Source organism: Pseudomonas sp. Irchel 3A18 (assembly GCF_900187465.1).
Taxonomy (GTDB): domain Bacteria; phylum Pseudomonadota; class Gammaproteobacteria; order Pseudomonadales; family Pseudomonadaceae; genus Aquipseudomonas; species Aquipseudomonas cichorii.
In genome coordinates this window covers 1-57,671 of the sequence record NZ_FYDI01000022.1, presented here as the reverse complement: position 1 = coordinate 57,671, position 57,671 = coordinate 1, and the positions used below count along the sequence as shown (strand labels likewise).

The 57,671-nt window shown below is 58.1% G+C and carries 50 protein-coding genes, 1 tRNA gene, 1 pseudogene and 1 riboswitch (1 of these 53 running past the window's edge); of the genes and pseudogenes, 29 read left to right on the top strand and 23 right to left on the bottom strand.

The annotated features are described in order from the left end of the window. On the top strand, positions 1 to 2,313 hold the 3' portion of the coding sequence (gene lon, locus CKW23_RS25100; RefSeq protein ID WP_025261559.1) for an endopeptidase La. The gene continues 105 nt to the left of window position 1, outside the view; the window shows 2,313 of its 2,418 coding nt (coding positions 106-2,418); its start codon lies off the left edge, out of view; the stop codon is at positions 2,311 to 2,313. Positions 2,314 to 2,362: 49 nt separating this feature from the next. Here lon and CKW23_RS25095 read toward each other — a convergent pair whose 3' ends face one another. The 6 genes from CKW23_RS25095 to CKW23_RS25070 form a co-directional block, all read right to left on the bottom strand. Then, a complete protein-coding gene (locus CKW23_RS25095; protein ID WP_025261560.1) occupies positions 2,363 to 4,357 on the bottom strand; it encodes a nucleoside-diphosphate sugar epimerase/dehydratase in 1,995 nt (664 codons plus the stop codon). Positions 4,358 to 4,512: 155 nt separating this feature from the next. Beyond that, the gene (locus CKW23_RS25090; RefSeq protein WP_095068620.1) at positions 4,513 to 5,481 is read right to left on the bottom strand and encodes an SDR family oxidoreductase; all 969 of its coding nucleotides are present in this window, start codon (positions 5,479 to 5,481) and stop codon (positions 4,513 to 4,515) included. After that, positions 5,478 to 6,734 (bottom strand): glycosyltransferase family 4 protein, encoded by a 1,257-nt coding sequence (locus tag CKW23_RS25085; protein ID WP_095068618.1) that lies wholly within the window; start codon positions 6,732 to 6,734, stop codon positions 5,478 to 5,480. Before CKW23_RS25085 ends, CKW23_RS25090 begins: the two co-directional genes overlap by 4 nt. A gap of 14 nt (positions 6,735 to 6,748) precedes the next feature. Then, the gene (gene wecB / locus CKW23_RS25080; protein WP_025261563.1) at positions 6,749 to 7,879 is read right to left on the bottom strand and encodes a non-hydrolyzing UDP-N-acetylglucosamine 2-epimerase; all 1,131 of its coding nucleotides are present in this window, start codon (positions 7,877 to 7,879) and stop codon (positions 6,749 to 6,751) included. 23 nt (positions 7,880 to 7,902) lie between these two features. Further along, a complete protein-coding gene (locus CKW23_RS25075) occupies positions 7,903 to 9,021 on the bottom strand; it encodes an NAD-dependent epimerase/dehydratase family protein (RefSeq protein ID WP_095068616.1) in 1,119 nt (372 codons plus the stop codon). Positions 9,022 to 9,023: 2 nt separating this feature from the next. Next, a complete protein-coding gene (locus CKW23_RS25070) occupies positions 9,024 to 10,058 on the bottom strand; it encodes a polysaccharide biosynthesis protein (protein ID WP_025261565.1) in 1,035 nt (344 codons plus the stop codon). A 746-nt stretch (positions 10,059 to 10,804) separates the two neighbouring features. Here CKW23_RS25070 and CKW23_RS25065 point away from each other — a divergent pair. From CKW23_RS25065 to cmoB, 3 genes are all read left to right on the top strand, one after another. After that, a complete protein-coding gene (locus tag CKW23_RS25065; protein WP_095068631.1) occupies positions 10,805 to 11,197 on the top strand; it encodes a protease inhibitor I42 family protein in 393 nt (130 codons plus the stop codon). A gap of 100 nt (positions 11,198 to 11,297) precedes the next feature. Further along, on the top strand, positions 11,298 to 12,041 hold the full coding sequence (cmoA, locus tag CKW23_RS25060; protein ID WP_095068614.1) for a carboxy-S-adenosyl-L-methionine synthase CmoA: 744 nt from the start codon (positions 11,298 to 11,300) through the stop codon (positions 12,039 to 12,041). Continuing rightward, positions 12,038 to 12,997, top strand: a complete 960-nt coding sequence (cmoB, locus tag CKW23_RS25055) for a tRNA 5-methoxyuridine(34)/uridine 5-oxyacetic acid(34) synthase CmoB (RefSeq protein WP_095068612.1) — start codon at positions 12,038 to 12,040, stop codon at positions 12,995 to 12,997. Before cmoA ends, cmoB begins: the two co-directional genes overlap by 4 nt. 52 nt (positions 12,998 to 13,049) lie before the next feature. On the opposite strand, the gene pdxJ is transcribed toward cmoB, so the two are convergent. The 11 genes from pdxJ to rpoE all read right to left on the bottom strand — a co-directional run bounded on the left by pdxJ (position 13,050) and on the right by rpoE (position 23,402). Beyond that, positions 13,050 to 13,790: a pyridoxine 5'-phosphate synthase gene (gene pdxJ / locus CKW23_RS25050; RefSeq protein ID WP_095068610.1), complete on the bottom strand. Its 741-nt coding sequence runs from the start codon at positions 13,788 to 13,790 to the stop codon at positions 13,050 to 13,052. A gap of 50 nt (positions 13,791 to 13,840) precedes the next feature. After that, positions 13,841 to 14,524: a DNA repair protein RecO gene (gene recO, locus CKW23_RS25045; RefSeq protein ID WP_095068608.1), complete on the bottom strand. Its 684-nt coding sequence runs from the start codon at positions 14,522 to 14,524 to the stop codon at positions 13,841 to 13,843. 65 nt (positions 14,525 to 14,589) lie between these two features. Further along, positions 14,590 to 15,492, bottom strand: a complete 903-nt coding sequence (gene era / locus CKW23_RS25040) for a GTPase Era (RefSeq protein ID WP_095068607.1) — start codon at positions 15,490 to 15,492, stop codon at positions 14,590 to 14,592. Then, positions 15,485 to 16,174 (bottom strand): ribonuclease III, encoded by a 690-nt coding sequence (rnc, locus tag CKW23_RS25035; RefSeq protein WP_025261572.1) that lies wholly within the window; start codon positions 16,172 to 16,174, stop codon positions 15,485 to 15,487. The genes era and rnc overlap by 8 nt, the downstream gene beginning before the upstream one ends. Beyond that, positions 16,171 to 16,548, bottom strand: a complete 378-nt coding sequence (locus CKW23_RS25030; protein ID WP_095068605.1) for a DUF4845 domain-containing protein — start codon at positions 16,546 to 16,548, stop codon at positions 16,171 to 16,173. The genes rnc and CKW23_RS25030 overlap by 4 nt, the downstream gene beginning before the upstream one ends. A 116-nt stretch (positions 16,549 to 16,664) precedes the next feature. Next, positions 16,665 to 17,519 (bottom strand): signal peptidase I, encoded by an 855-nt coding sequence (gene lepB, locus CKW23_RS25025; RefSeq protein WP_095068603.1) that lies wholly within the window; start codon positions 17,517 to 17,519, stop codon positions 16,665 to 16,667. A 9-nt stretch (positions 17,520 to 17,528) separates the two neighbouring features. Next, positions 17,529 to 19,325, bottom strand: a complete 1,797-nt coding sequence (gene lepA, locus CKW23_RS25020) for a translation elongation factor 4 (RefSeq protein WP_025261575.1) — start codon at positions 19,323 to 19,325, stop codon at positions 17,529 to 17,531. 171 nt (positions 19,326 to 19,496) lie between these two features. Continuing rightward, positions 19,497 to 20,876 (bottom strand): DegQ family serine endoprotease, encoded by a 1,380-nt coding sequence (locus tag CKW23_RS25015; RefSeq protein ID WP_232924487.1) that lies wholly within the window; start codon positions 20,874 to 20,876, stop codon positions 19,497 to 19,499. Between the two features lie 356 nt (positions 20,877 to 21,232). Further along, positions 21,233 to 22,189 (bottom strand): MucB/RseB C-terminal domain-containing protein, encoded by a 957-nt coding sequence (locus CKW23_RS25010; protein WP_095068600.1) that lies wholly within the window; start codon positions 22,187 to 22,189, stop codon positions 21,233 to 21,235. An 8-nt stretch (positions 22,190 to 22,197) separates the two neighbouring features. Continuing rightward, the gene (locus tag CKW23_RS25005) at positions 22,198 to 22,788 is read right to left on the bottom strand and encodes an RseA family anti-sigma factor (RefSeq protein WP_025261578.1); all 591 of its coding nucleotides are present in this window, start codon (positions 22,786 to 22,788) and stop codon (positions 22,198 to 22,200) included. A 32-nt stretch (positions 22,789 to 22,820) separates the two neighbouring features. Continuing rightward, the gene (gene rpoE, locus CKW23_RS25000) at positions 22,821 to 23,402 is read right to left on the bottom strand and encodes an RNA polymerase sigma factor RpoE (protein WP_002554912.1); all 582 of its coding nucleotides are present in this window, start codon (positions 23,400 to 23,402) and stop codon (positions 22,821 to 22,823) included. Between the two features lie 588 nt (positions 23,403 to 23,990). Here rpoE and nadB point away from each other — a divergent pair. Then, positions 23,991 to 25,607 (top strand): L-aspartate oxidase, encoded by a 1,617-nt coding sequence (nadB, locus tag CKW23_RS24995; RefSeq protein WP_095068598.1) that lies wholly within the window; start codon positions 23,991 to 23,993, stop codon positions 25,605 to 25,607. Here nadB and CKW23_RS24990 read toward each other — a convergent pair. Further along, positions 25,576 to 26,040, bottom strand: a complete 465-nt coding sequence (locus tag CKW23_RS24990; RefSeq protein ID WP_025261580.1) for a protein YgfX — start codon at positions 26,038 to 26,040, stop codon at positions 25,576 to 25,578. The genes nadB and CKW23_RS24990 overlap by 32 nt on opposite strands. Next, positions 26,024 to 26,278 (bottom strand): succinate dehydrogenase assembly factor 2, encoded by a 255-nt coding sequence (locus CKW23_RS24985; protein ID WP_025261581.1) that lies wholly within the window; start codon positions 26,276 to 26,278, stop codon positions 26,024 to 26,026. The genes CKW23_RS24990 and CKW23_RS24985 overlap by 17 nt, the downstream gene beginning before the upstream one ends. Positions 26,279 to 26,420: 142 nt before the next feature. Here CKW23_RS24985 and CKW23_RS24980 point away from each other — a divergent pair, with 142 nt between their 5' ends. Together CKW23_RS24980 and CKW23_RS24975 are read left to right on the top strand one after the other, a co-directional pair. Further along, complete coding sequence (locus CKW23_RS24980) at positions 26,421 to 27,362, top strand: folate-binding protein YgfZ (protein WP_038400011.1); 942 nt, start codon at positions 26,421 to 26,423, stop codon at positions 27,360 to 27,362. Positions 27,363 to 27,472: 110 nt separating this feature from the next. Beyond that, positions 27,473 to 28,294, top strand: coding sequence for an HDOD domain-containing protein (locus CKW23_RS24975; RefSeq protein WP_025261583.1), 822 nt, complete (start codon positions 27,473 to 27,475; stop codon positions 28,292 to 28,294). On the opposite strand, the gene CKW23_RS24970 is transcribed toward CKW23_RS24975, so the two are convergent. Beyond that, a complete protein-coding gene (locus tag CKW23_RS24970; protein ID WP_025261584.1) occupies positions 28,288 to 29,673 on the bottom strand; it encodes a sensor histidine kinase in 1,386 nt (461 codons plus the stop codon). The genes CKW23_RS24975 and CKW23_RS24970 overlap by 7 nt on opposite strands. Next, on the bottom strand, positions 29,666 to 30,337 hold the full coding sequence (locus tag CKW23_RS24965) for a response regulator (protein ID WP_025261585.1): 672 nt from the start codon (positions 30,335 to 30,337) through the stop codon (positions 29,666 to 29,668). The genes CKW23_RS24970 and CKW23_RS24965 overlap by 8 nt, the downstream gene beginning before the upstream one ends. 434 nt (positions 30,338 to 30,771) lie before the next feature. Here CKW23_RS24965 and CKW23_RS24960 point away from each other — a divergent pair, with 434 nt between their 5' ends. From CKW23_RS24960 to CKW23_RS24945, 4 genes are all read left to right on the top strand, one after another. Further along, entirely contained in the window at positions 30,772 to 31,758 is a 987-nt protein-coding gene (locus tag CKW23_RS24960; RefSeq protein ID WP_162883702.1) for a tripartite tricarboxylate transporter substrate binding protein, read from the top strand. Positions 31,759 to 31,823: 65 nt separating this feature from the next. Continuing rightward, entirely contained in the window at positions 31,824 to 32,282 is a 459-nt protein-coding gene (locus tag CKW23_RS24955) for a tripartite tricarboxylate transporter TctB family protein (RefSeq protein WP_025261587.1), read from the top strand. 1 nt (position 32,283) lies between these two features. Further along, positions 32,284 to 33,798: a tripartite tricarboxylate transporter permease gene (locus tag CKW23_RS24950; RefSeq protein ID WP_025261588.1), complete on the top strand. Its 1,515-nt coding sequence runs from the start codon at positions 32,284 to 32,286 to the stop codon at positions 33,796 to 33,798. Next, complete coding sequence (locus tag CKW23_RS24945) at positions 33,791 to 34,816, top strand: AbrB family transcriptional regulator (RefSeq protein WP_038400013.1); 1,026 nt, start codon at positions 33,791 to 33,793, stop codon at positions 34,814 to 34,816. The genes CKW23_RS24950 and CKW23_RS24945 overlap by 8 nt, the downstream gene beginning before the upstream one ends. A gap of 41 nt (positions 34,817 to 34,857) precedes the next feature. Here the strand turns inward: CKW23_RS24945 and ung are convergent, their stop codons facing one another. Continuing rightward, positions 34,858 to 35,550 (bottom strand): uracil-DNA glycosylase, encoded by a 693-nt coding sequence (gene ung, locus CKW23_RS24940; RefSeq protein WP_025261589.1) that lies wholly within the window; start codon positions 35,548 to 35,550, stop codon positions 34,858 to 34,860. Positions 35,551 to 35,682: 132 nt separating this feature from the next. On the opposite strand from ung, the gene CKW23_RS24935 reads away from it, so the two are divergent. Continuing rightward, on the top strand, positions 35,683 to 36,789 hold the full coding sequence (locus CKW23_RS24935; protein WP_025261590.1) for an enoyl-CoA hydratase/isomerase family protein: 1,107 nt from the start codon (positions 35,683 to 35,685) through the stop codon (positions 36,787 to 36,789). 67 nt (positions 36,790 to 36,856) lie between these two features. On the opposite strand, the gene CKW23_RS24930 is transcribed toward CKW23_RS24935, so the two are convergent. Continuing rightward, a complete protein-coding gene (locus CKW23_RS24930; protein ID WP_025261591.1) occupies positions 36,857 to 37,198 on the bottom strand; it encodes a hypothetical protein in 342 nt (113 codons plus the stop codon). Between the two features lie 481 nt (positions 37,199 to 37,679). Further along, a riboswitch (guanidine-I (ykkC/yxkD leader) is annotated at positions 37,680 to 37,782 on the top strand. A gap of 62 nt (positions 37,783 to 37,844) precedes the next feature. Here CKW23_RS24930 and CKW23_RS24920 point away from each other — a divergent pair. From CKW23_RS24920 to CKW23_RS24835, 17 genes and pseudogenes are all read left to right on the top strand, one after another. Then, positions 37,845 to 38,918, top strand: a complete 1,074-nt coding sequence (locus CKW23_RS24920) for a putative urea ABC transporter substrate-binding protein (RefSeq protein ID WP_025261592.1) — start codon at positions 37,845 to 37,847, stop codon at positions 38,916 to 38,918. Between the two features lie 27 nt (positions 38,919 to 38,945). Then, positions 38,946 to 39,761 (top strand): ABC transporter permease, encoded by an 816-nt coding sequence (locus tag CKW23_RS24915; RefSeq protein WP_095068596.1) that lies wholly within the window; start codon positions 38,946 to 38,948, stop codon positions 39,759 to 39,761. Next, positions 39,758 to 40,522 carry an ABC transporter ATP-binding protein gene (locus tag CKW23_RS24910; protein ID WP_095068595.1) on the top strand — a complete coding sequence of 255 codons (765 nt, stop codon included), beginning with the start codon at positions 39,758 to 39,760 and terminating at the stop codon, positions 40,520 to 40,522. The genes CKW23_RS24915 and CKW23_RS24910 overlap by 4 nt, the downstream gene beginning before the upstream one ends. Positions 40,523 to 40,536: 14 nt before the next feature. After that, a complete protein-coding gene (locus CKW23_RS24905; RefSeq protein ID WP_025261595.1) occupies positions 40,537 to 41,262 on the top strand; it encodes an urea amidolyase associated protein UAAP1 in 726 nt (241 codons plus the stop codon). Positions 41,263 to 41,274: 12 nt separating this feature from the next. Then, positions 41,275 to 41,889 carry an urea amidolyase associated protein UAAP2 gene (locus CKW23_RS24900; protein WP_095068593.1) on the top strand — a complete coding sequence of 205 codons (615 nt, stop codon included), beginning with the start codon at positions 41,275 to 41,277 and terminating at the stop codon, positions 41,887 to 41,889. A 114-nt stretch (positions 41,890 to 42,003) separates the two neighbouring features. Further along, positions 42,004 to 45,606 (top strand): urea carboxylase, encoded by a 3,603-nt coding sequence (gene uca, locus CKW23_RS24895; RefSeq protein WP_095068591.1) that lies wholly within the window; start codon positions 42,004 to 42,006, stop codon positions 45,604 to 45,606. 36 nt (positions 45,607 to 45,642) lie between these two features. Beyond that, positions 45,643 to 47,457 (top strand): allophanate hydrolase, encoded by a 1,815-nt coding sequence (gene atzF, locus CKW23_RS24890; RefSeq protein WP_025261598.1) that lies wholly within the window; start codon positions 45,643 to 45,645, stop codon positions 47,455 to 47,457. 77 nt (positions 47,458 to 47,534) lie between these two features. Further along, the gene (locus CKW23_RS24885) at positions 47,535 to 50,861 is read left to right on the top strand and encodes a dermonecrotic toxin domain-containing protein (RefSeq protein ID WP_095068590.1); all 3,327 of its coding nucleotides are present in this window, start codon (positions 47,535 to 47,537) and stop codon (positions 50,859 to 50,861) included. Between the two features lie 102 nt (positions 50,862 to 50,963). Next, positions 50,964 to 52,445, top strand: coding sequence for a diguanylate cyclase domain-containing protein (locus CKW23_RS24880; RefSeq protein WP_095068588.1), 1,482 nt, complete (start codon positions 50,964 to 50,966; stop codon positions 52,443 to 52,445). Continuing rightward, positions 52,442 to 52,672: a cysteine-rich CWC family protein gene (locus CKW23_RS24875; protein ID WP_095068586.1), complete on the top strand. Its 231-nt coding sequence runs from the start codon at positions 52,442 to 52,444 to the stop codon at positions 52,670 to 52,672. Before CKW23_RS24880 ends, CKW23_RS24875 begins: the two co-directional genes overlap by 4 nt. Before the next feature lie 41 nt (positions 52,673 to 52,713). Further along, complete coding sequence (locus tag CKW23_RS24870) at positions 52,714 to 53,406, top strand: pseudouridine synthase (RefSeq protein WP_095068584.1); 693 nt, start codon at positions 52,714 to 52,716, stop codon at positions 53,404 to 53,406. Between the two features lie 307 nt (positions 53,407 to 53,713). Continuing rightward, positions 53,714 to 54,595, top strand: coding sequence for an alpha/beta fold hydrolase (locus CKW23_RS24865; protein ID WP_025261602.1), 882 nt, complete (start codon positions 53,714 to 53,716; stop codon positions 54,593 to 54,595). Positions 54,596 to 54,753: 158 nt separating this feature from the next. Further along, positions 54,754 to 54,827, top strand: a tRNA-Gly gene (locus CKW23_RS24860). 541 nt (positions 54,828 to 55,368) lie between these two features. Further along, on the top strand, positions 55,369 to 56,388 hold the full coding sequence (locus tag CKW23_RS24855; RefSeq protein WP_095068629.1) for a colicin E3/pyocin S6 family cytotoxin: 1,020 nt from the start codon (positions 55,369 to 55,371) through the stop codon (positions 56,386 to 56,388). Beyond that, entirely contained in the window at positions 56,385 to 56,618 is a 234-nt protein-coding gene (locus CKW23_RS24850) for a hypothetical protein (RefSeq protein WP_095068582.1), read from the top strand. Before CKW23_RS24855 ends, CKW23_RS24850 begins: the two co-directional genes overlap by 4 nt. 304 nt (positions 56,619 to 56,922) lie before the next feature. Continuing rightward, a pseudogene (locus CKW23_RS24845) lies at positions 56,923 to 57,448 on the top strand (Fic family protein); the annotation flags it as partial. Positions 57,449 to 57,509: 61 nt separating this feature from the next. Continuing rightward, positions 57,510 to 57,671, top strand: a 162-nt coding sequence (locus CKW23_RS24835) for a transposase (RefSeq protein WP_143498983.1), incomplete at its 3' end; no start/stop codon positions are given.

Below are 57,671 nucleotides of genomic sequence, written 5' to 3'. Positions count from 1 at the left end.
CTGCCGGACAAGGTCTACATCATTCCGATCCACAACCGTCCCTTCTTTCCGGCACAGGTTCTGCCTGTGATCGTCAATGAAGAGCCGTGGGCCGAAACCCTGGAGCTGGTCAGCAAGTCCGAACATCACTCGCTTGCGCTGTTTTTCATGGACACTCCCCAGGAGGATCCTCGCCACTTCAATACCAAGGCGCTTCCCGAGTATGGCACTTTGGTCAAGGTTCACCATGCCAGCCGCGAAAATGGTCGATTACAGTTCGTGGCCCAGGGTTTGAGCCGCGTTCGTATCCGTACCTGGCTCAAGCACCATCGCCCGCCTTATCTGGTAGAAATCGAATATCCGCAGCAGCCCAACGAGCCCACCGACGAGGTCAAGGCCTACGGCATGGCCCTGATCAACGCGATCAAGGAACTGCTGCCCCTCAACCCGCTTTACAGCGAAGAGCTGAAGAATTACCTCAACCGTTTCAGCCCCAACGATCCCTCGCCCCTCACTGACTTCGCCGCCGCCCTGACATCAGCCACCGGCGTCGAACTGCAGGAAGTACTCGATTGCGTCCCCATGCTCAAGCGCATGGAGAAAGTCCTGCCGATGCTGCGCAAGGAAGTCGAAGTCGCGCGCCTGCAAAAAGAGATCTCCGCCGAGGTCAATCGCAAGATCGGCGAACATCAGCGCCAGTTCTTCCTGAAAGAACAACTCAAGGTCATCCAGCAGGAACTGGGGCTGAGCAAGGACGATCGCAGCGCCGATATCGAACAGTTCGAGCAGCGCCTGGAAGGCAAGACCCTGCCGCCCCAGGCCCGCAAGAAAATCGACGAGGAAATCGGCAAGCTCAAGGTCCTGGAAACCGGCTCCCCCGAATACGCCGTGACCCGCAACTATCTGGACTGGGCCAGCTCTTTGCCCTGGGGCGTCTACGGCGAAGACAAACTGGACCTCAAGCACGCCCGCAAGGTGCTCGACCAGCACCATGCCGGGCTCGACGACATCAAGGCACGTATTCTCGAATTTCTCGCCGTGGGAGCCTATAAAGGCGAAATCAGCGGCTCGATTGTCCTCCTGGTCGGCCCGCCGGGCGTGGGCAAGACCAGCGTCGGACGTTCGATTGCCGAATCCCTTGGCCGTCCTTTCTATCGCCTGAGCGTAGGCGGCATGCGCGACGAGGCCGAAATCAAGGGCCACCGCCGTACCTACATCGGCGCCCAACCGGGCAAGCTGGTGCAGGCACTCAAGGATGTGGAAGTGATGAACCCGGTCATCATGCTCGATGAAATCGACAAGATGGGCCAGAGCTACCAGGGCGACCCGGCTTCCGCGCTGCTGGAAACCCTGGATCCGGAACAGAACGTCGAATTCCTCGACCACTACCTGGACCTGCGCCTGGACCTGTCCAAGGTGCTGTTCGTCTGCACCGCCAACACACTGGACTCGATTCCAGGCCCCCTGCTGGACCGGATGGAAGTGATCCGCCTGTCCGGCTATATCACCGAAGAAAAACTCGCCATTGCCAAACGCCACCTGTGGCCCAAGCAACTGGACAAGGCCGGTGTCACCAAGAACAAACTGTCGATCAGCGACAGCGCCCTGCGCGCAGTCATCGAAGGCTACGCCCGCGAAGCCGGTGTGAGGCAACTGGAGAAGCAACTGGGCAAGCTGGTGCGCAAGGCGGTGGTCAAGCTGCTGGACGAACCCGACTCAGTCATCAAGATCGGCAACAAGGATCTGGAGGCTTCACTGGGCATGCCGGTGTTCCGCAGCGAACAGGTCTTGTCCGGCACCGGCGTCATTACAGGCCTGGCCTGGACCAGCATGGGCGGCGCCACTCTGCCTATCGAAGCGACACGCATCCACACCCTGAACCGCGGCTTCAAGCTGACCGGGCAACTGGGTGATGTGATGAAAGAGTCTGCAGAAATAGCCTACAGCTACGTCAGTTCCAACCTGAAAAGCTTCGGCGGCGATGCGAAGTTCTTCGACGAGGCCTTTGTCCATCTCCACGTTCCGGAAGGCGCAACGCCCAAGGACGGCCCGAGTGCCGGCGTGACCATGGCCAGTGCCCTGCTGTCTCTGGCACGCAATCAGCCACCTAAGAAAGGCGTGGCCATGACCGGCGAGCTGACACTGACAGGGCATGTCCTGCCGATTGGTGGCGTGCGTGAGAAGGTCATTGCGGCACGGCGCCAGAAGATCAACGAACTGATCCTGCCGGAACCCAATCGCGGAAACTTCGAGGAGCTACCCGATTACCTGAAGGAAGGACTGACCGTTCACTTCGCCAAGCGCTTTGCGGATGTGGCGAAAGTGTTGTTCTGAAGGTTTGCCTTCGTGAAGGGTTTGCCCCCTTCACGAAGTTCAACCCGCGCTATTGATTGGCGCGTTGTTCAATATGCTTCCAGTCGACAATCTCGCCCTCTGGGGTATAACCGGCGACCAGTTCGCCGAGCATTTGCCTGACGCGGGGATAGTCGTCCGAGGACACCGCATCCAGAAGCAACGCCAGCTTGTCCTTGAGAACCTCCCACGGCAGGAAGTCTTCGTCAGCGCTCATGATCATGGGGTGACGGGTTGGCACCACGTTATCGCCGATCAACAGCTCCTCATAGAGTTTTTCCCCAGGACGCAGGCCTGTGAACTCGATGGCGATATCGCCATGGGGATTGCGTTCGGAACGCATGCTCAGACCCGACAGATTGATCATGCGCTCTGCCAGTTCGACGATCTTGACCGGTGCGCCCATATCGAGCACGAAGACATCGCCGCCCTGCCCCATGGAACCCGCCTGAATCACCAGTTGAGCCGCCTCGGGGATAGTCATGAAGTAACGGGTGATATTCGGGTGTGTCACCGTCAGCGGGCCACCGCTCTTGATCTGCTTGTGGAACAGCGGAATCACCGAGCCGGAAGACCCCAGCACATTGCCGAAGCGCACCATCGTAAAGCGTGTCTTGTTGACGTGAGCAACCTTGTTGCTGCCACTGAACAGGACCGGTGCAACCTCGCGACTGAGCGCCTGCAGGATCATTTCCGCAAGTCGCTTGGTACTGCCCATGACGTTGGTGGGACGAACCGCCTTGTCAGTGGAGATCAATACGAAATTGGCCACGCCAACCTGAACCGCAGCCTGAGCGGTGTGCAAGGTTCCCATGACATTGTTCAGCACACCTTCGGCACTGTTGTGTTCGACGATCGGCACATGCTTGTAGGCGGCAGCGTGATAGACCGTCTCGACCTTCCAGGTCCGCATCAGATCGACCATCTTCTCGAAGTAGCGCACTGACCCGAGAATGGGCAGGACTTCAACCTCCAGTGCCTCTTGCTGAACCTGCTTTTCCAACTCGCCGAAAATGCTGTAGAGGTTGAACTCGCTGTGCTCGACCAGCAGCAGCCGGGAGGGCTTGAGCATCAGGATCTGACGGCACAGCTCGGAGCCGATCGAACCGCCTGCGCCGGTGACCATCACGACCTTGCCGGTAATGCAGTGCTCCAACAGGTCATCCTGAGCCGATACCGAATCGCGACCCAGCAAGTCGGCGATGCCCACTTCCTGGATGTCATCGACCTTGACCCTGCCGCTGGCCAGATCCATGAAGCCGGGAACGCTGCGCACATGCAGCGGATAGCCTTCCAGGTACTCGAGGATCTCGCGACGACGCGCACGGGTCGCTGACGGAATAGCCAGCAGAATCTCCTGGGCACCGGTGGCATCGATCATTTGCTGAATATGCCGGGGTTTGTAAACCACCAGCCCGGCGATGGTGCGCTTGGTCACGCTGCTGTCATCATCGATGAAAGCCACCGGACGCATCATGCGCCCCAGACGCAAGGCTGCGACCAGTTGATTGCCCGCTGCGCCAGCACCGTAGATGGCGACTTTGGGCAATCCGTTGTCTCGTGACGTAAAGGGTACATGCTGGGAAGCCATGAACCAGTCACCCAGAAAGTACTGGCGCATGATCAGGCGCAAGCCGCCGATCATGATCAGGCTCAACCACCAGTAATTGAAAATGACCGAACGCGGGACCACCACTTCATGGTCGCCATACCAATACACCACAAGCGATACCAGCAACGCAGACAGGCTGACGGCCTTGATGATGGTGATCAGCGCATCGTTGCCGAAAAAGCGCATGACGGCGCGGTACATGCCAAAGCGGATGAAGATGGGGATGGTCAACACCGGCGCTGCGGCGAACAACCAGAGGTGATCGAAGAGGGAGGAGAAGGTCGCGTCAAACCCCAGCCGCACGACAAAAGCGAGCAGCAAGGCGCCCCAGACCAGCACAATGTCGGCGCCGACCTGCACGATTCGCTTGTTCTTGCGCGAAAGACCCAGCATTCGCGAGCGTAATTTCATCATCATCCCTCTACCTCCACCTGACTCCATGTCGCAATGTGCGGACTTCATGGTGTGCGGCGTCGTTGAAAACCATTTATCGCAATTTGGCTACAAGGCGCTTTGCCTGCTACCGCACTGAATTTGAATACTACTCCCCGACAAAAGCCGGTACAGGGCTATTTGCCTTGATGTTCCTGATAGTGACGGGCGACCGCCGACAAGGCCTGATCAACGCTTGTCACAGGCGTCCAGCCCAGTAACGAGCGCGTTTTCTCGATATCGACCTGCAAGAAACCGCAAAGACGCTGGGACAACGCACGCTTGCCCAGCGATCTGGCGGCCAGCACGAGCAAGGCAGACGGTATGGGCAGCAGACGCGCCGACTTGCCGAGTGCACTGGCCATGCGCTTGAGCAGCATGGTCGTCGACAGGTCCTCGCCATCGCTGACCAGGAATGTCTGGTTGGCAGCGGCCGGATGCGATGTGCAGGTAACGATCAGATCGACCAGATTGTCGAGGGCGACCAGGCTGCGTCGATTGTCGATGGCTCCGAAAGGCAACGGAACGCCTTTGTCCAGCCAGCGCATCATCGACAGAAAGTTGGCCTTCACTCCAGGACCGTAGACCAGCACCGGCCGGATGATCACCACCTCCAGCCCCGTCTGCTCGGCCAGAGCCCGCAATCCCTGTTCGGCTTCCATCTTGGAGATCCCGTACGGATCGATCGGAGCAGGCGTATCGTCAGCCCGGTAAGGCTGGCCAGGCAAGGTGCCCTCACCGTTGACCTTGATGGAGCTGATGAAGACAAAACGGCGTACGCCTGCCTCTGCCGCCTGACGCGCAAGATTCAATGTCCCTTCAACATTGACCTTGCGAAATGCTGCCAGCGGATCGGCTTCGGTGTCGTTCATGACATGCACGCGGGCTGCAGCATGGATCACCACCTGCACGTCCCGGAGACTGTCCTGCCACTGCGTCTGTCCATCCAGGCTGGAAACCTGGCAAAGCGTGGCACGCGGATCGACCTGTGCCGAAGAGTCGCGCACGGCGGCAGTCACTTTATCGCCTCGCTTGAGCAGACTGGCGAGCAGTGCCTTACCGACAAAACCGGTTGCACCTGTCAGTAACACAGAAGAGGAACTCATGACTGACTCACTTTGCGAAGGGTAGCTTGACGGAAAAGGGTTTCCAGACGCATCAGAAGGTTGCCCTTGGCGTAGTGCTGCTCGTAATAGTTGCGCCCTGCCCGGCCCATGCTTTCGCGCTGGGTCTGGCCGGCATCTACAAGTGCGCGGGTAATCGCTGCCAGCCCCAGGGCATCACCGGAATCACAGGCGAAACCGGCACCGGATTCGTTGATCACACGTGCAGCCTCACCATTGATCATTCCCAGTATGGGTCTTCCTGACGCCAGGTATGCCTGAACCTTCCCCGGAATGGTCTTTTCAAACACATCATTGGTTTTCAGCGACACCAGCAAGGCATCGGCCTGGGCAAACAGCCCTGGCATGGCTTCCAGTGGATGACGTCCCAGAAGGTGCACATTGTCCAGTTGTCTGCTCGCAATCTGCTCGGCAATCCACTCGCTCATGCGGCCATCCCCGACAATGACCCAGCGCACGACATTACTGGCCCGTAGCGACTCGGCAGCATCCAGTACGGCAGGGAAATCCTGAGCCTCGCCCAGATTGCCGGCAAAGACGACCGTGAATACATTCGGGTCCGGCTTGATCAAATCACACAATGGCGGCGATGAAGATGAAAAATCGTCTTCGGCCCAGCTTGGAAAGTAAACCAGGCGATCATCGGTAATCGGTCGGGTGCAGTAGCGCCTGACATTGTCCAGAAAGCCATGGGATTGCAGCAACAGATAATCGGTGCGGTTGTAGATCCACGAAACGACCTTGCCGATCAACCCCAGCAGCAAAGGCTGCTTGAGCACACCGACTGCACGCAGGGTTTCGGGCCACAGATCCAGCACCCATACAAACACCGGCGCACGCTTCAACCGCCCAATCACCAGCGCCGGAATGGCGGCCATGACAGGCGAGACGGCATACACGAAGATCGTATCGAACTTGCGCCCACGCAGCTTGAAAGCACCCAGCGTCGAAGCGCTGATGAAGAACGACAGGTAGTTGAGCACCAGAGTCAGACTGCGCTTGCCACGCGGGACAAGCGGCACCCTGATGACTTCGGCACCGCAATACTGACTGAATCCTTCAGGCTTCTCGCGGTAGCTTTCAAATACCTTGCCTTCAGGGTAATTCGGCAACCCCGTCAAGACGGTGACTTCATGCCCCTTTGCCGAAAGATCGCGGACCAGATCATTGATCCGCATGTTCTCCGGCCAAAAATACTGCGTTACGACAAGAACTTTTAACGCTTTTTCAGCCATTTCTACCACTCGGATCAGTAACGCTTCCAGACAACACGGTTCACGTAGTCGGTGTAACTGTGCAGGATACGCACGACCTTGTCCGAGACGTTGGGCATGCTGTAATCGCCCACCAGACGCAGACTGCGTTCGTCACCACGAGACTGACTGTCGAGAATGTTCAAGCCCTGCAGTACGCGCTCGGTTTCCAGCCCGACCATCATGGCCGCAGCTTCTTCCATGCCTTCAGGACGCTCATGAGCTTCACGCAGGTTCAGTGCAGGGAAGTTCAGGATGGAAGCTTCTTCGTTGATCGTGCCGCTGTCGGACAGTACGGCTTTCGATTCGAGCTGGAGCTTGTTGTAATCCTTGAAGCCCAGTGGCTTGAGCAGGCGCACATTGGCATGGAAAGTCACACCCATGGCGTCAACCCGCTTCTGGGTACGCGGGTGGGTGGAGACAATCACCGGCAGGTCGAACTGCTCCGCCACGGTATTGAGCACGTCCACCAGCTTGAGGAAGTTCTTGTCCGAGTCGACGTTCTCTTCACGGTGCGCACTGACGACGAAGAACTTGCCAGGCTCAAGCCCCAGACGGGTAAGAACGTCCGAATTGTCGATACCTTCACGGTAATGACCCAGCACTTCGAACATCGGGCTGCCGGTCTTGATCACGCGATCCGCAGGCAGACCTTCGCGCAACAGGTAATCCCGGGCGATGGTGCTGTAAGTAAGGTTGATGTCGGCCGTATGGTCGACGATGCGACGGTTGATTTCTTCCGGAACCCGCATATCGAAGCAACGGTTGCCCGCTTCCATGTGGAATGTCGGGATCTTGCGACGCTTGGCTGGCAACACGGCCATGCAGCTGTTGGTATCACCCAGCACCAGCAGAGCTTCAGGCTGGATTTCAGCCAGCACGCGGTCGACAGCGATGATCACGTTACCGATGGTTTCTGCACCACTGGCACCGGCGGCATTCAGGAAGTGGTCCGGCTTGCGGATGCCCAGGTCCTGAAAGAAGATTTCGTTCAGTTCGTAATCGTAGTTCTGGCCCGTGTGGACCAGAATGTGATCGCAATGCTCGTCCAGTGCAGCCATGACCCGCGACAGACGAATGATCTCCGGCCGCGTACCCACGACAGTTACAATTTTCAGCTTTTTCATTTCAATATCCTGTCAACAGCGGCTCAGGCTTCAGTACCGACGGGGCGCGCATAAGTGTCCGGGTGTTCCCGGTCAAAGATTTCATTGGCCCAGAGCATGACGATCATCTCGTCCTCACCGACATTGGTGATGTCGTGGGTCCAGCCGGGTACGGTTTCAACGATCTGCGGCTGTTCACCGGTAGTGAACAACTCATAGAACTCGCCGGAAACAATATGGCGGAAGCGGAAACAGGCCTTGCCCTTGATGACCAGAAACTTCTCGGTCTTGGAGTGGTGGTAGTGACCGCCACGGGTAATGCCCGGATGCGCAGTGAAATAGGAAAACTGCCCGGAGTCCCGGGTCTTGAGCATTTCCACGAACACGCCACGCGGGTCGCCATGCTTGGGCACTTCATAAGTGAAGCGGTCCGGTGGCAGGTAGCTCAGGTAAGTCGAGTACAAGGCTCGCACCAGACCCGTGCCGACCGGCTCGGTGATCATCGTCTGGCGACTGTCGCGGAACACATACAGCTGCTCGGCCAGTTCACCCACAGAGATCGCGTATTGCGGCTCGACATTCACAAAAGGCGTACCCGCCTGCTTGCCATCCATGACGGCCAGGAAATGCCTGACCACGTCATCGATGTAAACCAGACTGATACGCGCCTGTGGATCGTTGATGCTGATCGGCAAGCCGCGGGAGACGTTGTGGCAGAACGTCGCGACAGCCGAGTTATAGTTCGGCCGCGCCCATTTGCCGAAAACGTTCGGCAGGCGAAACAGGTGAACCGGCACGCCATGGCTGGCATTCAGAGCCAGGAGTGCGTCTTCGGCACCGCGCTTGCTGCTGCCATAGGCATTGTCCAGCTCGGCCTGGCTCGAAGAGGTGTACAGAATCGGCACCTGACGACCACTGCTCACGATGGCATCGCACAGGGCACGAGTCAGATCGGTATTGCCGGTCTGGAACTCCTGCGGATCCTGTGGACGATTGACACCCGCCAGGTGAAAGATGAAATCCACCTGTGCAACCAGCGCTGGCAGGCTTTCCAGAGAGTCGTCACGGGTAAAGCGCAGAACCTGCACATCGGCCCGTTCCCCGAGATGGGAAACAAGATTCTGGCCAACGAAACCATTGGCGCCCGTAATCAGAACCTTCATCTTCACTCCTCCGGCGTAGCGTGCTCGCCACGCTGGATGGCGCGCATGAAGTCCAGTTTGAGCAACAGACGCTGCATGCCTTCAACATCCAGGCGCTCGGTATTGTGCGAGTTGTAGTCTTCGGTGCGGGAAATCTTGGTTTCGCCCTGTTCGACGAACTTGGCGTAGTTGAGGTCGCGCAAGTCTGGCGGAATGCGGAAATAGTCGCCCTTGTCTTCGGCGCAGGCCATTTCTTCACGGCTCAGCAGCGCTTCATACAGTTTTTCGCCATGGCGTGTGCCGATCACCTGAATCGGGTGATCAGGCTTGCCAACCAGTGCAGTCAGCGCCTTGGCCAGGACTTCGACGGTCGCTGCCGGAGCCTTCTGCACGAACAGATCACCGTTGTTGCCATGTTCGAACGCATAGAGCACCAGGTCGACAGCGTCGCCCAGGGTCATCATGAAGCGGGTCATGTTCGGGTCGGTCAGGGTCAGCTCTTTACCGGCACGAATCTGATCGATGAACAGAGGAATCACAGATCCGCGCGAAGCCATGACGTTGCCATAGCGGGTACCGCAGATGACGGTCTTGTTATCGTCGACATTGCGCGACTTGGCGACCATGACCTTTTCCATCATCGCCTTGGAAATACCCATGGCGTTGATTGGATAGACGGCCTTGTCGGTGCTGAGGCAGACAACGCGACGAACTTCGTTCTGGATAGCCGCTTCCAGCAGGTTTTCGGTACCGATGACGTTGGTCTTGACCGCTTCCATCGGGTGGAATTCGCAGGACGGAACCTGTTTCAGGGCTGCGGCGTGGAAAATGTAATCGACCCCGCGGGTGGCATTGAGCACGCTCTGGTAATCACGCACATCGCCAATATAGAACTTCAGCTTGCTATTGGCATAGCGCTTGCGCATGTCGTCCTGTTTCTTCTCGTCACGACTGAAAATACGGATTTCCGCAATATCACTGTCGAGGAAGCGCTTGAGGACAGCGTTGCCAAAAGAACCGGTACCGCCGGAGATGAGAAGTTTTTTTCCGCTAAACATAATAATTCCTGAAAATGAGGCAGGCTGTCCTGGGATTAACGAGACTTCAAGGTCGAAAAAACCAATTTGTCTTACTGCTGAGCGCCGGGATAACTGATCGATAAAGCCCGATCAACGCCCTGAAAACAAAAAAGCCGCCCGCAGCAACGCCTGCTACGTCCACGCTGCGACCATCCTGTGCATATTGTCCAACGAACCGTCGTCGAGAGTCGTGAGCCAGATCCAGTGCTCGCGACCGCTCGCAACCGACTGGCTGCGGCTTGCAAGGCAGCCGCCATCTGCGGTCGATTAAACCGTAAATGGACTGCCATACAAAAAACCTTGGCGATTGTGCCACTTCCCTATCGAAATGCCACCTCATTCTAGACTTTACGCTGCCTGCAACCCCCTTCTTTTGCCGTACACGCATTCAAGGCAGATCCAATTCACCCTGTATTGGCTGATAAAACAGGCTCAAGGAACATCAGAATCCCCTGTCAGCGACACTGGAATGACACAAAACAATTACGCTCTCGACGACTGCAATCTACTCGTAAGTCCATGTTTTATATCGGGAGCCTGAATACGCTATCCAGAACAGGAACAAAACCAGCAATGTTCGATGAATGCTGTATGAATTTTCCGAAGCTCACAAAACTTCCCACTTTGCCGACCCTAACGCCAATTGCCAGGCAGCACAGTTCTTCATCGTGCCCACACATCAATGCGTTATGCTCCAGCATCGTCACGCAAAACCGGAACTTGCCATGACCCACACCCGTCTCCTCGCCCCCTTGGGCCTTGCCCTGCTGACCGCCTGCGCGCAAACACCGAAGACCATCGTTTCTGTGGAAGCCCAGAGCGACTGTCCGCTGACACTCAAGAGTGGACAAACCCTGATCCTCACTCTGCCCAGCAACCCCACCACCGGCTTTCGCTGGCTGATCCAGAATCCGGCACAGAGCGTGCTGCGCAGCCTGGGCCCCGAGGTTTATAAAAACTCGCAAAACACGGAAATGGTGGGCAGTGGCGGGCAATCGGTATGGCGTTACAAGGCGACCGATGCTGGCACGGGGCAACTGGTGATGATCTACCAGCAGCCCTGGACACCGGAAGCGGCTCCCGAACAGACTTTCGAGTGTGCAATCACCGTGAACTGAGGCGTTTTGCGCGCTCTGTCAGACAACACGCTCTGCCTCATGCATCCCGGCGACAACTTGGCTAGAATGCCCGCCTTTCAAAGCCTTCGCCGGAACCGCCGTGAGCAAAGAACCCGACCGCATTTTCGCCCAGCCATTGGCTCAGGTGCCTGACTTCGCCTTCAACGAGGATGTGGTGCGGGTCTTTCCGGACATGATCAAGCGCTCGGTCCCCGGCTACCCGACGATTGTCGAGAACCTGGGTGTGCTCGCGGCACAGTTCGCCAGACCCGATACGGTTCTTTATGACCTGGGCAGCTCCCTCGGCGCCGTGACTCAAGCCCTGCGCCGCCATGTGCGCAGCGAAGGCTGCAAGGTCATCGCCGTGGACAACTCGGCCGCGATGGTCGAGCGCTGCCGTGAATACCTCAATGCGCAGAACTCGATGTTTCAGGAGTTGCTGCCAGTGGAAGTGATCGAAGACGACATTCTGGCGTTGCAGTTCCAGCCCTCTTCGGTGGTGGCCTTGAACTTCACCCTGCAATTCATTGCCCCGCAGCAGCGACTCGCGCTGCTGACCCGCATTCGTCAGGCACTGGTGCCTGGTGGCGCCTTGATCCTCTCGGAAAAGCTGCGTTTCATCGACGAGCAGGAGCATGCCCTGCTGACCGACCTGCATATCGCATTCAAGCGCGCCAACGGCTACAGCGATCTGGAAATAGCCCAGAAGCGCAGCGCCATCGAAAACGTCATGAAACCCGACAGCCTCGAAGAACACCGCCAACGCCTGTTGGCCGCCGGTTTTTCAAAGGTCGTCCCATGGTTCCAATGCCTTAACTTTGCCTCGTTGATTGCCCTGCCATGATTGATCTCGCTCCACTTGTCCGCCGCCTTGCAGGCACGCCACTCGCTGAATGGGCCAACGGCCTGCAGGCACAACTCGACACCAAGATGGCCAAGGGGCACGGCGACCTGCAACGCTGGCAAAGTGCGCTGGATGCCTTGCCCCCGCTGACAGCGGAACGTGTCGAGCTGGCCGACAGCTTTACCCTGGAAGTCGAGTGTGACGCCGAAACCCGCACACGGCTGCGTCAGGCCTTGATGGGCCTGTCACCCTGGCGCAAGGGGCCGTTCGATGTATTCGGCGTGCATATCGATACCGAATGGCGCTCGGACTGGAAATGGTCCCGCGTCTCGCCGCACCTGGATCTCAAAGGCAAACGCATCCTGGATGTAGGCTGCGGCAACGGCTATTACCAGTGGCGCATGCTGGGTGCCGGAGCCGAGAGCGTGATTGGTGTGGACCCGAACTGGCTGTTCTTCTGCCAGTTCCAGGCCATGCAGCGCTACCTGCCGGACCTGCCCGCCTGGCACTTGCCGTTTGCCCTGGAAGATCTGCCTGCCAATCTTGAAGGCTTCGATACCGTGTTTTCCATGGGCGTGCTGTATCACCGCAAATCGCCTGTCGACCATTTGCTGGCCTTGAAAGACTGCCTGGTCAAAGGCGGTGAGCTGGTCATGGAAACCCTGGTGGTGCCGGGTGATGCGCAGCAAGTGCTGGTCCCGGAAGATCGCTATGCGCAGATGCGCAATGTGTGGTTCCTGCCGTCAGTACCGGCACTGGAACTGTGGCTGCGCCGCGCCGGATTCGTCGATGTACGTTGCGTGGATGTCAGCACCACCACCGTGCAGGAACAACGCAGCACCGAATGGATGCGCTATCAGTCACTGGGCGACTTCCTCGACCCCGAGGACCACAGCCGTACCGTGGAAGGCCTGCCTGCACCGATGCGTGCCGTGATTGTCGGGCGCAAGCCTTGAGTCTTCGCGGATGAATCCCGCCAGGAGAGAATTCATCCGCGCAGGACGGTGATTATTTCGCTGCTGCCACGATCAACGCCTTCATTTCTGCCACGGCAGCCTTGAAGCCTACGAACAAGGCATGCGCCACCAGCGCATGACCGATGTTCAGCTCATTGATGCCTTTGATCGCTGCTACCGCTTCGACGTTGTGGTAATGCAGGCCGTGACCGGCATTGACGATCAACCCCTGAGCCACCCCGAACGCCACACCATCGGCAATGCGCTTGAGCTCTTCTGCGACTTCAGCTGGCGTCTGCGCATCGGCGTAGCGGCCAGTATGCAGTTCGATGGCCGGAGCACCGATGCGCCTGGAAGCGGCGATCTGCTGTTCGTCGGCATCGATGAACAGCGAGACTTCGCAGCCGATCTTCGACAGCCGCTCCACCGCCGCCTTGATACGCTCTTCCTGACCGGCGACATCCAGGCCGCCTTCGGTGGTGAGTTCCTGACGGGTTTCCGGAACCAGGCATACGTGGGCCGGGCGAATGCGCTCGGCAAAGGCGAGCATTTCTTCGGTCACGCCCATCTCGAAATTCATGCGGGTCTGCAACACGTCCTTGAGCAGCAGGACGTCGCGCTCCTGGATGTGACGACGGTCTTCACGCAAATGCACGGTGATGCCATCCGCGCCCGCCTCTTCGGCATCCAGCGCGGCTTTCACCGGATCCGGATAACGTGTACCGCGAGCCTGACGCAAGGTGGCAACGTGGTCGATGTTAACGCCAAGAAGGATGCGAGTGCTTTGGGTCACGGGTGTCTCCTGAAATTTGATCGAAGCAGGCCGCAGAGCATAAAGCCTGTTCACGGCTTGCGAAACAGTTCACGGCTCACTAATGGACGTCCGCCCAGATGCACGGCCAGTGCCTGACGCATCAGACGCTTGGCGGCAGACAGCGCACCCGGAGCACTCCAGTCGGCCTCGGCCATGGCCAGTAGCTCAACGCCTTGAAACAGTCCGGGCTGCAACAGATAGACCCGCTCAAGCCCTGCATCCACTTGCAGGCGATACAAACCATCGGCAGCAAGCGGCTCGCCATTGATATCCACGTCCAGCGCAAAGCCATAGCCCAGATCGTCCAGCAGTCGCCATTCGAATGAACGCAACAGAGGCTCAAGAGGACGACCTTGCGCCAAGGCTGTCAGGGTCGCGGCATAGTGGTCGAAGACGGCGGGATGAGGATCTTCGGATGGCAACAGGCGAATCAGCAGTTCGTTGAGGTACATGCCACTGAACAAGGCCTCGCCGGACAACCAGATGGCAACGCCGACACCTTCCATGCGCCCGACATTCTTGAGCTCGCCACGCCCGCGAAACTCTGCCTCAAGAGGCACGAAAGGACGCGCCAGCGTACCGGCCTTGCCGCGAGCATTACGCAGCACAGCGCGCAAACGGCCTTGAGGTGTGAGGAAATCGACCAGAGCGCTGTTTTCGCGATAGGCCCGGCTGTGAAGCACATAAGCAGGTTGGCCGGTTGGCGTGCTCATCGGGGTGGCTCGCAAGAAAGGAGATTCACCCGGTCACGAAGATTCATGACCGGGTGACAGGACACTTACAGGTCGCCGTAGCCCAATGAACGCAAGGCGCGCTCATCATCGGACCAGCCGCCTTTGACCTTGACCCACAGGTTGAGCATGACCTTGGAATCGAACAGCAGCTCCATGTCGCGACGGGCATCGCTGCCGATGCGCTTGATCCGCTCACCCTTGTCGCCAATGATGATTTTCTTCTGGCCGTCACGCTCGACAAGAATCAGGGCATGGATATGCAAGGTACGTCCCTGCTGCTTGAACTCTTCGATTTCGACGGTGATCTGGTACGGAAGCTCGGCACCCAGCTGGCGCATGATTTTCTCGCGAACCAGCTCCGCAGCCAGGAAGCGGCTGCTGCGGTCGGTGATCTGGTCTTCCGGGAAGAAGTGATCGTTTTCCGGCAGGTGGGAAGCGATCAGGCCTTCCAGCGCATCGAGGTTGTGCCCGTGCTGCGCAGAAATCGGCACGATGGACGCATTGGGCAACTGGCCTTGCAGCCATTCCAGATGCGGCATCAGCTCGCCCTTGTCTTCGATGCGATCGGTCTTGTTGATCGCCAGGATGACAGGGCCCTGCACATACTGGACACGTTCCAGAACCATCTGGTCCTCGTCGGTCCAGCGGGTACGGTCAACCACGAAGATCACGACATCGACATCTTTCAAGGCAGCCGAAGCGGTCTTGTTCATGTAGCGGTTGAGCGCTTTTTCGCTGTTCTTGTGCATGCCTGGGGTATCGACATAGATCGCCTGCACGGCGCCTTCGGTCTTGATACCCAGCATGTTGTGACGAGTGGTCTGCGGCTTGCGCGAGGTGATCGCCAGCTTCTGGCCAAGAATGTGGTTGAGCAGCGTGGACTTGCCTACGTTGGGGCGGCCGACGATGGCAACATAGCCACAGCGAGTTGCAGTTGTATCAGTCATGACCGTTCTCCACGCCCAGGGCAATGAGTGCTGCGGCCGCGGCGACCTGTTCGGCAATGCGACGGCTGACACCCTGACCTCGACTCTTTTCATTCAGTAAGGTGATCTCGCACTCGACGAAAAATGTCCGGCAATGCGGTTCGCCCTGGATATCCACCACTTCGTAGCGCGGCAATTCACAGGCACGGGACTGGAGGAATTCCTGCAGTCGGGTTTTCGGGTCCTTGTTGGTATCGACCAGGGTCAGGCTGTCGAACTCGTTGGTCAGCCAGGCCAGGACACGCTCACGCGCAACCTCCATGCCCGAATCGAGATAGATGGCACCGATCAATGCCTCAAGGGCATCGGCCAGGATCGACTCGCGACGGAAACCGCCGCTCTTCAATTCGCCGGAACCCAGACGCAGATATTCGCCCAGATCGAAACCACGGGCCAGCAATGCCAGGGTTTCCCCTTTCACCAGACGTGCGCGCAAACGCGACAACTGGCCTTCGCGGGCCTGGGGAAAGCGCTCGAACAGGGCTTCACCGGCTACGAAGTTGAGGATCGCATCACCGAGAAACTCCAGACGCTCATTGTTGCGACCAGCAAAGCTGCGGTGAGTCAGGGCCAGGATCATCAGTTCCTGATCCTTGAAGGTATAGCCGAGCTGACGCTCCAGGCGGCTCAAGGATACGCTCACAGTTTACCCACGCTGAATTGCTGATCGAACTTCATCACCAGATCGATATTCCGGATCAACGGCTCACGCTGTTCATAGTTCAAATGGGCGCTGAACTTGCCGTTCTGCACCGCCACCTTTAAAGCCTTGTTCAAATCCACATCCCGAATATTGTTGACCTGCATGTTTTTACCGACATAACTGTAAAAATCGTCGACCGTGGTGATCTCCAGGGCCTGATTGCTCTCGACCGACTCGATGATCTTCTTCATCGACATGTAGTCAAGATAGTGCGGGATCAGCTTGAAAGCCGTGCTCGTCACAAATGCGACAAACGCCAGCGCAATCAGCCACCCCACGAACGACAAACCTTTCTGAGAAGCGGAAAACGTCATGTTTCGACCTCGACCCCAAGGATAGCCCGTTCACGTAACCGACATGACTTGTCGATCAGAAACGTTTCGGACCAGCCCAAATGAGATACGGCGCTGTTCTAGCAGCGCCGCATTGATTACTTGATCAGCCCTACCCGTGAAAAGTTAGGGAAGTGACTGAGCTTGGGCTCCGGCCAGCTCATCCAGACAGCAAACGCCTTGCCGACGATGTTCTTGTCAGGAACCATGCCCAGCTCGTTCTTGGGAATGTTCGGATCGTCCCAGTAACGGCTGTCATTGGAGTTGTCGCGGTTGTCACCCATCATGAAGTAATGCGCGGCTGGCACGGTCCACTCGCTGTCAGGCGGCGCACGGTAGCGGCTCATTTCCTGACGGATCTGGTGCTCGACATCGCCCAGCAGCTCTTCATACAGCTCGGCACTGCCCAGAGTGCCCGGCTCGCTGCCGATCAGCTTCTTGGCAACCAGCTCACCATTGACGAACAGACGCTTGTCGCTGGTGTAGCGGATATGGTCGCCCGGCAGGCCCACTACACGCTTGATGTAGTTGACGCTCGGGTCGCTGGGGTAGCGAAACACCATGACGTCGCCACGCTTCGGGTCGCCGATCTGGATCACTTTCTGATCCAGCACCGGCAGACGGATGCCGTAGGAGAACTTGTTGACCAGGATGAAATCACCCACCTCCAGTGTCGGTTTCATGGAGCCCGAAGGAATCTGGAAGGGTTCGACCAGAAACGAACGGAGCACCAGCACGAGAAACAGCACCGGAAAGAACGATTTGCCGTATTCGACCAGCAAAGGTTCTTTGTTCAATTGCTCAACAACCGCGATGTCCGGCTGACTGACACTACCCTGATAGGTCGAAATGGCAGCCCGGCGACGAGGCGCCAGGAAAACCAGATCGATCAGTGCGAGCAAGCCACAGACAAAGACTGCGATGACCAACAACAGCGGGAAATTTAGTGACATAGGACCTGACTATTCCAACCTGAGCACTGCAAGGAAAGCTTCCTGTGGAATTTCCACGTTGCCGACCTGCTTCATGCGTTTCTTACCGGCCTTTTGCTTCTCCAGCAACTTGCGCTTACGGCTTACGTCGCCGCCATAACATTTGGCCAGTACGTTCTTTCTAAGTGCCTTGACGGTTGTACGCGCCACAATCTGACCACCAATGGCGGCCTGGATTGCCACATCGAACATCTGCCGCGGAATCAGCTCTTTCATTTTTTCGGTCAACGCACGACCTTTGTAGTGCGCGTTGTCACGATGCACGATCAACGCCAGGGCGTCGACCTTCTCGCCGTTGATCAACACATCGAGTTTCACCAGATTGGCTGACTGGTAACGATCGAAATGATAATCCAGCGAAGCATAACCACGGCTGACAGACTTGAGACGATCGAAGAAGTCCAGGACCACTTCGTTCATCGGCAGGTCATAGCTCACCTGAACCTGGGTACCGAGGAACAACATGTCGTGCTGCACGCCACGCTTCTCGATGCACAGCGTAATGACGTTGCCCAAGTGCTCCTGAGGCACAAGAATATTGGCCCGCACGATCGGCTCGCGCATGTCCTCGATAGCGGACAGGTCAGGAAGCTTGGACGGGTTGTCGACGTAAATCGTTTCACCGTTCTTGAGCAATAGCTCAAAAATTACCGTTGGCGCAGTGGTAATCAGGTCCAGATCGTATTCACGCTCCAGACGCTCCTGGATGATCTCCATGTGGAGCATACCCAGGAAGCCGCAGCGGAAACCGAAGCCCAGGGCATCGGAGCTTTCCGGCAGGTATTGCAGCGAAGAGTCGTTGAGCGTCAGCTTTTGCAGCGCTTCACGGAAATCTTCGAAATCGTCCGAACTGACCGGGAACAGGCCGGCGTAGACCTGAGGCTGAATGCGCTTGAAGCCTGGCAGCACGTCGACATCGGGAGTGGAACTCAGGGTCAGGGTGTCACCGACCGGAGCACCATGAATGTCCTTGATGCCCGCGATGATGAAGCCTACTTCACCGGCTTTGAGGTCAACGGTCGCAGTGTGCTTGGGGTTGAACACACCCACGCTGTCGACCAGATGCACCTTGCCGGTGGACTTGACGAGGATCTTGTCGCCTTTCTTGACACGGCCATGGCGCACACGCACCAGGGAAACAACGCCCAGGTAGTTATCGAACCACGAGTCGATGATCAACGCCTGCAGCGGATCTTCGATATTGCCTTCGGGTGCCGGAATGGTCGCAACCAGACGCTCAAGCACTTCGTCGACACCCATGCCGCTCTTGGCGCTGCATGCCACTGCATCGGTGGCATCGATACCGATGATCTTCTCGATCTCTTCCTTGACGCGGTCGGGATCGGCCTGCGGCAAGTCCATCTTGTTCAGTACCGGCATGACCTCAAGGCCTTGCTCGATAGCGGTGTAGCAGTTGGCAACCGACTGTGCCTCCACACCCTGACCGGCATCGACGACCAGAAGCGCGCCTTCACAGGCTGCCAGGGAACGGCTGACTTCATAGGTGAAGTCCACGTGGCCCGGGGTGTCAATGAAGTTCAGCTGGTAGGTCTTACCGTCTTTGGCCTTGTAGTACAGGGTTACGCTGTGGGCCTTGATGGTGATACCGCGCTCGCGCTCAAGATCCATGGAGTCAAGGACCTGCGCTTCCATTTCGCGCTCGGACAGGCCACCGCACATTTGAATGAAGCGGTCGGCCAGCGTCGACTTGCCATGGTCAATGTGGGCGATGATGGAGAAATTGCGGATATGACTCAAATCACTCACGGATCAACACTCAAAAAGGTTGCAGGCAGATTGCCCGCCGAAAAATAGCCGGGAATTGTACCTGAAGGAAGCAAGAGGCGTCACGCCCAGAGGTATACAGAACAATACCCATCCGGCAGACATCCACAAAAAAGGGCGGTATCGACCGCCCTTTTTCGTCAAACCTGCCGATTACTCAGCCAGTTTGAAGGTAATGAAACTTGCCCGCCCCTGACGCAGAACGCGCATGGAGACGGAACGATCCTTCGGAAGGCTCTTGGCGACCTCAGTGAATTGCTTCGCCGAAACGATGGCCTGATTGTTCAGGTGAGTGATGACATCACCCGCCTGCAGACCGATCAAGGCTGCCGGACCACCCTGCACTTCCTTGATGACCACACCGCCCTTGAGGTCGAAGCTCTTCTTCTGCTCGGCGGTCAGCTCGATCACCGAAACACCCAGGCGATTACTGCTGCGCTCGGCTCCCGGACCTGTAGCGCCCATTTCCTGACCTTCGTCCGGCAGTGCACCGACGGTGACAGTCAGATTCTGACGCTTGCCATCACGGATCACTTCAAGCTCGGCCTTGCTGCCGTCCTTGAGATTGCCGATCAGGTGCGGAAGGTCTGCGGACATGACAATCGGTTGACCGTTGGCGCTGAGGATCACATCACCAACCTGCAGACCACCTTTTGCTGCCGGGCCATCTTCAAGCACCTGGGCAACCAGGGCGCCAGCAGGCTTGTCCAGACCGAAAGACTCGGCCAGGTCCTTGTTGACCTCCTGGATCACTACACCCAGCCAGCCACGATTGACCTTGCCGCTGGCCTTGAGCTGATTGGCGACATCCATGGCCACATCGATAGGGATCGCGAACGACAGGCCCATGAACCCGCCAGAGCGGGTGAATATCTGCGAGTTGATACCCACGACTTCACCGGCCATGTTGAACAACGGACCACCGGAGTTACCCGGGTTGATCGCTACGTCGGTCTGAATGAACGGCACATAGGTATCGTTCGGCAGACTGCGGCCCTTGGCACTGACTATGCCTTTGGTTACCGAATGATCAAAGCCGAACGGCGAGCCGATGGCCAGCACCCACTCACCCACTTTCAGCTTGTTGGAGTTACCCAGCTTGGCGGTAGGCAGGTTCTTGCCATCGATCTTCAGGACAGCAACGTCGGTACGCGGATCGGTGCCGACCAGCTTGGCCTTCAATTCACTGCGATCGGAAAGACGAACGATGATTTCATCGGCACCATCGATCACGTGGTTGTTGGTCAGGACATAGCCGTCACCGGAAATGATGAAGCCCGACCCCAAGGACTGAGCTTCGCGCTGGCGATCACCCTTTCCAGGAGCACGCGACCCAGGCGGCATGCTGCGCTCAAGAAACTCGCGCAGCATGGGCGGCAAGCCTTCCATATCCGGAATCTGACCGGCGACTGCACGATCAGGCATTTTCTGACGGGTGCTGATATTCACTACCGCAGGCGAAGCCTGCTCAACCAGTACGGTGAAATCCGGCAAGTCCTCGGCCTGAGCCACAGCGACCTGGCCGAGCATCATCACGGCGGCAATCAGCGAAACATAAGATTTCAAACGTGGTATCGACATACGGCTCCCGTTAACAACGAGCAAAGTTAAGCAGTACAGAGCGACTGGCTCAAAGACTCATGCGCCGCATAGGATGCGACACCTGGACCAGCTTTCCGGCCCCAGAAACGACAAAGGCCAGAGCTGCAAGGCTGTGACCTATAGAAAAAAACGAGAGTTTTTGCAACTTGCAAACCTCACCAAACATTTCAGTGCCTCTGCCCAAGGCCAGATGAACTGCGGTCTGGCGTGTTATCGAGCCCAAGATGAAACCTTTTATACATCCTGGGCATTGACATCATTTCCAACGCTGCCTGCATAGCTCAGGACTACTTGCTGGCCTGCATGTCGGTACTGCGCATGGACAAAGCCACATGCTCGGCGGTCCCCATGGGAATCTCGCCAACCACTGTCACCATGACCACACCACGCGGCGTGGTAAGCCTGCGCGACACGGCAACCGTAGGCCCAAGCTGGGTACGAATATCCGTAGTCAAGCCATCGCTCACCGACTCGATGAATACCGAGAAACGCGCCAGGCCATCGCTGTACATCAGGCTGGAGACCAACGCTTTCGAAGCAGGATCCTTGCGGGCTGCACTGCTACTGAGATCGAAACCGGGCGGCAGCCACTCGGAGCGCCATGCCACAGGCGCGCTCGCAGGCTCGGCCTTGGCCTTGGCGGCACTCACCGCCTTGCAATCGGAACTGGGTTGCAGCGACGCTGCGGAAGGTGCGGACGTATCGAGTTCGGTAAACTGGAAACGCTCCAGCAACTGCCCTTTCTCGCTCAACAGAAGAGACTTCAGAGGCAGGCCGGTTTCTTTATCAACATGCAACTCGATACCGTAGCGATGCTGGTCCTTGGGCGTAATGGCCACAATGGTAGCCGCCCGACCTGCAACTCTGGACTTGCCGACAATCGTCATGTCGTACCAGGCCGAGAGTTTTTGGGTATCGAAAATACGCGCAGTCGAATCGGAAGGATTGGCAACGCCTGAAACAAGCGTGCCACTGACACATTGCGTCAGACCATCAACACGCAAGACTTCCTGGGCAGAGCCATCGAGCTGTAGCAGCCTCTCACTGACCTTACCGTTACCAACACTGTGCCAGATACGGTGAGTGGAGAAGCTGCCGTTACGTTCGTAAACGAAAGTACCCTGGTAGCTCTGTTGCTGATTGGCTTGCGCAAGACGCTTGAACATGTCTTGCGCATCATCGGCATGCGCGGGAAGGGCAAGCCATCCACCTAGCAGAAGCGGTAATAGCGGGACGGCTCGCATGCTCTTCCTTAACGGTTTTCCAGACTTGCAGCACGTGCGTATGGCAGCGCGCTTTCAGTGCCCTTCAACGCTGCTTCCTGAGCGTGCTGACGCAGATAACCTGGCAGACGCTGATCGCCTTCACCGGCCTGACCCTGCAAGACGCCATTGGCCATAGGGCCGGTCTGCTCGGTCGGTTCGGTATAGCCGGCCAGTACTGCCGGGCCTTTCACTTGCGGCACGGACAGGTTAGCTGGCTGCTGAACCTGCTGGGCCAACTGGGCACCGGCGATTTCGTCCTGGTTATAGAGACGAACACCTGCCAGAACGGCGACAGTTACCGAAGCGGCAACGGCCAGACGGCCCAGAGTGCGCCACGGGCCACGAGCGACCTTCAGCGGGCTGACTTCATCGGCGATTGCGGCAGATACAGCAGCCGAAATATCCAGATGAGGCACCAGCAACTCTTTATGCATGGCTGCACGGGCTACCTGATAACGCGACCACGTTGCACGTGTCTCGGCGTCGTCAATGGCATTCAGTACCCGACGTAATTCCAACTCATCCGCTTCGTTATCCATCACTGCGGACAGCGATTCCTGCAGGGCTTCACGACTCATGGCGGTTTCCTCTCTTGGCTATCGCCGCTGTCTCAGGATTCCTGCAACAACGGCTGCAGGGCTTTGTCGATGGCTTCCCGAGCGCGGAAGATCCGGGAGCGCACGGTACCAACGGGACATTGCATGACGCTCGCAATGTCTTCGTAACTCAGACCGTCGAATTCACGCAAAGTTAGTGCAGTGCGCAAATCTTCCGGGAGAAGCTGGATGGTCCGATGGACAGTGCCCTCGATCTCATCCCTCAACAATGCACGCTCTGGCGATTCGATGTCCTTGAGGCCATGATCGCCATCGTAGAACTCCGCATCTTCAGACCTTACATCGCTATCTGGTGGTCGCCGACCGCGCGACACCAAATAGTTTTTCGCCGTGTTGATGGCGATACGGTACAGCCATGTATAGAAGGCGCTGTCACCGCGAAAATTGCCGAGTGCACGATAGGCCTTGATAAAGGCTTCCTGTGCAACATCTTGAGCCTCATGGGTGTCGTGCACGAATCGCACGATCAACCCTAGAATCTTGTGCTGATACTTCAGCACCAACAGATCAAATGCTCGCGTGTCACCGCGCTGAACGCGCTCGACAAGCTGCTGATCCTCTTCCTGGGTTAGCATGAACACTCCTCGTTGAGCATAGAGGGGTGTTGCATCAGCCATTGTTCAGGCTTGCAAACATAGACTCGGGCTTTTCGCAAAAGTTCTCCCCCTCCAAGCAAGTTTCCTGCAGGCAGTGATTAGGCCTGCACGAAAAACGCAGCTCGACCAGGGTCGGCTGCGTGAATAGTCTTGTCGCCAGCTCCACTGTCGATGATCGATCGACTTCGTGCAGACCGGCGCTGTTCCTTTATAGGCAACCCGCTATTGAGCATAGGCCCGATTAAAAGTTCCCGGGCGTCATTAACAGGCGCAAGACACCTTTCCCCCTGGAATCAGGCCAAGGCCTCAGCCCTGATAAGCGACTCAATGGAAAACGGTATGCATGACATCAGGGACTGGCGCACAATCCTGTGCCGCAATAGTCTCAGATTGCCATAAAGGCGAGGCTATTGTGCCGATACCCCCTTACTTATACTAGGGCCTGTTGCCGTTTCAGCACGAACTCCATGACTGCGCAAAATAAAGCATGTCCACCCGATCCGTGGCACCGAGCAAAACCATGCTGAAATCACAGAACCTGATGGCCGCCAAAGGCAGAATTCATAGATGAGTCAACATTTTCAGCACGATGTACTGGTGATTGGCAGCGGCGCGGCAGGGTTGAGTCTGGCGCTGACCCTTCCCGGACATTTGCGCATTGCAGTCCTGAGCAAGGGCGACTTGTCCAATGGCTCTACATTCTGGGCCCAGGGCGGCGTAGCAGCCGTGCTCGACGACACTGACACCGTGCAGTCCCATGTCGAAGACACCCTCAATGCCGGCGGCGGTCTGTGCAATGAAGAAGCGGTGCGTTTCACGGTCGAACATAGCCGTGAATCCATCCAGTGGCTGATCGACCAGGGCGTACCCTTTACCCGTGGCGAACATTCGGACACCGAAGAAAGCAGTTTTGAATTCCACCTGACCCGCGAAGGCGGCCACAGCCATCGCCGGATCATCCACGCGGCCGACGCGACCGGCGCCGCCATTTTCAAGACCCTGTTCGAGCAGGCCAGCAAGCGCCCGAATATCGAACTGCTGGATCAGCGCGCCGCCATCGACCTGATCACCGAGCGACGCCTGGGCCTGACAGGCCAGCGCTGCCTGGGCGCCTACGTACTCAACCGCAAGACCGGAGAAGTCGACACCTACGGCGCGCGCTTCACCATTCTGGCCTCCGGCGGCGCAGCAAAGGTTTACCTCTATACCAGCAACCCGGACGGCGCCTGTGGCGACGGCATTGCCATGGCATGGCGTTCCGGCTGCCGGGTCGCCAATCTGGAGTTCAACCAGTTCCACCCGACCTGCCTGTATCACCCGCAGGCCAAGAGCTTTCTGATTACCGAAGCATTACGTGGCGAAGGCGCATATCTCAAGCTGCCCAACGGCGAGCGCTTCATGCCCCGCTTCGATGAGCGCGCCGAACTGGCCCCACGGGACATCGTTGCCCGGGCCATCGACCATGAAATGAAGCGTCTGGGCATCGATTGCGTCTATCTGGACATCAGTCACAAGCCTGAAGCCTTCATCAAGACCCACTTCCCGACGGTCTACGAGCGCTGCCTGGAATTCTCCATCGACATCACCCGACAGCCGATTCCGGTGGTGCCGGCCGCGCATTACACATGCGGCGGCGTGATGGTCGACAACAAGGGGCGCACCGACGTACCCGGCCTGTACGCCATTGGCGAGACCAGCTTCACCGGCTTGCACGGCGCCAACCGCATGGCCAGTAACTCGCTGCTTGAATGCTTTGTCTACGCACGCTCGGCGGCTGCGGACATCAAGGAGCAACTGACCAATATCCCGATGCCGGACAACCTGCCCGCCTGGGACGCCAGCCAGGTCACCGACTCGGACGAAGACGTGATCATTGCGCACAACTGGGACGAACTACGGCGCTTCATGTGGGACTATGTCGGCATCGTGCGCACCAACAAGCGCTTGCAGCGCGCCCAGCACCGGGTTCGTCTGCTGCTCGATGAAATCGATGAGTTCTACAGTAACTACAAGGTCAGCCGCGACCTGATCGAGCTGCGCAATCTGGCGCAGGTGGCCGAATTGATGATCCGCTCGGCGATGGAGCGCAAGGAAAGCCGAGGCCTGCATTACACCCTGGATTACCCGGACATGTTGCCTCAGGCGCTGGACACTATTCTGGTACCGCCCACCTACGCGGGCTGAACTTCAGGCGGACACGCAGGCGTCGGTGGGTATCCGGCGTCAGCGCGTCGCGGGGAATGCAGATGCTTTTTATGCAGCGCCCGGCTCGCCCCTCTTTTACGGGACGAAAGCGCAAAATGACGATCCATGGCAAAGCCAGGCTGTCACGACAGAGCTGCACAGGCTGCCAGCTGCCCTGTTCGCTCCACACTTGCCAGCCCTTGCGATCACGCCGCAAGGCGGTGACTGCCGAACGGCGCGCAAGCAGGATCGATCCGGGAATGACCCAAAAACCATGAGCCAGGCAAAACAGGGCGCCGAGCGCAGACGCCCAGCCGGGGATATCAAGCCAATACAGGGCAATGAGCGCCAGTAACTGAACGCTCAGATACCCGACCAACAGCAGGCGCGAGGCCTGCCAGTGGCACTCGAAACCATCACTTGGGCTGGACACGGTCCAGAATCATGCGAACCATGCGCTGCAATTCGGGATCTTCGGACTCGGCGCGCTGCATGAACCAGCCGAACATGTCCTGATCCTCGCAAGTGAGCAGGCGACGATAAAGGTCACGATCTTCCTGATTCAATTGCGGGTAGACTTCCCGGACAAACGGCACCAGCAGCACGTCCAGTTCAAGCATGCCGCGGCGGCTGTGCCAATAAAGGCGGTTGAGTTCGACGTCTTCGACCATGGAGCGCTCCTCAAAGTAGGCCGCGAGTATACAGGCGCGAGCCGGTTGAGCGAATTGCCCAATGGTCGCAGCAGTTTTCATATACCCATATTCACGACTCGGCACTATGATGTGCCCCAGACTTTTTCCTCTTGCGATGACCATGGCCCACTCAGCTTTCTTCAGCACGCTATCCCATGAGGGCATTCTTGCCGTTCGCGGCGTGGATGCCAGCAAATTCCTGCAAGGTCAATTGACCTGCAACCTCAACTACCTGAACGACGGCAAATCCAGCCTGGGTGCCCGCTGCACACAAAAAGGCCGCATGCAGTCGAGTTTCCGCATCGTGCTTGAAGGCGATGGCTGCCTGCTGGCAATGGCCAGCGAGCTGATCGAACCGCAACTGCTGGACCTGAAAAAATATGCGGTCTTCTCCAAATCCAAGCTGACCGACGAGAGCGCCGCCTGGGTGCGTTTCGGCCTGCAGGATGGCGATGGCACCCTGGTCAGCCTCGGGCTGGACCTGCCTCAGGACACTGACGCACTGGTGCGCGCCAACGATTTGCTTGCCATTCGTGTCTCCCCTGCCCGGGCCGAACTCTGGGTTCGTGCCGAACAGGCAGAAGAGGTGAAGTCGCGACTGGCCGCCCAACTGCCTGAAGGCCCGCTCAATGACTGGCTGCTGGGCCAGATCCGCGCCGGTATCGGTCAGGTCGTGGGCACCACTCGCGAAGAATTCATCCCGCAGATGATCAATCTGCAGGCAGTCGGCGGCGTCAGCTTCAAGAAAGGCTGTTACACCGGCCAGGAAATCGTCGCCCGCATGCAGTATCTTGGCAAACTCAAGCGCAGGCTTTATCGCCTGACACTTGAAGCCAGCGAGCTTCCTGAACCCGGCACGTCGCTGTTCTCACCTGTACACAACAGCGCCGTGGGCAATGTCGTTATCGCGGCCAGTGCCGAACAAGGCATCGAGTTGCTAGCGGTGCTGCAGGCCGATGCTGCTGAAAGCGGCAACCTTCATCTCGGCTCGCCAGACGGACCCACCCTGCAATTGAGCGAACTGCCCTATACCCTGGACAGCAAGCTCGAAACCCAGCGTTAAGTCACGCAGCGAACACCCGCGCGCTACAACTGTCACAAAAGTTATCAGGCCTCCTGACGCTCACCCGGCGCCAGGCGGTCTGAACACCCCTAACGGCTGCGAGATGCAACATGAGCAAGATGGCTGACGAGGTGCAGAGAAACCTGATCAAGGCAATCGATAGAGATGCCTTGTTTCTGCCTACCCTGCCAGAGGTAGCCTTGAAGATCCGTATGGCTGCCGAGAACACCGAAATAAGCATTGCCGAACTGAGCAGAGTCATCGGCAGTGACACCGCCCTGTCCGCACGCCTGATCAAGGTTGCAAACAGCCCGCTGCTGCGTGCCAACTTTGAAGTCAGCGACGTGAACACCGCGATCCGTCGCCTGGGGGTCAATTACACCTGTAACCTGGCCATCGGGCTTGTGGTCGAGCAGATGTTTCACGCCAAGTCGGAAGTCGTCGAACAGAAGATGCGGGAAATCTGGAAACAGAGCCTGCAAGTGGCCGGGATCAGCTACACCCTCTGTCATCGTCACACCAACCTGAAGCCGGATCAGGCGACGCTCGCCGGACTGATTCACCTGATCGGCATCCTGCCGATCCTGACGTATGCCGAGGACCATTTCGACCTGCTGTCCGACGCAATCAGTCTCAACCATGTGATCGACAACATTCACCCGATCATTGGCGAGCGCCTGCTGCGCTCATGGGACTTCCCGGAACCGCTGGCGGCCGTCCCTGCGCAGTTCCAGGACTTCACACGCGTGTCCAAAAGTGCCGACTACATCGACCTGGTGCAGGTCGCGACTATCCATATCCACAAGAACACCACTCACCCCTTCAGCCAGATCGACATTGTCGACCTGCCAGCCTTTCATCAATTGGAACTGAATGTGGCAGGCGGACTGCTGAGTGCGGAAATGGACGAAGCCATGGGCATGCTTTACTGATAGGCCGCAAAGCTGACCCGGACCTTAAGACCACGCTGCGCCCCGTCATGCAGGGATATCTGCGCCAGATGGGCGCGGCAGATCTCACCGACTATCGCCAGCCCCAGGCCTGAACCGCTGCCCTGCTGATTGCGGCGGTAGAAACGCTCGAAGACCCGCTCACGGTCTTCTTGCGGAATGCCCGAGCCATCGTCTTCGACCTCAAGAACGCATGGCGCATAGACTCGCAGCACAACGTTGCCGCCCACCGGCGTATGCGCCAGGGCATTGTCGATCAGGTTACTCAGCAACTCATTGAGCAACGTCGGCTCGCCCCGTAACCAGACCGGCTCATCAGCCTCAAGCGCCAGCGCCACGCCACGGGAATGGGCCAGTGGGGCCATGGCCATGCCCAGTTCACGCGCCAGCTGGCTCAGATCCAGCTTCTGCACGCCGCCTTCGGCAATCGCACGAGCACCGTTCTCGATGCGCGCCAGCGACAACAACTGGTTGGCCAGAGACGTCAGTCGATCTGTGCCCTGAGCAGCCGCTTCAAGGGTTGAACGCCACTGCACCGGGTCGGAATCACGTAAACCCAACTCGACCCGCGCCTTGAGCGCAGCCAGTGGTGTGCGCAACTCATGGGCCGCATCGGCAATAAACTGCGCCTGACGCTCGAACTGCAAACGCAGGCGCTCAGTGAAGTGGTTGAGCGCACTCACCAGTGGACGCAGTTCACGCTGCACCTCAACCATGGGCAACGCGCGCAGGTCATCGGGTTGTCGCTCTTCCACTGCCGTACGCAATCGTTCCAGCGGACGCAAGGTAGAGCTGACCGTGATCCAGACTAACAGCAAGGCCCCACCGCCCAGCATGCCGAGGCGCAGCAAGGTGTCCGCCATCAGGCTTCGGGCCATGCGCACCCTGGCCTCCTGGGTTTCAGCCACGCGAATTTCCGCCATCCCGTTCATACCGGGTTCGCTGACCGGCTTGAGCAGGCTGACCACCCGCACATCCTGGCCCAGGTAAACCCCGTTGTAGAACTTGGCGAGTGCCGGGTAATCGTCGGTGCGCAAGGTTCCGGGAGGCGGAGAAGGCAGGTTTTCATAGCCTGAAATCAACGTCTTGTTGATGTCGTTGACCAGGTAATAAATACGACCTTCGCTGTCGTAGGCAAAGGTATCGAGGGCCACATAAGGCACATCGGCACTCAGCGTGCCGTCACGCTGGGTCAGGCCGGCCGCGATGGTTCTTGCCGAAGCCAGCAACGTGCGGTCGTAGGCCGTGTCGGCTACTTCCCGCCCATTCCAGTAGGCACTCATGCCGCTGGCCAGCATCAGCACGATCAGCAGCAATGCCAGGTTCCATAACAGTCGCCAACGCAGGCTGTCGTTATGCATCGCGATTTTCCAGCAGGTAACCCAGGCCACGGAAAGTCACGATCGCGATGGGATGGCCATCGAGTTTCTTGCGCAGGCGATGCACGTAGATTTCGATGGCATCCGGGCTGGCTTCTTCATCAAGACCAAACACCTGGGCCGCCAGTTGCTCCTTGCTCATCACCCGGCCCGGCCTGGCAATCAGCACTTCGAGCACGGCCTGCTCACGGGAGGTCAGCGTCAGCAGGTCGCTGCCCAGAGTGAAGCGTCTGGTGTCCAGGTCATAGGCCAGCACACCACAGCGCTGCTGCCGCTCACCACCCAGAACACTGCGACGCAGCAGAGCCTTGACCCGCGCCTCCAGCTCCGAAAGCTCGAATGGTTTGGCCAGATAGTCATCGGCCCCCAGATTGAGGCCGTGGACCCGATCCTTCACATCGCTGCGTGCGGTCAGCATCAGCACCGGCAGGTTCTTGCCCCGCGCCCGCAGACGACCCAGCACTTCAAACCCGTCCAGACGCGGCAGCCCTACATCGAGGATTGCCACTGCATATTCCTCACTGCTCAAGGCCAGGTCGGCGGCCACGCCATCGTGCAGTACATCAACGTTCAAACCCGCGTTCTTGAGCGCCTGGGCGATACTTTCAGCCAATTGCAGATGGTCTTCGACGAGAAGAACACGCATCGCCGTCTCCTGAATCATGAATGTTGTAATGAGGGCACGAAGACGAAGTGTACAGGCGTGCCACAACCTGTGAAGCATTGAAACAACTGGAGGCTATTGAGTAGACACCTGAAAGATAGTTGAAAGGTTTATGAAAGGTTCACCATTTAGCATCGCGATACGACCCGCAAAAATGGGTACGTAAATAAAGGCGCCCGGATGCGTCTGTAAAATAAAAACAATAAACGGAGTCAACAATGTCCAAGCCATCCCAGGCTTTGCAAACCGTCTACCGTGTAGAGCCCTCGACCACCTCACTCCAGCCCTGCGAACCCACATCCCGCTTGCGATGCACTCATTTGCGTCAACGATAAAACGTGTCGCTCAGCAGTACATTCGACACAAATCGTACTGAACAGCTTCTCTAATCCAAAAACAAAAAACGTTTCAGGAGACTGACCATGATTTTATCCTTGCGTCATTTGAGCCTGGCCGCCGGTTGCATGCTGGTTGCTACCCAATTGTTCGCCGCAGAGCCCAAGCGCCCGGAATGCATCGCGCCGGCCTCGCCGGGCGGTGGCTTCGACCTGACCTGCAAGCTGGTGCAAAGCGCCCTGATCAACGAAAAAATCCTGAGCACCCCGATGCGTGTGACGTACATGCCTGGCGGTGTTGGTGCCGTGGCCTACAACGCAGTGGTCGCCCAGCGTCCAGCCGATGCGGGAACACTGGTGGCATGGTCCAGCGGCTCGCTGCTCAATCTGGCACAAGGCAAGTTCGGCCGTTTCGATGAAAATGCCGTGCGCTGGCTCGCGGCAGTAGGCACCAGTTATGGCGCCATCGCGGTCAAGAGCGATTCGCCTTACAAAAACCTCGATGACTTGGTGCAAGCCCTCAAGACCGACCCGAGCAAAGTGGTGATCGGTTCCGGCGGCACCGTCGGCAGCCAGGACTGGATGCAGACCGCACTGATCGCCAAAGCCGCCGGCATCAACCCTCGCGCCCTGCGCTATGTTGCGCTGGAAGGCGGAGGTGAAATTGCGACCGCCCTGCTCGGCGGCCACATTCAGGTGGGCAGTACCGATATTTCCGACTCCATGCCCCACATCCTGAGCGGTGACATGCGCCTGCTGGCAGTGTTCGCCGAGAAGCGCATCGACGAGCCGGAAATGAAAGACATTCCGACCGCCAAGGAACAAGGCTACGACATCGTCTGGCCTGTTGTTCGCGGTTTCTATGTCGGCCCCAAAGTCAGCGATGAAGCCTACGAATGGTGGAAAGCCTCCTTCGACAAGATCCTGGCCTCGGAGGATTTCGCCAAGCTGCGCGACCAGCGCGAGCTGTTCCCCTTCGCCATGACCGGCGCGGAGCTGGACACCTACGTCAAGAAACAGGTTGCGGACTACAAGATGCTGGCCAAGGAATTCGGCCTGATTCAGTGATTGTTGAACTCAATTGACTGACGACCCGTTGCGCCTGCCCGGCAGGCGCAAAACAGGAGCTTCCCATGGTCTTGCAACGCATTTTCGCTGCTGCACTGTTACTGGTATGCGCAGGCCTGACGCTGATGGCCTGGCCGTATCAGGCCCCGTTTTCCTATGAACCTGTAGGCCCTCGCGCCTTCCCGCTGTTGATGCTCGGGCTGATGGGCCTGGCGTTGCTGTACCTGCTGTTTCGCCCGACGCCCATCGTGCATTCCGAAGACGAACCGCCTCTGGATCGCGAAACCCTGATCAAGATCGGCACCTGCATCGCACTGTTGCTGGTGTTCGCCGGTCTGTTCGAGCCTCTGGGTTTCATCCTCAGCAGCATCCTGATCGGCATTCCCATGGCGCGCCTGTATGGCGGTCGCTGGGTGCCCGGCATCGTCGTCGTGACCCTGATGAGCGTCGGCCTTTATCTGCTGTTCGATAAAGCCATGGACGTCCCCTTGCCTTTGGGCCTGCTCAGCGTTCTGGAGAATTGATATGGATACTTTCAGCTATCTGGGTCAGGGATTCGGTGTCGCCCTCACGCCTTACAACCTGATCACGGCACTGTCCGGCACCTTGATCGGCACCGTCGTCGGCCTGCTGCCGGGCCTTGGCCCGATCAACGGCGTCGCGCTGTTGATTCCCATCGCATTCGCACTGGGCCTGCCACCTGAATCGGCACTGATTCTCCTGGCTGCGGTGTATCTGGGTTGTGAATACGGCGGCCGCATCAGCTCGATCCTGCTGAACATCCCCGGCGAAGCCTCTACCGTGATGACCACGCTGGACGGTTATCCCATGGCCCGCAAGGGACTGGCAGGTGTCGCCTTGTCGCTGTCGGCCTGGAGTTCATTCATCGGGGCGTTCATCGCCACCTGCGGCATGGTGCTGTTTGCGCCATTGCTGGCCAAGTGGGCGATAGCCTTCGGCCCGGCGGAATACTTCGTGCTGATGGTCTTTGCGATTGTCTGCCTGGGCGGTATGGCGGGTGATAGGCCGCTCAAGACCTTTATTGCGGCACTGATCGGCCTGTTCCTGTCAGCCGTCGGTATCGATGCCAACAGCGGCGTGTACCGTTTCACCGGTGACAACATTCACCTGACTGACGGCATTCAGTTCGTGGTGCTGGTGCTGGGCCTGTTTTCCATCAGCGAGATTCTGTTGCTGCTGGAGAAAACCCATCGCGGCCAGGAAGCCGTGAAAGCCACCGGGCGCATGCTGTTCAACTTCAAGGAAGCTTCGGCGGTGTTCATCGTGAACATTCGTTGCGGCCTGCTCGGTTTCGGCCTGGGCGTATTGCCGGGCGCCGGTGCAACGCTGGCCAGCGCCGTGGCCTACATGACCGAAAAACGCATTGCCGGCCCAAGCGGCAAGTTCGGCCAGGGCGACATGCGCGGCCTCGCAGCCCCGGAAACCGCCATCGGTGCAACCGCTTGCGGCGCGCTGGTGCCGATGCTGACTCTGGGTGTTCCGGGTTCCGGCACCACGGCGGTGATGATCGGCGCCCTGTCGCTGTACAACATCACGCCCGGCCCGATGCTGTTCCAGCAGCAACCGGACATTGTCTGGGGCTTGATCGCCTCGTTGTTCATCGCCAACATCATGCTGGTGATTCTCAACATCCCGATGATCCGCATCTTCACCCGCATCCTTGCCGTACCGAACTGGGCGCTGGTGCCGGTGATCGCGATCATTACCGCGATTGGCGTCTATGCCGTGCATGCCACGACCTTCGACCTGTTCCTGATGGTGGGTATCGGTATCTTCGGCTACATCCTGCGCAAACTGGACTTCCCGCTGTCGCCGATCCTGCTCGGTTTCATTCTGGGTGGTTTGATGGAGCAGAATCTGCGACGTGCGCTGTCGATCTCCAATGGCGCGCTGGAAATCCTGTGGGCCAGCCCGATCAGCATCGGTGTCTGGATCGTGACGATTTTCATGCTGCTGTTCCCGCTGTACCGGATCTGGCGCAAGCGCTCCAGGCAGTCGCGCGCACTGGCCGATGTCTGACCGGTCCTTTCGTAGCTGGTGGGGAACCCCGCTGGTCGGCCTGCTTGGCGGATACCTCGCCAGCCAGGTCGGCTGGCCTTTGCCATGGATGATCGGCTCGTTGCTGGCGATCATCCTGGTCCGCTGTCTGACACCCTGGCAACTGACGCAAATCCCCGGCGGACGCAAAGTCGGGCAACTGATCATCGGCATCGGGATTGGCCTGCACTTTACCCCGGTAGTCATCGAGCAAGTACTGGAACACTTCGGTCTGATTGTGCTCGGGGCGCTGGTGACCAGTCTTTCCAGCGTGGTCAGCGTCTGGCTGATGCTACGTACCGGGGAAGATCGTCCTACGGCGTTTTTCTCAAGCATGCCGGGCGGCTCGGGGGAGATGGTCAATCTCGGCGCACGCAATGGTGCGACCCTCAGCAGTGTTGCTGCCGCTCAAAGCCTGCGGGTGCTGGCGGTGGTGCTGTGTGTACCGGCGATCTTCAAATACCTGCTGGGTGACGGCACTCCAGCGCTGCATGCCACAACGGTGGACTGGCGATGGTTGTTGTTTCTGCTGCCCGCGGGCGCGGTACTGGCTTTTCTCTGGCAACGCCTCAAACAACCCAATCCCTGGCTATTCGGGCCTCTGCTGCTCAGTTCAGTGGTCAGTGTCGCCTGGGACTTGAAAATCGGACTGCCCAACGGGGCCAGCCAGCTTGGTCAACTGCTGATCGGCAGCGGCCTGGGCTGTCACTTCAATCGTGAGTTCTTCAGGCGGGCACCGTCCTTTCTCGGACGCACGCTAGTGGGGACAGCCCTGACCATGCTGATCGCAGCCCTCGCCGCACTGGGCTTGAGCACCCTCACCCACCTGGACCTGCGCTCCCTGACCCTGGGCATGATGCCAGGCGGCATCGCCGAAATGAGCCTGACAGCCGAGGTGCTGCAACTCTCGGTGCCACTGGTGACAGCAATGCAGGTCATGCGGTTATTGTTTGTGATGTTTCTGGCAGAGCCGTTGTATCGGCGCTGGGATAGGAGATAGGAGCTGCAAGCTTTTGACTTGAGGCTTGCGGCCTTCCCTACTCAAATATCCGACAGCCTCCAATCAATCGGCGCCAGCCCATTCTGCTCCAGATACTTGTTGGCGCGACCAAAATGCCCGTTACCCAGGAAGCCTTTATAGGCCGACAACGGCGACGGGTGAACCGAAGTCAGTACCAGATGCTTGGTGGCGTCCACCAGCTTCTGCTTGCTCTGCGCATGGGAACCCCACAACAGGAAGACCAGATTCGGCTGATGGGCGCTGACGACTTCGATGACCTTGTCGGTGAAATGCTGCCAGCCCTTGCCAGCATGAGAAGCCGCATTGGCCCGCTGCACAGTCAGGGTGGTGTTGAGCATCAGCACGCCCTGATCGGCCCAGGCTTGCAGGCAGCCGTGGTTGGGGATATCAATGTTCAAGTCGCGCTTCAACTCCTTGAAGATATTCACCAGCGAAGGCGGCGCAGGCACGCCGGGTTGTACCGAAAAACACAAGCCATGGGCCTGACCCGGGCCGTGATACGGGTCCTGGCCGAGAATCACGACTTTCACCTGATCCAGCGGCGTCGAGTTGAGCGCATTGAAGATCAGCGGCCCCGGCGGATAGATTTCCTTGCCTTCGACATGTTCCTGGCGCAGGAACTCACGCAGTTGCGACATGTAAGGTTTTTCGAACTCATCGCGCAGCGCCTGCTTCCAGCTGGGCTCAAGTTTGATACGGTCATCGCTTGTCATGGTCATACCCGGTAAAAACACTGCGCGACACTAGGAAAGCTGGCTGCCAATGTCAAATGCGCAGCAGCAAACCAGCAGTTTTCTACACTGGATGGCAGAACGTCGTTTGTAACTGCCTACGAGAGAGTCATGATGAATCTGCAATTTGAAGAGCTGCACGGGCAAGATGGCGCCCGGATCGGCATCGCCAGCCTGGATGCCGAAACATCGCTCAATGCCCTGTCGCTGCCAATGATTCTAGCCCTTCAGGACAAGCTCGCGGCCTGGGCAGACGACCCGCAGATCGTGTGCGTCCTGCTGCGCGGCAACGGGCCGAAAGCCTTTTGTGCCGGCGGCGAGGTGCGCTCACTGGCCGAAGCCTGTCGCGAGGCTCCGGGCACCGTGCCACCTCTGGCGGCCAGCTTCTTTGCGGCGGAATATCGCCTGGACTACAGCCTCCACACCTACCCCAAACCCTTGATTTGCTGGGGCCATGGCTATGTTCTGGGGGGCGGCATGGGATTGCTGCAAGGTGCCAGCATTCGCATCGTAACCCCGAGCAGCCGTCTGGCGATGCCCGAAATCAGCATCGGCCTGTATCCGGATGTAGGTGCCAGCTGGTTTCTGTCTCAACTGCCAGGGAAGCTGGGCCTGTTTCTGGGACTGACCGGCGCTCACATCAATGGCCGTGACGCGCTGGATCTGGACCTGGCCGATCGTTTCCTGCTCGACGAACAGCAAGACGTGCTGATCGAAAGCCTGCTGCAACTGAACTGGCAGGAACAGACCGACGTACAGCTCAACAGCCTGCTCAAGGCCCTGCAACAGGAAGCCCTCCCCCGCTTGCCAGCCGCCCAGTGGCTGCCGCGCAGGGAACAGATCGATGAATTACTGGATGTCGGGAATCTGCCCGGTGCCTGGAATGCCATCGGACATCTGCAACATCAGGACGACGCGCTGCTGGCTCATTGCGCGAAAAACCTACTGGAGGGCTGCCCGTTGACCGCTCATCTGATCTGGGAACAGATCCGTCGAGGCAGGTATCTGTCACTGGCCCAGGTGTTCCAGATGGAATACGCCATGAGCCTCAACTGCTGCAGTCATCCGGAGTTCAACGAAGGTGTGCGGGCGCGACTGATCGACAAGGACCACGCGCCACATTGGCACTGGCAAGATGTGGCCAGGATACCGAGAGCAGTGATTGATGCTCACTTCTCAAAGGCTTGGGAGGGAAGGCATCCGCTGGCGGATTTGTCATAACTATCCAGGTATCGCCAGGCAGGAGCGAATTCATTCGCGAATGAATTCGCTCCTGGGGGGTTAGCAATCAATAACGGCCATCACCCCGGCCTCGATCCCATGACCGGCCGCCTCCGCGGTAGTCATTGCGATAGTCGTTACGGTAGTTGTTCCGGTAACCGTCATTGCCACGGAACCTGTTGTCACGCCATCCGTGGCCCGGTGGCCGACCGGGGTTGTAATAGCGCGGTTGCGGTGGAGGACCGTAGTAGCGCGGCTGAGGCGGTGGCGCGTAATAACGCGGTGGCTGGCTGTAGTAATAGCGTGGCTGAGGCGCTACATAAATGCGCCGCTCCTGATAATAGGAAGAGCGGTAACCGTTGTCATAAGCATACCCTCCAGCGACGACCGTCGTCGGTTGTGTGTACACCTCGGATTCGTAGTAACCAGGACCTGCATAGCAACCTGTCATGAACAGAGCCAGAAAAGCGATGAGCAAGGGTCTTCGATACATGGCGGCCTCCTTGGACCGCGATTGGGCACAACCAGCGACGCTGGTCGGCGTCTGCACATTGGGTCAGCAGACGATTAATCAGACAGCAAAAAGGCCATCTAGTGCGAGACTCCCCCTGTCCACCCGTCCCATCAGATAGTAGCAAAATGGCTCGCAAGCCCTTGATAAACAAGGCCACGGGGCCCCGCACCCCTTCGGCACAAAGATGCTACAAAACATTTCAACCCCGGACGCCTCATCACGGTGCAAACCCGCACCAGCACAAGGCAATCCCGGGCAGGAAAATCGTGTCCTTTTTCCAACACCCATGGAGAAACAAGGCTTGTAGCAAGTTGGCACAACTCTCGCTTAACGATTGATGTGCAGGAGTCAACACAGCTTCGCGGCACCACAATTTGCAATAGCCGACTAGGGTTCCGGCTTGCCGACAGGTAAGTGGCTGGTCCGAGAGTTGGCGACCTCCAGTAGAGGTTACACGGCGGGATAAAAGCCCGGGAGACAGGACACCAGTGGTGTCGAGTTGCTCCTGGCCGCCCCTTTCACTACTGGAGGTTTATTCAGCATGCACAAGCCCAAGTCCCGCCTGTCCGGTCTGCTCGCAGCAGGCCTCATCGCTGCATTGAGCCTCTCGGCACAAGCCGCCCCCAAAGATCACTTCAACGTCTGCTGGACCATTTACGCGGGCTGGATGCCGTGGGAATACGCCGGCACTCAAGGCATCGTCGACAAATGGGCGAAGAAATACGGCATCAAGATCGATATCACCCAGCTCAACGATTACGTCGAATCGATCAATCAGTACACCGCCGGTCAGTTCGACGGCTGCACCATGACCAACATGGATGCCCTGACCATTCCGGCTGCCGGAGGCGTTGAAAGCACAGCGCTGATCGTCAGCGACTTTTCAAACGGCAATGACGGCATCGTGATCAAGGGCGAAGGCAAGACCGTCGCCGACCTCAAAGGCATGGACGTCAATCTGGTCGAGCTGTCGGTTTCCCACTACCTGCTGGCCCGTGCGCTGGACAGCGCAAACCTCACCGAAAAAGACCTCAAGGTGGTCAACACCTCGGACGCCGATATCTCGGCAGCCTTCAACACCGATGAAGTGAAAGCCGTCACCACCTGGAACCCGATGCTTTCGGATATCAAGGCCAGGCCCGGCGTCACGCAAGTCTTCGATTCGAGCAAGATCCCTGGCGAAATCATGGACATGATGGTGGTCAACACCCAGACCCTGAAAGACAACCCGGCCCTGGGCAAAGCTCTGACCGGCGCATGGTTTGAAGTGGTTGCCCTGATGAACGCCAAGTCGGCGGCCAGCAAGGCGGCACTGGAGCACATGGCCAAGGCGTCGGGCACCGACCTGGCGGGCTTCCAGTCGCAGCTCGACACCACCCGGCTGTTTGCCACGCCACAGGAAGCACTGACGTTCGCCACCAGCGCGCAACTGCCAGACACCATGCGCAAGGTCGCCAGTTTCTCCTTCGATCATGGCTTGCTGGGCGAAGGTGCCCGAGATGCAGGCGCCGTGGGCATGTCGTTCGCCAATGGCGTGACTGAAGGCGACAAGGCCAACCTCAAGCTGCACTTCGACCCCAGCTACGTGCAGATGGCCGTCGACAACAAGCTGTAAAACGCACCCAGTCCAAAGGTCATTGCCATGCGCTTGATAAATCGACATCCGGATCGGGCAGGTCGCCTGATTCTGGTGATCCTGCCATTCGCCCTGCTGCTGTTCGCCTATTTCACAGGCTCGGCGACGCGGCTGATGGAAAACCCCAACGACAAACTGCTGCCCAGCGCGGTGCAGATGGCCGATGCGGTCAAGCGTATGGCCTTCACCGAGGACGCGCGCACCGGCAGCTACCTGCTTTGGCAGGACACCGGTTCCAGCCTGCAACGGCTGGCCATCGGGCTGGGAGTCAGCGCCTTGCTGGGCCTGTGCCTGGGGATTGCGTCGGGCATTCTGCCGCTCTTCGGCGCGCCACTCTCGCCGTTACTGACAGTGTTGTCGATGGTGCCGCCGCTGGCGATTCTACCGATTCTGTTCATTGTTTTCGGGCTGGGAGAGTTATCGAAAGTGATGCTGATTGTTATCGGCATCACGCCGATCCTGGCCCGGGATCTGGAACAGCGCGCACGGGAAATCCCCGTGGAATTGCTGATCAAAGCGCAAACCCTCGGCGCCTCGACCTGGACGCTGATCCTGAGGGTGATCCTGCCGCAACTGCTGCCACGCCTGTTGATCGCCTTGCGGCTGGTACTGGGATCTGCCTGGCTGTTCCTGATCGCGGCCGAAGCCATCGCGTCCACTGACGGGCTGGGCTACCGGATTTTCCTGGTACGCCGCTATCTGGCGATGGACGTGATTCTGCCTTACGTGATCTGGATCACCCTGCTCGCCTGGCTGATGGACTGGGGCCTGAAAGCCCTGACCCGTCGTGCATTCCCCTGGTATGAAGGAGCACGAGGATGAGCTTTATCAGTGTGCGCAATGTCTGGCAGCAGTACGACGATCAGGTGGTGCTTGAAGGCTTGAACCTGGACGTGGCCGAGGGTGAGTTCTGCACCCTGGTCGGAGCCTCGGGCTGTGGCAAGTCCACTTTTCTGCGCCTGCTGCTGGGCCAGGAAATCCCCAGTCGTGGCGTTATCACCCTGGACGGCAAGGCTCTGGCCAGCGAGCCGGATCCAAGCCGTGGCGTGGTCTTCCAGCGCTACTCGGTGTTCCCGCACCTGAGCGTGCTGGACAACGTAGCGCTGGGCCTGGAACTGCCGAATGCGCCCTGGCTCGGTCGTCTGTTCGGGCAGGCCAAGCGCGATGCCCGGGAACAGGCGGCCGTGCTGCTGCACAAAGTCGGGCTGGGCCACGCGCTGGACAAATACCCGACCCAACTGTCCGGCGGCATGCAACAACGGCTGGCCATTGCTCAGGCGTTGATCATGAAGCCTCGTGTCCTGCTGCTGGACGAGCCGTTCGGCGCGCTGGACCCCGGCATTCGCAAGGACATGCACAACCTGCTGCTGGAGCTTTGGCAGGAAACCAAGCTGACCGTGTTCATGGTCACCCACGACCTGTCCGAAGGCTTCAACCTCGGCACCCGCCTGATGGTCTTCGACAAAGTGCGCCACGACCCGCACGCCCCCGGCGCCTATGGCGCACGCATCACTTACGACATCCCCTTGAACAGCGACCGCCGTGCAGCTCGCGCGGCTCTCGACTCGATGCTACCGGCTTGAAAGGAGACCGACTCATGACTGACTCAACCACCCTCTTTCCCGTGTTCGCCGAAGAACTTCTGCCTGGCGGAGCCCATCGCTCATTCGTGCTCAAGCGCGGCGAGCTGCTACGCCTTACAGACCTGAACGGCAATGCCAATGTCAGCCTGACGCTGCTCAATGCCCATGAAAAGACCGAACGCCTGAACCTGCCCGACAGCCTCAAGTGCCAACACACCGCCAAGCTCACCAGCGGCCACTGCCTGTACTCGGACATGGGTCGTGTGCTGGCAGCGATCACTGCTGACACCTGCGGCTGGAGCGACAGCCTCGGCGGCGTACTCAACGCGGCGGAAGTCGAAGAGAAATACGGCATGGGCCGCTATCAGGAACTGCGCAATGGTTTCTTCCGCAATGGCGTCGACAACCTGCTGGTAGAGCTGGGCAAATGGGGGTTGGGCCTGTCCGACCTGCTGATGACCCTGAACCTGTTCAGCAGGGTCAATGTGGACGAGGCTGGCAGCCTGCATTTCGTGCCGGACAACTCGAAAGCTGGCGACTACATCGAGCTGTATGCGCCGATGGACACCCTGGTGGTCCTCACTGCCCTGCAACACCCTATGGACCCCACCCCCAAGTACGCCCCGCAGCCTGTGAAGCTGAGCTGGATGAAAGCCGACGCCAGCGTGGCCGAACACTGCCGTACCTCGCGCCCGGAAAACGAGCGTGGTTTTATCAATACCGACCGTCTGTTCGCCTGAGGAGGCCTTGTCATGCATTCGACCCAACACTGCTGCGACGCCACTATTGCGGCTGGCGAACCGTTCCTGGCCGAGGTCAAGGCCGGACAGACCGTGCGCATTCTCGACCTGGAAGGCAATCAGGCCGTCGATACCCTGTTCTACAGCCTGGCCAACCCTCGCGAGCGTTATGACGTACAACGCACGCTGCGCCGCCAGAACAATGTCTACCTGACTACCGGCAGCGTACTGTATTCCAACCTCGGCAAGCCGATGCTGACCATCGTCGATGACACCTGCGGACGTCACGACACCGTCGGCGGAGCCTGTGCCCAGGAAAGCAATACCGTGCGCTATGCCCTGGACAAACGCCACATGCACAGTTGCCGGGACAACTACCTGCGTGCCTGTGTCCATGACGGACGTCTGGGCAAAGGCGACATCGGCCCGAACATCAACTTCTTCATGAACGTCCCGGTGACCGCCGAGGGTGGCCTGACCTTCGAGGACGGCATTTCCGCGCCCGGCAAGTACGTCGAACTGCGCGCCGAGATGGATGTGATCGTGCTGATCTCCAACTGCCCGCAACTGAACAACCCCTGCAACGGCTACAACCCGACTCCGGCCCAGCTGCTGATTCGCGACTGAATCCAGCCAATCGAGCCCTCCACAACGGACGACCGTTGTGCGCAACGACCCATAGCGGGACGGCCCGCTTCCCATCACGAAACCCAGCGAATCTGGGTTTCCGGGGTTTATGCCATGTTCGACAAACTGCTGATCGCCAACCGTGGCGCCATTGCCTGCCGCATCCTGCGAACCCTGCGCACCTTGAAGGTCAAGGGTATTGCGGTCTATTCCGAAGCCGATGCCGCCAGCCTGCACCTGATGCAGGCCGACGAAGCCCATAGCCTGGGTGAAGGCGGCGCGGCGGGTACTTATCTGGCGGTAGACAAGATTCTCGCCATTGCCAAAGACAGTGGCGCCAAAGCGATTCATCCCGGCTACGGTTTTCTGTCTGAAAACGCGGCGTTCGCCCAGGCCTGCGAAGACGCCAACATTGCCTTCGTCGGCCCGACGCCCGAGCAACTGCGCGTCTTCGGTCTTAAGCACACCGCTCGCGCACTGGCCAAAGAACATGGTGTGCCCATGCTCGAAGGCACCGAATTGCTCGACAGCCTTGAGTCGGCACTCACAGCCGCACGTGGCATCGGCTACCCGGTAATGCTCAAAAGCACCGCAGGCGGTGGCGGGATCGGCATGCGCGTGTGCCGGAGCGCCGAAGAGCTGAGCGAATCCTTTGAAGCCGTGAAGCGCCTGGGCCAGAACAATTTCAGCGACGCGGGCGTCTTCATCGAGAAATACATTCAGCGCGCTCGCCACCTTGAAGTGCAGGTTTTCGGTGACGGCCAGGGCGAAGTGCTGGCGCTGGGTGTACGCGACTGCTCGGTGCAGCGTCGCAACCAGAAAGTCCTGGAAGAAACCCCGGCCCCGAACCTGCCGGACGGCATGGCTGACGAACTCTGCACAGCGGCCATCAAGCTGGCCAAGGCGGTCAACTATCGCAGCGCGGGGACCGTAGAGTTTGTCTTCGACAGCGAGGATCAGAGTTTCTACTTTCTGGAAGTGAATACCCGCCTGCAGGTCGAACACGGTGTCACCGAACAAGTGTGGGGGGTCGATCTGGTGGGCTGGATGGTGCAACTGGCAGCCGGGGATCTGCCGCCGCTCAGCGAGTTGCAAGCCACGCTGAAACCCACCGGCCATGCCATTCAGGCGCGGTTGTATGCCGAAGATCCGGGACGCGACTTCCAGCCCTGCCCCGGTCTGCTGACCGCCGTGGACTTTCCGGCTGCCGATGGCAAAAGCTTGCGCATCGATACCTGGGTTGAAGCCGGTTGTGAGATTCCGCCGTTTTTCGATCCGATGATCGCCAAGCTCATCAGTTGGGCACCCGATCGTCAGCAAGCCAGTGACGCATTGGCCGAAGCCTTGAGCAACACGCGCCTGTATGGCGTGGAAACCAACCGCGGCTATTTACAGCAGATCATCGTCGATGCGCCCTTTGCCAGCGGCCAGCCGTGGACCCGTTGCCTGGAAAACCTGATCTATCACGCCGACACCTTTGAAGTGCTCAGCGGCGGCACCCAGACCACTGTGCAGGACTATCCGGGCCGTCTCGGTTACTGGGCCGTTGGTGTACCGCCTTCAGGGCCGATGGACAGCCGGGCCTTGCGCCAGGGCAATCGCCTGCTGGGTAATGCCGAAGGTTGCGCGGCACTGGAAATCACCATGAGCGGCCCGCTGCTACGGTTCAATACCGATGCGGTGGTGGCCATTACCGGCGCGCTGATCCCGATCACCCTTGATGGTGAATCGCAAAACATGAATACGGCGCTGCTGGTTGCTGCAGGTTCGACCCTGGCGCTGGGCACCATTGCCGGTGCCGGGGCACGCAGTTACCTGTGCGTACGCGGCGGGCTGGATGTGCCGGACTATCTGGGCAGCAAAAGCACCTTCACCCTCGGCCAGTTCGGCGGGCATGGTGGACGGGCATTGCGCGCTGGTGATGTGCTGCATATCACGGCCCTTGCTGATCGCAGCGCCGGGCAGCGTGTGCCGGATGAACAGATCGAGCCCCTGGCAGATGTGCGTCAGATTCGCGTGATTTATGGGCCGCATGGTGCGCCGGAGTATTTCACCGAGGGTTACATCAATACGTTCTTTGCCACCGACTGGGAAGTGCATTTCAACTCCAGCCGAACCGGCGTGCGCCTGATAGGACCAAAGCCGGAATGGGTGCGCGCCGATGGTGGCGAAGCGGGTTTGCACCCTTCCAATATCCATGACAATCCCTACGCCATCGGCGCGGTGGATTTTACCGGCGACATGCCTGTCATCCTCGGCCCCGACGGCCCGAGTCTTGGTGGATTCGTCTGCCCGGTGACCATCATCGAAGCGGATCTGTGGCAGTTGGGGCAGCTCAAGGCCGGAGATAAAGTGCGTTTCAGCCCGGTCAGCCTGGAAACAGCCCGCGCCCTAATCCGTAGGAGCGACTTCAGTCGCGAAAGCAATGGTCCAGACACACCCCCTTCGCGGATGAATCCACTCCTACAGAACCCGGTTGTGCTGGATATTGGTCAGGACGACAAACGACTGGTCGCCCGGCTATCAGGCGACACCCATGTGTTGCTGGAAATCGGGGCTCCCGAACTGGATCTGGTGCTGCGATTCCGCGGGCACGCCTTGATGCAGGCACTGGAAAGCAAGGCACTGCCGGGCGTGATCGATCTGACACCGGGCATTCGCTCCCTGCAAGTGCATTACCACCCCGAACAACTGCCTCTCACAACACTGCTGGATATCGTCGCCGGTGAATGGGATGCCGTCTGCGCCACCCAGGACCTGCAAGTCCCGTCGCGCATCGTGCATCTGCCCTTGTCCTGGGACGATCCGGCCTGTCAGTTGGCAATCGAGAAATACATGACCACCGTGCGCAAGGACGCGCCCTGGTGCCCGAGCAATCTGGAGTTCATCCGGCGCATCAATGACCTGCCCAATCTGGATGAAGTGCAACGCACGGTGTTCGACGCCAGCTATCTGGTCATGGGCCTGGGCGACGTCTATCTCGGCGCACCTGTGGCAACACCTCTGGACCCGCGTCATCGCCTGGTCACCACCAAGTACAACCCGGCACGTACCTGGACCGCCGAAAACTCGGTGGGCATCGGCGGGGCCTACATGTGCGTGTACGGCATGGAAGGCCCCGGCGGTTATCAGTTCGTGGGCCGTACGTTGCAGATGTGGAACCGCTATCGCGAAGTCGCCGCCTTTGACGGCAAGCCCTGGCTGCTGCGCTTCTTCGACCAGATCCGTTTTTACCCGGTCAGTGCCGATGAGTTACTGCGCATCCGCCGGGATTTCCCGCTGGGCCGTTACCCGCTGGAGATCGAACACAGCACCCTGAACCTGGCCGACTATCAAGCGTTTCTAGCCAAGGAAGCCGAGGGCATCGCCGCCTTTCGCGGCCAGCAGCAAGCTGCTTTCCAGGCCGAACGCGAGCGCTGGATCGCCAGCGGGCAAGCCAATTTCGAGAGTGAGGAAAGTGCGGCCCCGCTCACCGATGAACCCGCGCTCGAAACCGGCCAGCAAGGGGTCGACAGCCATATCGCCGGCAACCTCTGGCAAGTGCAGGTCCAGCCGGGTGAGCGAGTTTCGGCAGGAGATGTGCTGGTGATTCTGGAGTCCATGAAAATGGAAATCCCGCTGCTGGCTCCCGTGAGCGGCATTGTTCGCGATGTGCGGGTGCAACCTGGCTCGGCGGTGCGAGCCGGGCAACGTGTGGTCGTTCTGGAAACGGACTGAAACCTTGTGTCTTTAACTCTTTCGACGGAATTCGCCATGAACCACAACGCACTCCCAAGCGACCTGCAACTGGATACCCTGCGTGACGCGTACCAGGCCGGCAGACTGACACCCCGGCAACTGATCCTGGCCCTCCATGAAAAGGCCGCCGCGCTGAATCCTGACTTTCATCTGTACATCCACTTGCTCAGCCCGGCAGAACTGGAGCCTTACCTCGCTGCACTGGAAAACCGCGATATCAAAGACCTGCCGCTGTACGGCATCCCGTTTTCGATCAAGGACAATATCGACCTGGCAGGCATTGCTACTACCGCAGCCTGCCCGTCCTATGCGTATGTGCCACAACGTTCGGCAACCATTGTCGAGCAACTGATCGCCCTGGGTGCCGTGCCCATGGGCAAGACCAACCTCGATCAGTTCGCCACCGGCCTGAACGGCAGCCGTTCACCCTATGGCGCATGCCCCAACAGCGTACTCAAGGAGTACCCGTCCGGCGGGTCGAGCTCCGGTTCGTCACTGGCCGTGGCATTGGGTGTCAGCAGCTTCTCGCTGGGCACCGACACCGCAGGCTCGGGCCGGGTGCCTGCTGCGCTGAACAATCTGGTCGGCATGAAAGCCAGTAAAGGGCTGATCTCCACGGCTGGCGTGGTGCCGGCCTGCCGTACGCTGGATTGCGTCACCACCTTCACGGCCACAGCAAGGGAAGCCAGCCAGTTGCTGGGGCTGGTGGCCAGGCTGGACCCTCGCGACGAATACAGCCGCCGAAACCCGTTGTGGAACGACGCTTCGGCCTTCGGCGCGCCCCGCGCTTTCCGTTTCGGCGTGCCACGTGCCGAAGACCTGGAGTTTTTCGGGTGTGCCGAAGGACCGCAGTTGTTCGAGGCAGCGCTCGCTCATCTGAAAGCACTGGGCGGTGAAGCTGTCACCCTGGATCTTTCGCCCTTCCTGGAAGCGGCGCGTCTGCTGTATGAAGGCCCATGGGTCGCCGAACGCTACAGCGTGGCCGGGCAATTGATGCAGGAAGTTCCCGACGCCGTGCTGCCCGTTATCCGCGCTGTACTGGACAAGGCACCTGCGGTCACGGGTGTCGATACGTTCCGGGCGCACTATCGTTTGCAGGCACTCAAGGCAATCTGCGACAAGGCGCTTGAAGACCTGGACTTCGTGGTCACGCCCAGCATCGGTCGCCCGGTCACCTCGGCAGAACTGGAAGCAGAACCGGTGTTGCGTAACTCGGAGCTGGGTTACTACACCAACTTCGTCAACCTGCTGGATTACGCAGCCGTTGCAGTGCCCAGCGCCGTCATGAACAACAGCCTGCCCTGGGGCGTGACGCTGTTTGGTCGGGCCTTTACAGATCAATACCTGCTAAGCATCGCCGACGCCTTGCAACGCCAGACCGCACTGCCACTGATCGGTGGCCACATTCCAGATCTGCCTCAACCCAAGTCCGCCGCCCGCAATGACATGAGCCGCCTTGTGGTCTGTGGAGCCCATCTGGACGGCCTGGCACTGAACGGGCAACTCAAGCAGCGCGGTGCACGCTTGCTGGAAGTGACACAAAGCTCGCCCGACTATCAGTTATATGCTCTGGCAGGCGGCCCGCCGTTTCGTCCGGGCATGTTGCGTGTAGCGCAAGATGGCGTGGCGATAGAAGTGGAAGTCTGGGAACTGCCGAGCCGTGAGCTGGGTTCATTCCTGACCGGCATTCCCGCACCGCTGGGGCTGGGCAAGGTGCAACTGGCCGATGGACGCTGGGAAAGCGGCTTTATCTGCGAACCTTATGGCCTTGAAGGCGCGACCGATATCAGCCATCTGGGCGGCTGGCGTGCTTATCTGCAGCAGCGCTGAACCTATAAATAGATAGGCAACTGCGCAGCCTTGGCAGTGACATAGTAAGCGGCCACTCACTTCGCTATGTCACTGTCATGGATGAACTCTGGAAATCCCTCTCTGCTGCTTCCAATCTGGAGCATCCCGATTTCATCATATTGCCGGGTCCTGATTCGGAACGAAAAGACAGTCTCAATGGCTCGGGGGCATTTTCCCTTGCGCCGCTGCATTACCCGACTGACGAAAAACCGCTGCCGGAGATCGCCTCGCCATCACCTTCGGCATTACCCGATGCACAAGCCATACAGCGACTGAAAAAGCTCAGAAAAAGCCCCGGCTTCAAACTGCTTGCCGACTCGATCCTGCTGTTGAAAACCCTGCAACTGGACATGGACTACCCTCCTCCCCAGCGGGCGTATATCCGCGAGCAACTGAAAGCCCTGCTGCTGCAGAAGGCAGGCAAGCAACTGGACCCTGACACACTGCACATCACCTTCACGACCGAAAACCGGCCCTCGGTCGATGAGCGTGGGCGCGAGCGTTACAGCGCCCGACTCTCCCTGACCGAACTGGCCCTGATATCTGGCGACACGAGCCGGCTGGCAGACCTGCTGAACTGCACGATAACCGACACATTGCCGGACCCGGATACGCCATCACTAAGCTCCAGGACACTGTTTGACCTCATCATCAACGCCCCGTGGGTCGATGACTACATCAGCAAGGTCAATGCCTTCTGGCACAAACATGAAACGACTTACCGCACACTGGCCAGGCTTTCCTTTCTAGACGTGCTGGCACGAAAGTTCGCCCGGAAAAAGATCAGCCGCAACGGTTATTACCTGACGCTCGATGCACTGGGTTTCAAGCACTTCCCGGCCGACAGTAAGGCGCTGGAACAGACCACACGAGGCGACAGCTCTGAGGTCCGCATGTTGTCTATAAACGGTCAGCTCGTACCCGGCATCTTTCAGGTCAGATCGCTGAACACTTCCCATTGTTTTATTCATGTCCTGGGTGATGCGGCAACCATCACCGAGTACATCAGCGACGAACCGCGTCAGATGAGCCAACGGTTGCTCGACACGCTCAATGCCTCAAGGCAGCACCGGCTCTGGCTGGGCCAGTACATTTCCGGGGAGAGCATTGCGCTCGTGGTCGAGTCGGTAGTGCTTCAGGGTGACGTGTTCAGCCACCTGACAGATGCTCAGAAAACATTCGCACTCGACCTGCTGGAAAGCGTGGATGGCGCCCACGATATCGACCTGCTCAAACCCATTGCACGTGGCCTGACCCTGGCAGGAGCGGTAGACCTCTGGCAGACAAAGGCCCCCATCCTCGGGCAAATCCCCGCACCGCTGAAAATAGCGGCGCAGCTCATGGCTGAAGTCATCCTCACCCTGCATGGCGCAGAGCTAAACCCTGATCACGTCTTCATTGCCTATCGACGCGGGCACTCGGTCACGCCGCTGGGCAGCATTCTGCGACCTACCGTTCATGTACACGTACCCGACGAGAAACCCGTCAGCCTCAGTGAAGCCCTGATGAGCAATTATCGGGTGCAATACCCTGCCGGCTATATCGACCATGGCGGTCGGTCGGTGGTGTATCTGGACACGACCGGCAAAGGCGTCTGGTCAGCCGACAAGGAGCTTGCGGTTGCGGCCCTGGATATCGAAGAACGGATAAAAGCCATCGACTTTCTGCACCTGATGTCCCGCCGCCTCGATGAATTCTGGGAACAACAGGCGCAGAGGATCGAGCAGATATTTCAGGCCATGTTGATCAGCCAGGCCGTGATCTGCCTGAAACAGGGCAGCCTGCTGCGCAGCGGCTTCGACAGCATCGTGAAGTCATTGACGGACCCCGCTGCGCAATGGCTCACCCTGGGCTTTGAAGTGCAGAACTCATTTGTTGAAGGTGTAGAGCACCAGTATTGCGCTGGCCTGCTGGTGCTTGAGGAGCCCGACAAGCCGCAAAGGGTGCTTTATCAAGCCGGGCTGCCCAAGGCGCTCATTGAATTCAAGAACGATGAGGCCCTTCAGGAATACCTCAGGCAAGCCACCGGGGACGAGAAGTGGCGCACGGCCGTACTGAATTACGTACCGGGCCGCAATCAGGAGCGCTTGAACTATCTGTTCAGGTTATGGGGCGGAGTCCAGGCACCAGACCCGCCTGCTTCGATACTGCGCCCCTGGACAGACGCGATATACAACCCCGATGTGCGCAAGGCATTAAGCCATTCGCTGCATAGATATCTGCTGCCGGGCTCGCCGTTCGCTTTCATGCGCCAGACACTGAAACAGAACACCCTGGAAGAGACCCAACAACAGATCGTGACTTCGACCCAGCTTTCGCTGCGCTACTGGACACAGCGTCTGAGTCATCTGCAATGGGTGCTGGCCCCCATGTCTTTTCTGCTGACCCCTGCGTTCATTGCGGTACTGGCCATCGACATCGGCATCACGTCCCTGAACATCGTAGCGGCCAATCAGCCCGGCAGTGGTCGTGAGGAAAAGAAGCAGGCGATCCTGTCTGCACTGTCATTGGGGTTGTTCAGCCTGATGCCTTTCACGCCAAGGTTGCTGGGGGCGCTCAAGAAAGTCGTGACGCCTGTAAAAAACATCGTGCGCACGCAACGCGCCACAGCCGCGCTCCCCTTGAGTCTCGCGTCACTGTTTGGCCGCTCAATGCAACCTCGGCAAACCCGTCTGGAGAAGTTCTTTCACACCGACAGCATGCTCAAGGTCTGGACCGTGCCTGGACACCCTCTCTACGGCAACCTGCCCATCCACGCCTGGAAGCTCGGGCGCAAGTTTCTGCTCTGGACATCCAGCAAAGGTCAGGCCCGCACTCTGGTGGTCAGCACCCATGGCCAGTATCTGCCCTGGAGTTCGACGGTCAAAATCCCCAACGGAACCGAAATACATACCTATGCTCCTCATGGCTATCTGCTTGCCGATCCAAAGCTGCATCGCGTCGTCAGCAAAAAAGTCGGCCCGTTTGCCATATCGAATGACGTGGGTAATACCCTGGCGATACCACCGTCTTCACTGCCCTCGCTGGTAGTCACCGACAAACTCATGGCGGGCACCTCGGTTCGCGGCAGATTGAAAAATTACACCTTGTCCAAGTTCCAGACTGTGGCCGATGAAACCTATCAGGACATTGCCAATATTGTGCGCAATTCCAATATATCGCCTTTCAAAGGACAGCTCCCGTCCACCCCCATGGATATATTGACGGTGCGTAACCGTTTTGCAATGTCTGCCCCCGCGCTGGAAGATCTGTTCAAGACATTATGGGCGCAGGGTATTCATTACGACCGTATTCTTTTGGTGCATTGTCGATGTTCCGCCATTGACGCCTTCCTGCGTCGAAGCCCGGTTTATCTGGCTCCGGCGCTTATCAATGCGCCCTGACTGAAAGTGGCCAGAGACTTGCTTTATATATCCGGTTATTAATGAATCGCCGATTCATTTAATATACGTACTCTCAAGGATATCCAAGAAAGCGGATTTTTCATGCCCCATCAGTCTGCAATGACCTCTCACCGTTCATTATTGATGACCTTGATTTTTTTGCTGGGAAGCGGTTTTCTGGCAACCACACTGCTGAGTTATTACGTATCACGAGAATCCATTCGCGACGGTATTATCAACACTGAGTTGCCATTGACGTCGGATACGGTCTATTCAGAAATCCAGAAAGATCTGGTACGGCCCGTTCTCATCTCTTCGATGATGTCGCGCGATACCTTCATGCGCGACTGGGTGGTCGATGGCGAACGCAATCCTGAACAAATGACCCGCTACCTCAAGGAAGTCATGGATCATTACGGAGCCTACACGTCCTTTTTCATCTCCGATTCCACCCATATCTATTACCACGCCAAAGGCATTCTGAAAAAAATCAGCGCCCTTGAACCACGAGACGCCTGGTATTACCGGGTGCGGGACATGGACGTGCCATACGAAATCAGCTTTGACCCCGATATGGCCAACAAAGACAACCTGACCTTTTTCATCAACTACAAAGTATTCGACTACAACAACCGGTTTATCGGGATAGCCGGAGTAGGTCTTACCGTCGATGCCGTCACCCAACTGATCGACCGCTACCGACAACGCTATGAGCGCAACGTCTACCTTGTCGACACCTTCGGGCGCATCGTGCTGACCGGAGCCGAGGGTGGACCCCAAGGCGCAACCATCGGGCAACGGCTGCAAGACCTGCCCAGCATGAAGGACCTGCAGAACAAACTACCCAAACCTCACAGCGGTACCTTTGAATACAGCAACCACGGCGAAGGCCACTTTCTCAATGTGCGCCTCATACCTGAACTCGAGTGGTACCTGATCGTCGACAAGCAGGAAGACACCGCCCTGAGCGACATTCGCCATTCGCTGTACCTGAACCTGTTCATCTGCCTGATCGTGACGCTGGTGATTGTGCTGCTCCTGCATCGAATCATCATCAGCTACCAACGCAAGCTTGAAGCCCAGGCCACCCTCGACAGCCTGACCGGCCTGCCCACGCGCCGGGGCTTCAACCTGCTGGCCCTCAATACCCTCAAGGATACCCAGCGCGAAGCCATCCCCTTGACCGCACTGTTGCTGGATCTGGATCGCTTCAAGCGGCTCAATGATACGCACGGCCATCTGGCGGGCGATGAAGTGCTGGCCGGTTTTGCCAATGACCTTAAAAGCTGTCTGCGCCAGTCAGACATCATTTGCCGCTGGGGCGGCGAAGAGTTCATCATTCTGCTCAAGGGCAGCGACACTCAGGGTGCCCAACGCATTGCCGAAAAAATCCGCGAACTGGTCGAGCAGCATGTGTATGTCTTTTCCGGCATACCGTTGCAGATTACGGTCAGTGTCGGGCTGGCCGAACTGCAAAGCGATGATAACCTGCAAAGCCTGATCGCCCGTGCCGACCTGGCGCTCTATCGCGCCAAGCTCAACGGCCGCAATCAAGTCTGTATCGAGAAACCGGTCCCAGCATGAACACAACAGCGACAAAACCAGACTCCAGCCTGTGCCCGGTATGCGGCCTGGGCAACACCTGCACACTGGCCGACCCGCGCACGGTCGATCAGGCATGCTGGTGCTTTTCGCAAAGTATCGACCCGGCCGTGCTCCAGGCCCTGCCCGTTGAACTCCGCAATCAGGCCTGCCTGTGCCCGCGCTGCGCCGGCGTCGCAAACAGTGTGCAGGCCAAACCGGAGCGATAGGCGTACCATGCGCGCTCCTTGCCCATCGCCCTGTCACCCTCATGCGTCTTGACCGTTTTCTCAGCAACCTGCCCCGCTTCAACCGCCAGCATGTCCGCCTGGCGCTAGCCAGCGGGCGAGTCAAAGTCGATGGCCTGGTGATTGGCGATCCGCATCATGAAGTGCGCGAGTTCAGCCGCGTGGAATTCGACAGCGAATTACTGCAGGCCGGCAAGGCAGCGCGTTATTTCATGCTGCACAAGCCGCGTGGTTATGTGAGTGCAACAGTCGATGCACAACACCCGACCGTGCTCGACTTGCTGGATGAACCCGACAAACATGAACTGCACATCGCCGGTCGGCTGGATTTCAATACCACCGGCCTGATGCTGATCACCAACGACGGACAGTGGTCACGTCGACTGACCCAGCCGCAAACCAAACTGCCCAAAGTGTATTACGTCGAGACAGAGCAAGTTATCGACGAACGGTACATAGCAAAGTTTGCCGAGGGTTTTTACTTTGCCTACGAGAACATCACCACCCAACCTGCCACGCTGACCCTGCTCGGACCTCGCCGTGCAAGGCTCAGTATCGTGGAAGGCCGTTACCATCAGGTAAAACGGATGTTCGGTCATTTCGACAATAAAGTATTGATTCTGCATCGAGAAAGCATGGGGCCTCTGGCCCTGAACCCCGAGCTAGAGCCCGGCAGCTATCAGGCACTGAGTCGCACACAAATTCAGTCGATCTGAAAAAGTCACTACCATTCGGCGGAACGGTCCGATCAATTACGAACGGCACTTGCGGGTTCCCGGATCCCCTGCTTGAATCCAATCGTCAGTCCACATGTGACTGGCAAGTCAGCAACGCATTCTAAGAAACCTTTTGCCGTATCGAACCCTCGGGTTCACGACAAATTGCCCGCCAATAACAATACCTGTCGAACAGATCGTTCGGATCGACATGGGCCTTCAAGGCTAATGCCTACCTGTCACCAAACCGTGCATTTTTTTATTTGCGCTAGCGCATACGCATATCTGTAAGTCAGGAGACATACATATGAGGCCAGAAATCGCCGTGCTTGATATACAAGGACAGTTTCGGGTTTACACGGAGTTCTACCGCGCAGACGCCGCGGAAAAAACCATCGTCATGGTTAACGGCTCGCTGGCCACCACTGCTTCTTTTGCCCAGACCGTTCGCAATCTGTATCCACAGTTCAACGTAGTGCTTTACGACCAACCCTATGCTGGGAAATCCAAGCCGCACAACCTGCATGAAAAACCCCTGACCCGGGAAATGGAAGGCCAGATCCTGCTGGAGCTGATCGACCACTTCAACGCCGAACACGTCATGTCGTTTTCATGGGGCGGAGCCGCCGCCATGGTTGCCCTGTCGCACCGGCCAAAACGCATCGAGAGCGCTGTCATCAGTTCGTTCTCGCCGATCCTCAACGATCACATGCGCGACTACCTGAACCGTGGCCTGAAGCACCTGGGCGAGCACAACCGCCATGAAATGGGCCACCTGATCAACGACACCATCGGCAAACACCTGCCATCGCTGTTCAAACGCTTCAACTATCGTCACGTCAGCAGCCTGGACCTGCACGAATACGACCAGATGCACTTTCACATCAGCCAGGTGCTGGAACTCGACCCGAGCAACTACCTGACGGCTGCGAAAAACATCAACGTACCTGTGCTGTTCATGAACGGAGTGCGGGACGAATACACCGCAGCGGATGACGCGGTGCTCTTCGCCAAGTACGTGCAGAACTGCAGCTTCAGCACCATCGAAGCCGCCGGGCACTTTCTGGACATGGAACACAAAGCCGCCTGCCGCGACTCCAAAAAGGCACTGATGAGTTTCCTGCAACCTGTCGTAGAACCCGCTCGCCACGCCTACAGCCAGACTCAACACCATGCCTTCGCCTTCTGAGGCCGGCGCTCGACAGAGCCGAGGAACCATTCGCCAACGCAGGGAAAGCAGCAACTGGCGGATGGTCTCCCTGGGCGCAGTACAGCCAGAAAGCGCGGCTGGATGAATTTAGCGCTTTAACTCGCACCGGGCATCTGGTACAAAGTCAGCCGCTCAGAGCGGGTATAGTTTAGTGGCAAAACGAAAGCTTCCCAAGCTTTAGTTGAGGGTTCGATTCCCTCTACCCGCTCCAGCCTTTCCTTAGAAAAATCCTTTTTAATCAACATCCTCTGCTGATTAACTTCTGCAATACCATTGATCAATTTCCCCATCCTGAGTACATCTGGCAGCAATGCCCACTGCGCACAGGTCTCTTGAGATTTTGTGAGCTGCGCCCACAATGGGACCGGTAAGATCAGCCCTGCATCCCGCGAACGCACAAACAATCTCAGCGCCGCGAGCCGCAATCATGACTCACGGATGATCGCCACTCGATCATGTGCACCCGTCGCGGACATAGGCGCCAAGCGAGGTGGGGCAAAGCGGCGCACGCCTGAGTTGAAGCACATCAAATTCCCTGAATCGTACCGGTTCAGTGAAACTACCAGTTACCAAGTCAAATTGACCTGGGGCGTTATCGGGCGGCAACCTTCTCGTTTTGGTCTGAACTCATACAGGGACTTCACGTGGAGGAGGATAAACACGACTCTTTTTTTGACTCACTCTTGCATCAGAAGCGCCCAAACGCTGGAGCCTCATGGGCAGCGTGGGCCAAAACCTCTATACCAGAACCCATGTACGCCCCCAAAGATGAATGGCCATCTCCCAAGGAGCGCGCAGACCTAGTCTTCGCCAAATCCTGCGTTGCTGAAAATTGGTGCAGCACAGAAGCAGGAACGATCACCGAACCAGCCTCCAACTTCGGCAACATCATGGTTGTTGCCTCCATGCTTTTGCCTTCGTCGGCAGATGCATTGGCAATGGCCATCGGTGCTGATGCCGGACTGGGCCGTGTTGCTGGCGGTGGCATCATGCAAAAGCGTATGACGTGGGCAATACGTGGCGCCGGGGGACCGATAAGCGTTTTTATAATGGGCATGCTCCCCACCAAAATGGGTGACGGCACACTCCATACAGATGAACAACTGCGCAGCATGGGAAAGGCCACAACACGGGTGCGCTTTCAGTTCAGGCGTGATGCCGAAGGCATAGCAAAGATCTACGGCATTCACACCGGCGCGTCAGGTGATGACTCGGTACGCATAGTGCAGGTGAAGTGGAACGCAACCAAAACTGCGATGGAGGCCGAACTAAACGGGATCACCATTCTCTGGACGCCGCCAAACAGCTCTTCAGGAATGCCACCACTGACTTACCCCGACCAAAGCAGTGAGCAACTGGGTGCCATCCTTGTGCACCCAATCCCGGAAAACACGGACAGCCTGATTGAAGGCCTTCCCGGCGACGACATTACAACTGACGACTGTATTCTGGTCTTTCCGGCAGAAACGGGCTTAAAGTCGCTGTATGTGGTTTATGCAAAGCCGCTTGGCGGAGACCACAGCTATCATCCGGCCCCCAGAGGGCTTACAGCTTTTCCAGATGCACGGATTACCCCACGGAAAACATCGATACAGGGCGGAGGGGGGCTACGCAAACGATGGAAGACAAGAGATGGCACTATTTTCGAGTGGGATAGCCAACATGGGACTGTTGAGAAATACAATAAGCGCGGAACCCATCTTGGAGAGTTTAATCACGAAACAGGTGAGCAAACCAAAGACGCAGATAAAAACAGACAGGTAGAACCATGAAATTTATCATCGAAGCATTCGACAAAGAGAACGAATTTCTAGATTTTGAAATTGTTCTACCAGATGACTGCGAAGCCCAACTAGCCGAAATTATGAATTGGTCATCACCGCAGCGAGGTATTGAAGGTTACAACCTTAGCAATACCCAGCTGTCCAGCATCGAGGTGTTGGCAGGTAAGCGTTTCAACGACGAGAAACACATATTTCAACTGACCTGTAACGTAAGTTGAATTAAAACCTCCCACGGCTGCCAGGAGGCGTGCGAGCTGTGATCGAGATCGACTATCCCGAATCAGACGGTCGCTCAAGTCTGAGCCGATACGCCAAGATGGCGGCGGCCGGCAGATTATCGCAACTTGTCGGGTATGAGGTGTATCGCTTTGGCACTTATGAGCTCTGTCAGCCAAACCTGCTTGGTTTTACTGGCTGAACTCGAAGAAGACTCGGCAGAGCCCTGGATTTCATTTTCGTCATAAATTGAAATCCTCAAAACCGGCGGGTATGCTCATTTCAAATCCAAGGAATTTTGAAATCGTGATCAAGCTCCCGCCAAAGGTGAACCTCGATCCTTTCAAAGAGATCATCGAGCATCATCAGCACCATCTGGCGGCCTATATCGAGATGAATCAGGCTTTGGACGCCAATGGGCGTTACCTTCTACGACAAATTGCGTTTCAGGATTCCTGCCGGGCTTGACCATGGGCTGGCCTGGTCGGTTGTGAAACTGGCGAGAAGCAGGCAACTGACGCCAGTACTGCTACTCGGAGAGCCTGCGAAAATATGCAACTTCCTCTATACGCCTGCGATGCACCTCGCTGTGTCGGCGTGCGACCAGCACACGACGACGGCTGCGCTTGAGTGGATGTGCTCAAAAATCGGGGAAAGCAAACATCTGCAGTATTTGCTTAAAGACCTGATTGAAGACGAAGCCATCAGTAGCAGCCAGTTGGAAGGTGCAGCGACGACGACCAAGACAGCAAAAGAGTTACTCAAGCGCAAACGCAGGCCTGAACCCCCCGATGAGAAGATGATCATCGGTAATTTCAGGATGATGAATCATGAATCGCCCCGGGTTTCGTAGACACCTCCATGCCTTAAAATGAGGCCAATCAGGAGGTGCCATGAGCAACCCGCGTTATCCCGAAGAATTCAAAACCCAAGCGGTCAATCAAGTGACCGAAAAGAAGCTTCCCGTCGCTGACGTAGCGGCCCGTCTTGGTGTGTCGACGCATAGCCTCTATGCGTGGATAAAGCGCTACAGCAAACCTCAAGAAGAACGGCAG

Coding starts and splice junctions, on each gene's coding strand:
- nadB (WP_095068598.1), top strand. CDS start 23,991: ATGAGTCAACATTTTCAGCACGATGTACTGGTGATTGGCAGCGGCGCG.
- CKW23_RS25095 (WP_025261560.1), bottom strand. CDS start 4,357: ATGATGAAATTACGCTCGCGAATGCTGGGTCTTTCGCGCAAGAACAAG.
- CKW23_RS24975 (WP_025261583.1), top strand. CDS start 27,473: ATGAGCAAGATGGCTGACGAGGTGCAGAGAAACCTGATCAAGGCAATC.
- CKW23_RS25015 (WP_232924487.1), bottom strand. CDS start 20,876: ATGATGCTCGGCCAGGTCGCTGTGGCTCAGGCCGAGGACTTGCCGGAT.
- atzF (WP_025261598.1), top strand. CDS start 45,643: ATGAACCACAACGCACTCCCAAGCGACCTGCAACTGGATACCCTGCGT.
- CKW23_RS25005 (WP_025261578.1), bottom strand. CDS start 22,788: ATGAGTCGTGAAGCCCTGCAGGAATCGCTGTCCGCAGTGATGGATAAC.
- CKW23_RS25010 (WP_095068600.1), bottom strand. CDS start 22,189: ATGCGAGCCGTCCCGCTATTACCGCTTCTGCTAGGTGGATGGCTTGCC.
- rpoE (WP_002554912.1), bottom strand. CDS start 23,402: ATGCTAACCCAGGAAGAGGATCAGCAGCTTGTCGAGCGCGTTCAGCGC.
- CKW23_RS24970 (WP_025261584.1), bottom strand. CDS start 29,673: ATGCATAACGACAGCCTGCGTTGGCGACTGTTATGGAACCTGGCATTG.
- CKW23_RS24855 (WP_095068629.1), top strand. CDS start 55,369: ATGTACGCCCCCAAAGATGAATGGCCATCTCCCAAGGAGCGCGCAGAC.
- CKW23_RS25075 (WP_095068616.1), bottom strand. CDS start 9,021: ATGAAGGTTCTGATTACGGGCGCCAATGGTTTCGTTGGCCAGAATCTT.
- CKW23_RS24880 (WP_095068588.1), top strand. CDS start 50,964: ATGCCCCATCAGTCTGCAATGACCTCTCACCGTTCATTATTGATGACC.
- CKW23_RS24905 (WP_025261595.1), top strand. CDS start 40,537: ATGACTGACTCAACCACCCTCTTTCCCGTGTTCGCCGAAGAACTTCTG.
- CKW23_RS25065 (WP_095068631.1), top strand. CDS start 10,805: ATGACCCACACCCGTCTCCTCGCCCCCTTGGGCCTTGCCCTGCTGACC.
- CKW23_RS24985 (WP_025261581.1), bottom strand. CDS start 26,278: ATGGTCGAAGACGTCGAACTCAACCGCCTTTATTGGCACAGCCGCCGC.
- lepB (WP_095068603.1), bottom strand. CDS start 17,519: ATGTCACTAAATTTCCCGCTGTTGTTGGTCATCGCAGTCTTTGTCTGT.
- era (WP_095068607.1), bottom strand. CDS start 15,492: ATGACTGATACAACTGCAACTCGCTGTGGCTATGTTGCCATCGTCGGC.
- CKW23_RS24965 (WP_025261585.1), bottom strand. CDS start 30,337: ATGCGTGTTCTTCTCGTCGAAGACCATCTGCAATTGGCTGAAAGTATC.
- CKW23_RS24950 (WP_025261588.1), top strand. CDS start 32,284: ATGGATACTTTCAGCTATCTGGGTCAGGGATTCGGTGTCGCCCTCACG.
- CKW23_RS24870 (WP_095068584.1), top strand. CDS start 52,714: ATGCGTCTTGACCGTTTTCTCAGCAACCTGCCCCGCTTCAACCGCCAG.
- CKW23_RS24980 (WP_038400011.1), top strand. CDS start 26,421: ATGGCCCACTCAGCTTTCTTCAGCACGCTATCCCATGAGGGCATTCTT.
- CKW23_RS24915 (WP_095068596.1), top strand. CDS start 38,946: ATGCGCTTGATAAATCGACATCCGGATCGGGCAGGTCGCCTGATTCTG.
- CKW23_RS24920 (WP_025261592.1), top strand. CDS start 37,845: ATGCACAAGCCCAAGTCCCGCCTGTCCGGTCTGCTCGCAGCAGGCCTC.
- CKW23_RS24945 (WP_038400013.1), top strand. CDS start 33,791: ATGTCTGACCGGTCCTTTCGTAGCTGGTGGGGAACCCCGCTGGTCGGC.
- uca (WP_095068591.1), top strand. CDS start 42,004: ATGTTCGACAAACTGCTGATCGCCAACCGTGGCGCCATTGCCTGCCGC.
- CKW23_RS24865 (WP_025261602.1), top strand. CDS start 53,714: ATGAGGCCAGAAATCGCCGTGCTTGATATACAAGGACAGTTTCGGGTT.
- ung (WP_025261589.1), bottom strand. CDS start 35,550: ATGACAAGCGATGACCGTATCAAACTTGAGCCCAGCTGGAAGCAGGCG.
- cmoB (WP_095068612.1), top strand. CDS start 12,038: ATGATTGATCTCGCTCCACTTGTCCGCCGCCTTGCAGGCACGCCACTC.
- CKW23_RS24910 (WP_095068595.1), top strand. CDS start 39,758: ATGAGCTTTATCAGTGTGCGCAATGTCTGGCAGCAGTACGACGATCAG.
- CKW23_RS25090 (WP_095068620.1), bottom strand. CDS start 5,481: ATGAGTTCCTCTTCTGTGTTACTGACAGGTGCAACCGGTTTTGTCGGT.
- CKW23_RS25030 (WP_095068605.1), bottom strand. CDS start 16,548: ATGACGTTTTCCGCTTCTCAGAAAGGTTTGTCGTTCGTGGGGTGGCTG.
- CKW23_RS24875 (WP_095068586.1), top strand. CDS start 52,442: ATGAACACAACAGCGACAAAACCAGACTCCAGCCTGTGCCCGGTATGC.
- CKW23_RS25085 (WP_095068618.1), bottom strand. CDS start 6,734: ATGGCTGAAAAAGCGTTAAAAGTTCTTGTCGTAACGCAGTATTTTTGG.
- CKW23_RS24885 (WP_095068590.1), top strand. CDS start 47,535: ATGGATGAACTCTGGAAATCCCTCTCTGCTGCTTCCAATCTGGAGCAT.
- recO (WP_095068608.1), bottom strand. CDS start 14,524: ATGAGCACGCCAACCGGCCAACCTGCTTATGTGCTTCACAGCCGGGCC.
- CKW23_RS24900 (WP_095068593.1), top strand. CDS start 41,275: ATGCATTCGACCCAACACTGCTGCGACGCCACTATTGCGGCTGGCGAA.
- CKW23_RS24955 (WP_025261587.1), top strand. CDS start 31,824: ATGGTCTTGCAACGCATTTTCGCTGCTGCACTGTTACTGGTATGCGCA.
- CKW23_RS24935 (WP_025261590.1), top strand. CDS start 35,683: ATGAATCTGCAATTTGAAGAGCTGCACGGGCAAGATGGCGCCCGGATC.
- wecB (WP_025261563.1), bottom strand. CDS start 7,879: ATGAAAAAGCTGAAAATTGTAACTGTCGTGGGTACGCGGCCGGAGATC.
- CKW23_RS24850 (WP_095068582.1), top strand. CDS start 56,385: ATGAAATTTATCATCGAAGCATTCGACAAAGAGAACGAATTTCTAGAT.
- CKW23_RS25070 (WP_025261565.1), bottom strand. CDS start 10,058: ATGTTTAGCGGAAAAAAACTTCTCATCTCCGGCGGTACCGGTTCTTTT.